Source organism: Streptomyces sp. NPDC039462 (assembly GCF_055639375.1).
The window spans coordinates 1,939,359-1,996,178 of record NZ_JBVKAO010000001.1; the positions used below are offsets into that span (position 1 = coordinate 1,939,359).

50 protein-coding genes, 1 pseudogene and 1 riboswitch (2 of these 52 running past the window's edge) are annotated in these 56,820 nt (G+C 71.4%); of the genes and pseudogenes, 10 read left to right on the forward strand and 41 right to left on the reverse strand.

From position 1 onward, the window contains the following. From ACZ7LU_RS07750 to istB, 22 genes are all read right to left on the reverse strand, one after another. Positions 1-378: the beginning of a glutamate-1-semialdehyde 2,1-aminomutase gene (locus ACZ7LU_RS07750; RefSeq protein WP_471916041.1), read on the reverse strand. The gene continues 948 nt to the left of window position 1, outside the view; 378 of the gene's 1,326 nt are visible here — the first part of the coding sequence; the start codon lies at positions 376-378; the stop codon falls past the left edge of the window. Between the two features lie 7 nt (positions 379-385). Further along, on the reverse strand, positions 386-937 hold the full coding sequence (rfbC, locus tag ACZ7LU_RS07755) for a dTDP-4-dehydrorhamnose 3,5-epimerase (RefSeq protein WP_468307828.1): 552 nt from the start codon (positions 935-937) through the stop codon (positions 386-388). Next, a complete protein-coding gene (locus ACZ7LU_RS07760) occupies positions 934-2,130 on the reverse strand; it encodes a polysaccharide pyruvyl transferase family protein (RefSeq protein WP_471916042.1) in 1,197 nt (398 codons plus the stop codon). Before ACZ7LU_RS07760 ends, rfbC begins: the two co-directional genes overlap by 4 nt. After that, positions 2,127-3,074, reverse strand: coding sequence for a glycosyltransferase family 2 protein (locus tag ACZ7LU_RS07765; RefSeq protein WP_471916043.1), 948 nt, complete (start codon positions 3,072-3,074; stop codon positions 2,127-2,129). The genes ACZ7LU_RS07760 and ACZ7LU_RS07765 overlap by 4 nt, the downstream gene beginning before the upstream one ends. Next, positions 3,071-4,384: a hypothetical protein gene (locus tag ACZ7LU_RS07770; RefSeq protein WP_471916044.1), complete on the reverse strand. Its 1,314-nt coding sequence runs from the start codon at positions 4,382-4,384 to the stop codon at positions 3,071-3,073. Before ACZ7LU_RS07770 ends, ACZ7LU_RS07765 begins: the two co-directional genes overlap by 4 nt. After that, entirely contained in the window at positions 4,381-5,649 is a 1,269-nt protein-coding gene (locus tag ACZ7LU_RS07775) for a DUF4910 domain-containing protein (protein ID WP_471916502.1), read from the reverse strand. Before ACZ7LU_RS07775 ends, ACZ7LU_RS07770 begins: the two co-directional genes overlap by 4 nt. Positions 5,650-5,651: 2 nt before the next feature. Then, on the reverse strand, positions 5,652-6,677 hold the full coding sequence (locus ACZ7LU_RS07780; protein WP_471916045.1) for an NAD-dependent epimerase/dehydratase family protein: 1,026 nt from the start codon (positions 6,675-6,677) through the stop codon (positions 5,652-5,654). A gap of 3 nt (positions 6,678-6,680) precedes the next feature. Next, on the reverse strand, positions 6,681-7,343 hold the full coding sequence (locus tag ACZ7LU_RS07785; RefSeq protein WP_471916046.1) for a PIG-L deacetylase family protein: 663 nt from the start codon (positions 7,341-7,343) through the stop codon (positions 6,681-6,683). Beyond that, positions 7,340-8,134, reverse strand: coding sequence for a glycosyltransferase family protein (locus ACZ7LU_RS07790; protein WP_471916047.1), 795 nt, complete (start codon positions 8,132-8,134; stop codon positions 7,340-7,342). Before ACZ7LU_RS07790 ends, ACZ7LU_RS07785 begins: the two co-directional genes overlap by 4 nt. Further along, positions 8,131-9,366, reverse strand: a complete 1,236-nt coding sequence (locus ACZ7LU_RS07795; protein ID WP_471916048.1) for a class I SAM-dependent methyltransferase — start codon at positions 9,364-9,366, stop codon at positions 8,131-8,133. The genes ACZ7LU_RS07790 and ACZ7LU_RS07795 overlap by 4 nt, the downstream gene beginning before the upstream one ends. Further along, positions 9,363-10,589, reverse strand: coding sequence for a glycosyltransferase (locus tag ACZ7LU_RS07800; protein ID WP_471916049.1), 1,227 nt, complete (start codon positions 10,587-10,589; stop codon positions 9,363-9,365). The genes ACZ7LU_RS07795 and ACZ7LU_RS07800 overlap by 4 nt, the downstream gene beginning before the upstream one ends. Before the next feature lie 8 nt (positions 10,590-10,597). Beyond that, positions 10,598-11,836 (reverse strand): O-antigen ligase domain-containing protein, encoded by a 1,239-nt coding sequence (locus tag ACZ7LU_RS07805; RefSeq protein WP_471916050.1) that lies wholly within the window; start codon positions 11,834-11,836, stop codon positions 10,598-10,600. A gap of 1 nt (position 11,837) precedes the next feature. After that, positions 11,838-13,361: a right-handed parallel beta-helix repeat-containing protein gene (locus ACZ7LU_RS07810; RefSeq protein WP_471916051.1), complete on the reverse strand. Its 1,524-nt coding sequence runs from the start codon at positions 13,359-13,361 to the stop codon at positions 11,838-11,840. Between the two features lie 8 nt (positions 13,362-13,369). Then, complete coding sequence (locus ACZ7LU_RS07815; protein ID WP_471916052.1) at positions 13,370-15,328, reverse strand: heparinase II/III family protein; 1,959 nt, start codon at positions 15,326-15,328, stop codon at positions 13,370-13,372. Further along, positions 15,325-17,523 (reverse strand): bi-domain-containing oxidoreductase, encoded by a 2,199-nt coding sequence (locus ACZ7LU_RS07820; protein WP_471916053.1) that lies wholly within the window; start codon positions 17,521-17,523, stop codon positions 15,325-15,327. Before ACZ7LU_RS07820 ends, ACZ7LU_RS07815 begins: the two co-directional genes overlap by 4 nt. A 25-nt stretch (positions 17,524-17,548) precedes the next feature. Then, positions 17,549-19,477 carry an asparagine synthase (glutamine-hydrolyzing) gene (asnB, locus tag ACZ7LU_RS07825; protein WP_468084388.1) on the reverse strand — a complete coding sequence of 643 codons (1,929 nt, stop codon included), beginning with the start codon at positions 19,475-19,477 and terminating at the stop codon, positions 17,549-17,551. Positions 19,478-19,480: 3 nt separating this feature from the next. After that, positions 19,481-21,043, reverse strand: a complete 1,563-nt coding sequence (locus ACZ7LU_RS07830) for a Wzz/FepE/Etk N-terminal domain-containing protein (protein ID WP_471916054.1) — start codon at positions 21,041-21,043, stop codon at positions 19,481-19,483. Next, positions 21,040-22,407: a Wzz/FepE/Etk N-terminal domain-containing protein gene (locus ACZ7LU_RS07835; protein ID WP_471916055.1), complete on the reverse strand. Its 1,368-nt coding sequence runs from the start codon at positions 22,405-22,407 to the stop codon at positions 21,040-21,042. Before ACZ7LU_RS07835 ends, ACZ7LU_RS07830 begins: the two co-directional genes overlap by 4 nt. Then, positions 22,404-23,684 (reverse strand): glycosyltransferase family 4 protein, encoded by a 1,281-nt coding sequence (locus ACZ7LU_RS07840; protein ID WP_471916056.1) that lies wholly within the window; start codon positions 23,682-23,684, stop codon positions 22,404-22,406. The genes ACZ7LU_RS07835 and ACZ7LU_RS07840 overlap by 4 nt, the downstream gene beginning before the upstream one ends. After that, entirely contained in the window at positions 23,674-24,993 is a 1,320-nt protein-coding gene (locus tag ACZ7LU_RS07845) for a nucleotide sugar dehydrogenase (RefSeq protein ID WP_471916057.1), read from the reverse strand. Before ACZ7LU_RS07845 ends, ACZ7LU_RS07840 begins: the two co-directional genes overlap by 11 nt. An 82-nt stretch (positions 24,994-25,075) precedes the next feature. Beyond that, entirely contained in the window at positions 25,076-26,554 is a 1,479-nt protein-coding gene (locus ACZ7LU_RS07850; RefSeq protein WP_471916058.1) for a sugar transferase, read from the reverse strand. A gap of 477 nt (positions 26,555-27,031) precedes the next feature. Beyond that, positions 27,032-28,288: an IS21-like element helper ATPase IstB gene (gene istB / locus ACZ7LU_RS07855; protein WP_471916059.1), complete on the reverse strand. Its 1,257-nt coding sequence runs from the start codon at positions 28,286-28,288 to the stop codon at positions 27,032-27,034. 241 nt (positions 28,289-28,529) lie between these two features. Between istB and ACZ7LU_RS07860 the strand changes: the two genes are divergently transcribed. Beyond that, positions 28,530-29,642: a DUF6183 family protein gene (locus tag ACZ7LU_RS07860; protein ID WP_471916060.1), complete on the forward strand. Its 1,113-nt coding sequence runs from the start codon at positions 28,530-28,532 to the stop codon at positions 29,640-29,642. Positions 29,643-29,724: 82 nt separating this feature from the next. Here ACZ7LU_RS07860 and ACZ7LU_RS07865 read toward each other — a convergent pair whose 3' ends face one another. The 4 genes from ACZ7LU_RS07865 to ACZ7LU_RS07880 form a co-directional block, all read right to left on the reverse strand. After that, on the reverse strand, positions 29,725-30,264 hold the full coding sequence (locus ACZ7LU_RS07865; RefSeq protein ID WP_398304001.1) for a GNAT family N-acetyltransferase: 540 nt from the start codon (positions 30,262-30,264) through the stop codon (positions 29,725-29,727). Between the two features lie 163 nt (positions 30,265-30,427). Next, positions 30,428-30,658, reverse strand: a complete 231-nt coding sequence (locus ACZ7LU_RS07870; protein WP_398304003.1) for a chaplin — start codon at positions 30,656-30,658, stop codon at positions 30,428-30,430. A gap of 111 nt (positions 30,659-30,769) precedes the next feature. Beyond that, the gene (locus ACZ7LU_RS07875; RefSeq protein WP_471916061.1) at positions 30,770-31,075 is read right to left on the reverse strand and encodes a hypothetical protein; all 306 of its coding nucleotides are present in this window, start codon (positions 31,073-31,075) and stop codon (positions 30,770-30,772) included. Between the two features lie 85 nt (positions 31,076-31,160). Beyond that, complete coding sequence (locus ACZ7LU_RS07880) at positions 31,161-32,117, reverse strand: hypothetical protein (protein WP_471916062.1); 957 nt, start codon at positions 32,115-32,117, stop codon at positions 31,161-31,163. Between the two features lie 484 nt (positions 32,118-32,601). On the opposite strand from ACZ7LU_RS07880, the gene ACZ7LU_RS07885 reads away from it, so the two are divergent. Continuing rightward, on the forward strand, positions 32,602-33,360 hold the full coding sequence (locus tag ACZ7LU_RS07885) for a chloride channel protein (RefSeq protein ID WP_471916063.1): 759 nt from the start codon (positions 32,602-32,604) through the stop codon (positions 33,358-33,360). Here ACZ7LU_RS07885 and ACZ7LU_RS07890 read toward each other — a convergent pair. The 3 genes from ACZ7LU_RS07890 to ACZ7LU_RS07900 are packed head-to-tail and all read right to left on the reverse strand — an operon-like array spanning position 33,341 to position 34,598. Continuing rightward, on the reverse strand, positions 33,341-33,760 hold the full coding sequence (locus ACZ7LU_RS07890; protein WP_468084408.1) for an ATP-binding protein: 420 nt from the start codon (positions 33,758-33,760) through the stop codon (positions 33,341-33,343). The two genes, ACZ7LU_RS07885 and ACZ7LU_RS07890, sit on opposite strands and share 20 nt — an antisense overlap. Then, a complete protein-coding gene (locus ACZ7LU_RS07895) occupies positions 33,760-34,317 on the reverse strand; it encodes an MEDS domain-containing protein (protein WP_471916503.1) in 558 nt (185 codons plus the stop codon). Before ACZ7LU_RS07895 ends, ACZ7LU_RS07890 begins: the two co-directional genes overlap by 1 nt. After that, positions 34,233-34,598, reverse strand: a complete 366-nt coding sequence (locus tag ACZ7LU_RS07900; RefSeq protein ID WP_471916537.1) for a DEAD/DEAH box helicase family protein — start codon at positions 34,596-34,598, stop codon at positions 34,233-34,235. The genes ACZ7LU_RS07895 and ACZ7LU_RS07900 overlap by 85 nt, the downstream gene beginning before the upstream one ends. A 365-nt stretch (positions 34,599-34,963) precedes the next feature. On the opposite strand from ACZ7LU_RS07900, the gene ACZ7LU_RS07905 reads away from it, so the two are divergent. Together ACZ7LU_RS07905 and ACZ7LU_RS07910 are read left to right on the forward strand one after the other, a co-directional pair. Next, a complete protein-coding gene (locus ACZ7LU_RS07905; protein WP_471916064.1) occupies positions 34,964-35,371 on the forward strand; it encodes an STAS domain-containing protein in 408 nt (135 codons plus the stop codon). Positions 35,372-35,433: 62 nt separating this feature from the next. Beyond that, entirely contained in the window at positions 35,434-35,856 is a 423-nt protein-coding gene (locus tag ACZ7LU_RS07910; protein WP_471916065.1) for a hypothetical protein, read from the forward strand. A 60-nt stretch (positions 35,857-35,916) separates the two neighbouring features. On the opposite strand, the gene ACZ7LU_RS07915 is transcribed toward ACZ7LU_RS07910, so the two are convergent. Continuing rightward, a complete protein-coding gene (locus tag ACZ7LU_RS07915; RefSeq protein WP_471916066.1) occupies positions 35,917-36,789 on the reverse strand; it encodes an alpha/beta fold hydrolase in 873 nt (290 codons plus the stop codon). 109 nt (positions 36,790-36,898) lie between these two features. Here ACZ7LU_RS07915 and ACZ7LU_RS07920 point away from each other — a divergent pair. After that, positions 36,899-37,870, forward strand: a pseudogene (locus ACZ7LU_RS07920) (TerC family protein); the annotation flags it as partial. Between the two features lie 218 nt (positions 37,871-38,088). On the opposite strand, the gene ACZ7LU_RS07925 reads toward ACZ7LU_RS07920, so the two are convergent. Beyond that, complete coding sequence (locus tag ACZ7LU_RS07925) at positions 38,089-39,579, reverse strand: amidase (protein ID WP_471916067.1); 1,491 nt, start codon at positions 39,577-39,579, stop codon at positions 38,089-38,091. 89 nt (positions 39,580-39,668) lie between these two features. Between ACZ7LU_RS07925 and ACZ7LU_RS07930 the strand changes: the two genes are divergently transcribed. Then, complete coding sequence (locus tag ACZ7LU_RS07930) at positions 39,669-40,289, forward strand: TetR/AcrR family transcriptional regulator (RefSeq protein ID WP_471916068.1); 621 nt, start codon at positions 39,669-39,671, stop codon at positions 40,287-40,289. A 42-nt stretch (positions 40,290-40,331) separates the two neighbouring features. Here ACZ7LU_RS07930 and ACZ7LU_RS07935 read toward each other — a convergent pair whose 3' ends face one another. Together ACZ7LU_RS07935 and ACZ7LU_RS07940 are read right to left on the reverse strand one after the other, a co-directional pair. Next, positions 40,332-40,706, reverse strand: a complete 375-nt coding sequence (locus ACZ7LU_RS07935; protein WP_471916069.1) for a VOC family protein — start codon at positions 40,704-40,706, stop codon at positions 40,332-40,334. A gap of 42 nt (positions 40,707-40,748) precedes the next feature. Further along, positions 40,749-41,807 carry a vWA domain-containing protein gene (locus ACZ7LU_RS07940; protein WP_471916070.1) on the reverse strand — a complete coding sequence of 353 codons (1,059 nt, stop codon included), beginning with the start codon at positions 41,805-41,807 and terminating at the stop codon, positions 40,749-40,751. Between the two features lie 285 nt (positions 41,808-42,092). Here ACZ7LU_RS07940 and ACZ7LU_RS07945 point away from each other — a divergent pair, with 285 nt between their 5' ends. After that, complete coding sequence (locus tag ACZ7LU_RS07945) at positions 42,093-44,831, forward strand: glycosyl hydrolase family 65 domain-containing protein (RefSeq protein ID WP_471916071.1); 2,739 nt, start codon at positions 42,093-42,095, stop codon at positions 44,829-44,831. 22 nt (positions 44,832-44,853) lie between these two features. Here ACZ7LU_RS07945 and ACZ7LU_RS07950 read toward each other — a convergent pair whose 3' ends face one another. The 6 genes from ACZ7LU_RS07950 to ACZ7LU_RS07975 all read right to left on the reverse strand — a co-directional run bounded on the left by ACZ7LU_RS07950 (position 44,854) and on the right by ACZ7LU_RS07975 (position 51,908). After that, positions 44,854-45,750, reverse strand: a complete 897-nt coding sequence (locus ACZ7LU_RS07950) for an alpha/beta hydrolase (protein WP_471916072.1) — start codon at positions 45,748-45,750, stop codon at positions 44,854-44,856. A 48-nt stretch (positions 45,751-45,798) separates the two neighbouring features. Beyond that, positions 45,799-46,212, reverse strand: coding sequence for a hypothetical protein (locus ACZ7LU_RS07955; protein ID WP_468714070.1), 414 nt, complete (start codon positions 46,210-46,212; stop codon positions 45,799-45,801). A 162-nt stretch (positions 46,213-46,374) separates the two neighbouring features. Beyond that, entirely contained in the window at positions 46,375-48,693 is a 2,319-nt protein-coding gene (gene metE, locus ACZ7LU_RS07960) for a 5-methyltetrahydropteroyltriglutamate--homocysteine S-methyltransferase (protein WP_471916073.1), read from the reverse strand. Between the two features lie 166 nt (positions 48,694-48,859). Further along, a riboswitch (cobalamin riboswitch) is annotated at positions 48,860-49,080 on the reverse strand. 91 nt (positions 49,081-49,171) lie between these two features. Next, positions 49,172-49,969, reverse strand: a complete 798-nt coding sequence (locus tag ACZ7LU_RS07965; protein WP_471916074.1) for a hypothetical protein — start codon at positions 49,967-49,969, stop codon at positions 49,172-49,174. A gap of 158 nt (positions 49,970-50,127) precedes the next feature. Then, entirely contained in the window at positions 50,128-51,297 is a 1,170-nt protein-coding gene (locus ACZ7LU_RS07970; RefSeq protein ID WP_471916075.1) for a hypothetical protein, read from the reverse strand. Between the two features lie 83 nt (positions 51,298-51,380). After that, complete coding sequence (locus ACZ7LU_RS07975) at positions 51,381-51,908, reverse strand: GNAT family N-acetyltransferase (protein WP_471916076.1); 528 nt, start codon at positions 51,906-51,908, stop codon at positions 51,381-51,383. A gap of 90 nt (positions 51,909-51,998) precedes the next feature. Here ACZ7LU_RS07975 and ACZ7LU_RS07980 point away from each other — a divergent pair, with 90 nt between their 5' ends. Both ACZ7LU_RS07980 and ACZ7LU_RS07985 read left to right on the forward strand, forming a co-directional pair. After that, positions 51,999-52,874 (forward strand): LLM class flavin-dependent oxidoreductase, encoded by an 876-nt coding sequence (locus ACZ7LU_RS07980; protein ID WP_398304047.1) that lies wholly within the window; start codon positions 51,999-52,001, stop codon positions 52,872-52,874. 55 nt (positions 52,875-52,929) lie between these two features. Then, positions 52,930-53,895, forward strand: a complete 966-nt coding sequence (locus ACZ7LU_RS07985; protein WP_471916077.1) for a LysR family transcriptional regulator — start codon at positions 52,930-52,932, stop codon at positions 53,893-53,895. Between the two features lie 27 nt (positions 53,896-53,922). Here the strand turns inward: ACZ7LU_RS07985 and ACZ7LU_RS07990 are convergent, their stop codons facing one another. Both ACZ7LU_RS07990 and ACZ7LU_RS07995 read right to left on the reverse strand, forming a co-directional pair. After that, positions 53,923-54,582 carry a TetR/AcrR family transcriptional regulator gene (locus ACZ7LU_RS07990; RefSeq protein ID WP_471916078.1) on the reverse strand — a complete coding sequence of 220 codons (660 nt, stop codon included), beginning with the start codon at positions 54,580-54,582 and terminating at the stop codon, positions 53,923-53,925. 54 nt (positions 54,583-54,636) lie between these two features. After that, entirely contained in the window at positions 54,637-55,578 is a 942-nt protein-coding gene (locus ACZ7LU_RS07995) for an alpha/beta fold hydrolase (RefSeq protein WP_471916079.1), read from the reverse strand. A gap of 139 nt (positions 55,579-55,717) precedes the next feature. On the opposite strand from ACZ7LU_RS07995, the gene ACZ7LU_RS08000 reads away from it, so the two are divergent. Continuing rightward, on the forward strand, positions 55,718-56,820 hold the 5' portion of the coding sequence (locus ACZ7LU_RS08000) for an acyl-CoA dehydrogenase family protein (RefSeq protein WP_468084438.1). It continues 133 nt past the right edge of the window; 1,103 of the gene's 1,236 nt are visible here — the first part of the coding sequence; it begins with the start codon at positions 55,718-55,720; its stop codon lies off the right edge, out of view.

Below are 56,820 nucleotides of genomic sequence, written 5' to 3' on the forward strand. Positions count from 1 at the left end.
GACGTCGGAGCCGTTCTTCGCGAACTTCACCATCTCGGCGGTCGGCACGGTGGCCAGGAAGCGCTCCGCGGCATCGACCTCCACGATGGAAGGCCGGACGAAGTTGCCGCCGCGGTCGATCTCCCGCCGCACCGCTTCGAGTACGCGAGGATGGGCATGGCCGAGGCTGACCGACCGCAGGCCGGAGCCGTACTCGATGTAGCGGTTGCCGTCGATGTCCCACACATGGGCACCGTGGCCGTGGCTGATGACCGGGGCCAGGTTCTCGGGGTACTGGTCGTCGCCCTTGGCGTACGTGTGCGCGCCTCCGGGGATCAGGGCGTGCAGCCGCTCGTTCGCCGCCCACGACCGGGGCAGGGAGAACTCTTCGTCGTCCACGGTGGGTTCAGCTCTCCTTCTGCTTCAGGACCTCGGCGAGGCTCGGCGCCTCCCGGTCCCGCTGGGACATCGAGGTGACCGGCAACGGCCACGGAATGGCGAGCTCCGGATCATCGAAGGCGATTGTCACGTCCTCGGCCGGATCGTGCGGGCGGTCGATCCGGTACGAGGTGTCGGCGGTCTCGGTCAGCGCCTGGAAACCGTGCGCGCACCCCGCCGGGATGTACAGGGTCGTCTGCGTCTCGCCGGACAGCTCGAAGAAGGCGCGGCCCAGGTACGTCGGCGAGTCCGCCCGCAGGTCCACGACGACGTCGAAGACCTTCCCGTACGAACACCGCACCAGCTTGGCCTCGCCGGCGCCGGAGCGCAGGTGCAGGCCGCGCAGCACGCCCCGGACCGAGCGGGACAGGCTGTCCTGGACGAAGGCGTGCGGGTCGAGGCCCACCGAGCGGAGCACGTCGGCGTCGAAGGTGCGGCAGAAGAAGCCGCGTTCGTCGGCGTACGGCGTCGGCTCGAAGAGGTATGCCCCGGCGATCGCCGGGACTTCGGTCGCTTTCATCGGGTCTCCTGCGGGGCGGTCGGCGGGAACAGGGCCGTGGTCAACGCGGCGAACTGGCGGGCGAGTTGCCGGGCGGCGGCCTCGTTGCGTTCGGTGAGGGTCCGGCGCAGCTCCGCCGCGTGTTTCTCCAGGGCCCGGAACTGTTCGAGCAGCCGGTCGGCGTCGACCTCGAGGGCCGGATGGCAGTACGCGCCGAGGCCCATCCGGTCCATGAGCGCGTCGCTCTTCGCCGCATAGCTGACGGCGAGCGTCGGGGTGCCGGCCCTCAGCGCGCAGACCAGGTTGTGGTAGCGGGTCGCGACGACGCTGTCGGCGGCCGCCGTCTCCCTCAACAGGTCCGCGAGCGAGGCCGCTTCGGCGGCGGTGACCAGCGGCGAGTCCACCGCGGCGAGGATGGCCTCGGCCACCGGCGCGTCGCACGCGTCGCCGGTGAGCAGCCGGACCGTCCTGCCGTCCTCGACCAGGGCGCGCACGAAGGCGGTCGTCCCGGCGAGGTAGCGGCGGTGGATCTCCTCGGCCCTGGCGCGGTCGTCGTTGCCGCCGTGGAAGTCCATGACCCCGACGCAGACCGTGCCCGGGGACGCGGCGGCGGCCGGCGCGGGCAGGGCGAACGCGAGGTCCGGGTGGACCTCGTCGCGCGCGGTGTCCACGCCCATCGCCCGCATCGCGTCGCGGGACAGGGTGTCCCGGTACGAGCGGTAGGCGGCGAGCCGTGCCGCCCGGCGCACCAGGGCTCGGGTCGGCCGGTCCGCGATCGGAGCGGCGCCGACCCCGACCAGCGCGACACGGGTCCCCAGCAGCCGGCCGCTCGCGCAGAGCAGGAACAGCGAGTACGGGAAGCCCCACGGCCGCAGCGGCAGCGTGGCTTCGAGAACACCCATGCCCGGCACGATCACCACGTCGTGCCTGCGCACCCAGGCGGCGGTGCGGAAGACGTCGACGAGCTTGCCGAGCCCCTTCCCGGCGATCGCGCCCGCACGGGAGGCGGTGCGGTACTCGCCGCGGTACCAGTGCAGCCGCGTCGCGGGGATCCCGTACCGGGATGCGACGACCTCCGGCCCACCGCACAGCGCGTCCACGACCGCCTCCGGGTGCTCGGCGCGGAGGTATCCGAGCACGGCTTCCAGTGATCCGTCGTTGCCGAGGTTTCCGGAGCCGAGCAGGCCGAACACCCCCACCCGCACCGGGGTCACGGCCGCCTCCCCTCGCGCCCCGCGACGAGGGCGTCGACGGAGACGGCGAGCTCGGCCGGGTCGACCGGGGCGCGGTCCTCGACCCGCTCGCCGGCGCCCGGCCTGGCCCGGCTGGTCATCCACGCGGCCAGGTGGCCGTAGCAGGCGCGCCGGTCGGCGGGGGACAGCGGCGCCCGCCGGATCGCCGCGACGAAACCCCAGACGTACTCGGCGAGCAGCCGGGGCGTCGGGTGCAGCGGGCCCGCCCGGCGCGGGTCCAGGTTGACGCACCGGGAGCGCTTGGAAGGGTTCGCACGCTCGGCGCGGGTGGGGTGGTCGCGGCGGAAGTACAGCAGCTCGGGCACCTGGTGGAAGGGGCCGTGCAGGGTGATCTCGGCGACGAACGTGCGGTCCGCGTGGTGGTAGCTGTCGTGCGGCTTCACCCGGCGCAGCACGTCGGCCCGCATCACCCCGTAGAAGTCGTCGCCACCGGGCTCGAACAGCAGACTGCGGAAGCGCTCGGGCGCGTGCGGCGAGTCGGTGGCGAGCCCGTACTCGTACGGCACCTTCACCTGACCTTCGCCGTCGATGACCGCCTGGCCGGAGTGGGCGAGGACCAGCTCGGGCCGCTCGTCCAGCGCCTCCACGCAGCGCCGCAGCAGGTCCCGGGCGTACAGGTCGTCGTGCGAGGCCCACTTGAACAGCTCGCCGTGGCACTGGGTGAACACGTAGTTGTGGTTCGGCGCGGCACCGATGTTCCGGAGCAGCCGGATGTAGCGGATGCGCGGGTCCAGCGCGGCGTACCGGCGGCAGATGTCCTCGGTCCCGTCGGTCGAGGCGTTGTCGGAGATGACCAGCTCGAAGTCCTCGTACGTCTGGCCGAGCAGGGCGTCGAGCGCCTCGGCGAGGTACTCCTCGCCGTTGTAGACGGGCAGGCCGATGCTCAGCCTGGGGTGCGCGGTCATGAAGTCCTCACTTCGGGAATCGAGTTGCGGTGGTGCTCACGCAGGGCGGCCCGCAGCTGCAGCCACCACACGGCCGAGCCGACGACGGTGGCGGCGGCGACGCCCCAGGCCGAGCCGACCGTGCCGCCGGCGGCCGCCCCGCCGAGCCCGCCGCCCACGTAACAGGCGGAGGCGAACAGCTGGCTGCGCAGGCTGCGCCGGGCCGCGCCGAGCGCCCGGAGCCCGGCCGCCGCGCCGGTGCCGAGCCCGGCGCCCGCGACACCGAGCGTGACGGGCACGATGAGTTCGGATGCGGCGCCCCAGACGCCGCCGAGCACGAGCTCGCCGAGCCGGTCCGGCACGAGGAGCAGCGCCCCGCCCCAGAGCAGCGCGGCGGCGGCCTGCCCGCCGCCCAGCAGGAGACAGAACGCGCCGAGGCGGTGCGGGGCCCGCCGCAGCACCCGGGCCGCCTCCGCGACGGTGACGAGGGAGAGACCCATCAGCACGGCCATGAACGGGCCGAGCAGGAGCTCGGCGCCCCTGATCACACCGACCGCGCCGACCCCGACGATCGCGCCGAGCCCGTAGGCCCGCAGCTGGCTCGCGCCGCTGTTGCTGACGTTCTCGACCAGATACCGGTAGCCGAGGTCACGGTGCTCGCGCACCCACGCGCGCGCTCCGGCCGGGTGGGGCCGGATGCCGGACTGGAACCAGCCGTACGCTGCGGCCACCGCGGCGGACCCGCCCCAGGCCAGCACGAAGGCGGTCACGGTGCCCACCTGGGCCGCCACCACCATGGCGGGGACGAGCGCGGCGCCCCACACGAGGTCGTTGACGAACGCCTTCCGCCCGGCCCCGGCGGCGAAGAACGCGAACCGCCACGCGTCCTGCAGCAACAGCCCCGGCAGGACGACGCCGAGGCAGGCGAACGCGGCCCCAAGCCGGCCGCCGAGAGCGAGCCCCGCCACCACGGACACCACACCGAGGGCGGCGCCGACGCCGAGCGCCGTACCCGACGAACGGGCCACCGCCCCCCGCCAGGACGCGTCCGACACGCCGCTGAAGCGCACCACGAGCGGGTCGGTGGCAACGCCGCGGGAGACGTTGAGCACCACGCCGTAGGTCACCCAGGCCAGGCTGAACACGCCGAACGCGGTCACCCCGAGCGAGCGGGCCACGTAGACCCCCACCACGAAGTTGCTCATGCTGGAGGCCGCCTGGTCGGCAAGGCCCCAGGACAGCCGGCCTGCGAGGGCACGCCGGGCGGATCCGGCCGGCGGCGTCGGCGCCGCCGGACCCGGATCCTTCCCCTCGGTGGGCATCGGCGTCATGGCTTGATCAGCCCGGCGCCCCGCAGGGCGTCGGCCGCGCCCGCGACGGTGTCGAACGACAGCCCGGACCGCTCGGCGACGTCCAGCAGACTGTGCTCGCCGTCGGAGAGGTTGAGCACCCACAGCATGGCCATCTGGGCCTGCTTGGTGTCGCTGCGGCCGCCGAGCGCGTCGTACAGCCCGCGTCGGCCCAGCTGGGGTTCGCCGTAGGGGCTGAGGTTGACGTACCGCCGGTTGCGGTCGAGCACGGCGAACGCCTCGCGGCACACGGCGAGCGTGTCCGCCATCGCCTCCGGGGAGACGAAGTCCAGGTTGTCCGCCGAGGTGTGGTACTCGGGATATCCGGCGTACGGCGTGCGGGTGAGCGAGCCCACCCCGAGGTTGAAGCCGGGCGAGCAATACTGCCGCTCGTCGTAGCCGTACGGAGTGAACTCGGTGACGCGGTGCGGGCGTTCGGACGCGGTGAGCACATGCCGCATCACCCGGTCGATCTCCGCGTCGCCGCGCCTGCTCCGCTTGTACGTCAGGTCCCCCCGGTCGCCGGCGCAGGCGAGCACCACCCCGTGCTTGACCCGGTCGATCCGCTCGGCATTGCGGGCCAGCCAGGTGATCGCGCCGATGGTGCCGGGCGCGAAGACGAACCGGTAGGTGTAGTACGGCGTCGTCTCCGCGAGCGCCCGGGCCAGGAACGTCGCCACCGCGATGCCGGCCAGGTTGTCGTTGGCGAGCGACGGGTGGCACACGTGGCAGGAGACGATCACCTCGTCCGGGACCTGCCCGGGTACTACGTGCTCGGCGTAAGTGAGGTGACCGTCGGCGAGTGTGGAGTCGATGCGCACCTCGTAGTCGCCGTCCGGCAGCGCGTCCAGGGTCTCCTGGGCCAGGCAGAAGCCCCACTCCGGCTTGTAGTAACTGGTGCGGTAGGGCACCCAGGCCGGGTGGTCGGGCAGGGTGTGCAGGTGTGCGCGCAGCTCGGCCAGCGGCATGGTCGTCGACACCGGCACGCTGTAGCCGAGCACGTGCAGGCTGGACGCGGCGAAGTCGACGACGCGGTTGCCGTCGGCGTCGGCGACGTACGCGTCCCGGATGTTCCACTCCTGCGGCACCGTCCAGTCGAGCACCTGCGTCCCGGTCGGCACCTCGTGCACCTGCAGCGGGATGTACTCGTCGACGATGCCGAGGGTGGCGCGGACACCGTCGCCCGTGATGCTCCGGCAGAGGGGGTACAGCCGCTCCACCAGTTCGTACATCTTCTCGCCGGACATGCTCACGGGCGCCACCGCAGGGTGTCGTCGACGGCGCCGGAGTCGGACGCCGCGCGGAGCACGGCGAGGCGGGTGAAGCGCTGCTCGAAGTCCTCTCGCGTCAGCCCGTGTTTGCGGTAGGCGTCGGCGAGTTCGAGGGCGCCTCGCTTCACTGTCCACTCGCAGTCGAAGCCGGGCACCGCGGTGCGGAAGCGGGAGAAGTCGACCCGGTAGGAGCGCGGGTCGGCGCCCGTCTCCCCGGTGATCACGACCTTCGAGCCGGACACCGCCTCGGCGACCTGCTCGGCGATCTCGGCGACCGTGACGTTGTTGGTCTCGCTGCCGATGTTGAAGGCCCGGTCGTGCACCGCGTCCCGCGGCGCGGTCAGCGCGGCCGCGAAGGCCCGTGCGATGTCGGCGGCGTGCACCAGCGGGCGCCACGGGGTGCCGTCGGACATCACGAGGACCTCGCCGGACAGCAGCGCGTGGCCCACCAGGTTGTTCAGGACGATGTCGGCGCGCAGCCTCGGCGAGTAGCCGAAGGCGGTGGCGTTGCGCATGAACACCGGGCTGAAGCCGTCGTCGGCCAGGGCGTGCAGGTCGTCCTCCACCCGCACCTTGGACTCCGCGTACGGCGTCACCGGGCGCAGCGGGGCGTCCTCGCCCACCAGGTCACCGCCGCCGGCGGCGCCGTACACCGAGCAGGTCGACGCGTACAGGAAGCGCCGCACCCCGGCGTCGTGGGCCAGCCGGGCGAGGTGCACGGACGCGTGGTGGTTGATGTCGTAGGTGAGTTCCGGTGCCAGTGACCCCAGCGGGTCGTTGGAGAGCGCGGCCAGGTGGATCACGGCGTCCACCCCGGCCAGGTGTTCGGCCGTGACGTCGCGCAGGTCCACGCGGAGCCCCGGCGGGTCCGCGGGCGGCGGACCGAGGACGCAGTCGGCGAACAGACCGGCGTCGAGACCGACGACCTCGTGTCCGGCGGCCGCGATGACCGGGGCCATCACGGTGCCCAGGTACCCCTGGTGTCCGGTGAGCAGTACGCGCAAGGTTCATTCCCCCAGAGTGGAAGTGCCGAGATCGAGCGTGAGTTTGGTGACGGCGAACGCCTCGGCGTACCGCGCGTGACATTCGATGCCGCGGATCCGTGCGAGGCCGAGGAAGGCCTCCCGGTCGTACCAGGGACGGTGCCGCTGGGAGGGGTAGTGCTCCTGCAGCAGCCGCACCTTCTGTTCGGCGGTCTCCGGTGACAGCGGCTGATACGCCGCCATACGGCCGAGGTCGCCGTCCCACTTGACGATCTCGTAGCCGAGTACGAGATGGTCGCGGAACGCGGTGGGGATCAGCCGGGCGAGGCCGCGGTGGTCCTGGTGCGCGTCGTCGGTGCGCGGGGCCAGGACCAGATCAGGATCGGTCCGCTCGCGCAGCTCCTCGACGGCGGCCTTCGCCTCGTCCCAGTGCACGGGCAGCCGGCCGTCCGGCAGCTTGAGCACGGTGAGGCGCAGGTCGGCGCCGGGACAGAAGGCGGCGAGCGCGGCCTGCTCCTCCTGCTCCCGCTCACCGCCGCCACCGGAAAGCACCAGCGCGTCGACGCGGATGCCCGGGTGTGCGAGGCACATGGTGAGCAGCGTGCCGCCGGCGCCGATGGCGATGTCGTCGCAGTGCGCGCCCACCGCGGCGATCCCCTCCAGGCGCCCCGCGCCGAGCCGGATCACGCGCCCACCCCGGCGGCGTCCCGCTCCCACACGGCCCACGGGCGCTCCCCGCGGGCGTACGCGTCGTCGAGTGCGGCCCGCTCCTTCACGGTGTCGGTCGGCTTCCAGAAGCCGCGGTGCTGGTGCGCCACCAACCGGCCGCGCTTGGCCAGTTCGGTGCATCCGTCGGCGACCAGGTCCCCGTTCTCCGGTATGTGGTCGAAGACCTCCTGACGGAGCACGAAATAGCCGCCGTTCTCCCACAGCGGCAGGTCGCTCACCGCGGTGATGCCGCCGACCAGGCCGTCCTCGCCCAGGTCCACGCAGTGGAAGGAGGACTGCGGCGGCACCACCATCATCGACGCACCGGCGTCGCGCCGGGTGAAGTTGTCGATCATCTCCGGCAGCGGGGCGTCGGTGAGCACGTCGGCGTAGTTGGCGAGGAACATCTCGTCGCCGTCCAGGTGGTGCCGCACCCGGCGCAGGCGTTCCCCGATCGGTGACTCGATGCCGGTCTGCGCGAACGTGATCGTCCAGTCGGCTATGTCGGTGGAAAGGAGTTCGGTCCGCCCGCCCCGCAGCACGAAGTCGTTGGACGTCGTCTCCTCGTAGTTGAGGAAGAAGTTCTTGATGTGGTGGGCCCCGTACCCCAGGCACAGGATGAACTCGGTGTGCCCGAAGTGCGCGTAGTAGCGCATGACGTGCCAGATCAGCGGGCGCGGCCCGACCATCGCCATCGGCTTCGGCACGTCGTCCGCGGCGCCGCTCCGCATCCGCATCCCGTAACCGCCGCAGAACAGGACGACCTTCATGACTTCACCTCGACGATGCTCAGTTCCGGGATGGGGAAGACGAGCCGGCCGCCCCACTCGTGCACGAACGACAGCTGCTCGACCAGTTCGGCCCGCAGGTTCCACGGCAGGACGAGGACGTAGTCCGGCCGGTCCGCGGCGATCTGCTCGGGCGGCAGGATCGGGATGCGGGTGCCCGGGGTGAACCTGCCGTGCTTGTAGGGGTTGCGGTCGACCGTGTACGGGAGCAGGTCGGGCCGGATGCCGCAGTGGTTGAGCAGGGTGTTGCCCTTGCCGGGCGCGCCGTAGCCGACGACCGTCTCGCCGCTCTCGGCCGCGGTGACGAGGAACTTGAGGAGGTCCCTGCGCACCTTCGCCACCCGGGCGGAGAACTCGTTGTACCCGGACAGCTCCCGCAGCCCGGCGGCCTTCTCCCGGTCGAGCACCTCGGCCACCCGGCGGGACGGCTCGCCCGCCACCTCGGCCGGCCGCGCCCACAGCCGGATGGACCCGCCGTGCGTGGGCAGCAACTCGACGTCCACGAGCGCGAGTCCACCGCTCGCGAGGGCCCGCATCGCCGAGGCGACCGTGTAGTACTGGAAGTGCTCGTGGTAGATCGTGTCGTACTGGTTCTCCTCGATCAGGGTCAGCAGGTGCTGCACCTCGATGGAGACCCAGCCGTCGTCGGCGACCAGAGCGCGCAGCCCCTCGGTGAAGCCGACGACGTCGGGGATGTGCGCGTACACGTTGTTGGCCACGACCAGGTCCGCCGGGCCGTGCTCGGCGCGGACGGCCGCCCCGGTGGCGGGGGAGAGGAACTCGGTGAGCGTCGGCACACCCGCCTCCCGCGCCGCGGCACCGACGTTCACCGACGGCTCGACGCCCAGGCAGCGGATCCCCCGGTCCACCACGTGCTTCAGCAGATACCCGTCGTTGCTCGCGACCTCCACCACGAACGCGTCGGGGCCAAGACCCACCCGCTGCACGGCGTCGGCGACGAACGTGCGCGCGTGCTCCACCCAGGAGGTCGAGAAGGAGGAGAAGTACGCGTACTCCTTGAACGTCTCCTCCGGCGTGATCAGCGGCGGAAGCTGCGCCAGCCAGCACTCCGTGCAAACCCGCAGATGCAGCGGGTACGCCGGTTCCGGCTCGTCCAGTTGCTCCGCGGCGAGAAAGCTCTCGCACGGTGGTGTCGCCCCGAGGTCGACGACGCTCGCCATCGCCTCCGAGCCGCAGAGTCGGCATCGTGTCATGTGTTGCCCCCCATTGATGTGTTGCCCCCCATTGATTCGGTCCGCCCGGCGATCGCGGTGCGGTACCCGTCCACCAGGCGCTCCAGCCCGACGGCCGGGCTGAAGTCCTGGTCGTAGCGGCGCCGGGCCGCCTGTCCCATCTCCCGGTTGCGGGCCGTATCGGCCGTGATCCGGCGCAGGCAGGACGCGAGCGAAGCGGCCTCTCCCGGCCGGTGCAGCAGCCCGGTCACCCCGTCCTCGACGAGCTCGACGAAGGCGCCGTGACCGGCGGCGACGGCCGGCACCCCGGCCGCCATCGCCTCCGCGACCACCAGGCCGAAGGTCTCCAGCCACGTCGAGGGAGCGACCACGGCGACCGACCGGGCGACGGCCCGCCGGCACTGCTCCGGGTCGTACAGGCCGACGTACCGCACGTCCTCCCGGCCCGCCGCCCAGGCCGCCACCTCCCGCTCCAGCGGGCCCGTACCGGCGATCACGAGCGGCACGCCCACCCCGCCGTCCGCGGCGAGCTCGTCCCACGCGGTCATGAGCAGCCGCAGACCCTTGGCCTCCGCGAGCCGGCCGAGGTAGAGCAGGTGCTCGCCGGCGCCCGTCCGGCGGGCGCCCGGGTCGGGCACGAAGTTGTGCTTGACCGCCAGCCGCCCGGCCGGCATGCCGGCCCGCACCAGGACGTCGCGCTGCGCCGCGGAGATGCAGAAGAACCGGTCCACGCCGGACCACCACCGCCGCCGGTTGACCGACAGGCTGACCGCGAGCGGCACCGTCGCGAGGCGGGAACCGCGGTAACAGCCGTGCCGGACGGCGGGCAGCGGCCCGGAGCCGACGCACTCGGTGCACGGCCGGCCGTCCCGCTGCAGCGTGCCGGGCGGACAGACCTGGCTGTAGTTGTGCAGCGTCGCGACGGCGGGCACACCGGCGTCGGCACAGGCGGCGAGGACCGCGGGCGACAGGAGCGGGAAGACGTTGTGGACGTGCACCACGTCCGGCCGCTCGGCGCGGAGCCGGGCCGCGAGATCCTTGCGGACCGCCGGATTCCACGGCACGAGCAGCGGCACCGCGACCTTGTCCGGCAGGGACATGGCGGCGATGTCGTCGCTGCGCCGCTCGAACACCTCGACCTGGTGACCGGCCGCGCGCAGCAGCCCCACCTCCTGGTCGACGACCTTGTTCTCCCCGCTCGGCTGCGCCGAGGAGTAGCGGTTGTGCACCACGAGCACACGCATGGTGGGGGTCACCTCCTTTCCTGGGCCCAGCGCGGGACACGTCGTCGGGGCAGTGCGGGCGCCGCGAGGGGCGCGGGCGCGGCGGGTGTCGCGAGGAGCGAGGCGGCCACGGCCAGATGCAGCAGATACGGCGAGGCGTCGCCCAGACCGGCCTCGGTGTACGACGCGATCCCGCAGTAACTGATCAGAAAAATCGCGCAGGCCCTCGCGAGCGACGGCGGCCGCAGCAACGCGACGCCGGCCAGGACGACGATGATCGCCGCCACCAACGTGATGCCGGCCCAGCCCTGTTCGTGGTAGACGGCCAGCCAGCTGTTGTCGATCGGAAGACCGCCGAACGACTTGTCGCCGAGGCCCGTGCCGAACAACTTCTCCGAGGTCGACCGGGGCGCGGCAAGGAGAGCGTCCCAGACCTTGGCCCGGCCGGTGAGGCTCGTGAGGTTCTCCTCGCTCTGCCCGCGCAGGAACCACGCCCGGAGCGCTGAGGCGAACCCCACCGCGGCCACCGCGGCGCACAGCACCGCCCAGGTGAAGAATCGGCGGGCCGCCGAACTGGTCAGGACGAGCGAGCCGATCGCCAGGGCGAGGCCGATGAGCAGGCCGAGCGTGGCCGTACGCGTATGGGTCAGCGCGAGCAGGACGAGTGAGGGCACGACGATGACGGCCGCACTGGTCTTGTCGGTCCTGCGGCCGAGGACAAGCAGCACGGTGAGCCCGATGATCACCGCCGCGTACTGTCCGATCTGCGGCGGGGTGAGCGGCCACAACGCGCCGACGAGGCGCCCGCCGTAGAGGTCGGGCATGGCCGCGCCCGGTGAGATGAGCGCTCCCGCGGCGACCGACCCGAGCACCGCGAAGTACATCCGGATGTGGTGCCGCACGAACGTCACGCCGCCGTCCCACCAGCGGCTGAGCAGCCAGAGCGTCGCGACGAAGAGAGCCAGCCTGGCGCAGCGGAACAGCGCGCCGAACCCGGACTCCAGCTGCAGGCTGGAGATGAGGCTCGGCACGAGGAGCAGGGTGAGCAGGAGCACGAAAGCGCTCGCCCGGACGCGCAGCCGGAGGTTGAGCGCGAGCGCCAGCGTGAACGCGACGACGAGCGCGCCCATGGTGACGAGCTGGATGAGGGAGCGGGGGAGCGGGACGATGGTCTTCGCCCCGGCGGAGCCGAGGGTGTTGAGGATCAGCAGCCCCCAGACGATCCCGACGAGCCTCGGCGTGCCGGTGGAGTACGGGTCTTCGCGCATCTCAACCACCGGCCCGCAGGTCGAGGGTGCTGCCGGCGTCCTGCTCGTAGGGCGTGCTCTGCCACTGCCCGAAGTCCAGCACCCGGCTCGGATCGTGGGCGACGAACTTCCACGGGCCGCGGTAGACGTTGTCGTGCCAGCGGTTGTGCTGCTTGTGGGTGATCGCCTCGGCCACCCGATCGCCCTTGTACGGCGACCACTTCGGATAGGTGCCGTAGTTGGCGAGGACCGCCATCCGGTCGCACTTCTCCGAGCACTTGACGACGGACTTGTCCAGGACGAAGCGGTTGGCGCGGATGTCCACCCGCTGGGTCCGCCACCGGCAGTCGGCGTACAGCGGCGCGGTGGCGATGGCCGGCCGCGCGCAGCGGTCGGTGTCCGGCACCAGCAACGTGCAGTCGCCGGACGAGGTGTTGGCCGGGCTGTTGCAGAACCGGTCGGCGTTCTCCCACAGGGTGATCCCGGACCAGTTGTTCTCCAGCACGTTGCGGTAGACCTCGATCTTGTCCGTGCGGGCCTTGACCCGTGGCTCGCCGCCGGACTCGGACAGATAGATGGTCGCGAACGGGAAGCTGTCGCCGCGGTCGGCGTACTTGCGGCCCTCGACCCAGTTGTTCCGCCGGAACGTGTTCCGTCGGATGACCGCGTTGTAGCTGGTCTCATAGATCAGCGCGGCCCCGTCGTTCGCCTCCAGCACGTTGCCCTCGATGCGGAAGTCGTTGTTGTTGGTGTCCGCCCACAGCCCGACTCCGCGGTTGTCGTGCACCCAGTTGCCGCGTATGTCGGCGCCGTCGACGGCCCAGAACTTGACGCCTCCCGTGCAGCCGCAGCCCTTCCGCCGCCGCTCCCAGTCGCCGGTGTTGTTGCCCACGATCTCGTTGCCGTCGAGCACCAGGTCGCGCAGGGGGCCGGTGCCCTTGTAGGCGTTCATGCCGTACTGACCGTTGCCGCGCAGGCAGCTGGCGCGGACCCGCTGGCGGGCACCGGCCATCAGCCCGGCGCCGGAGTTGTACTGGATCTTGGCGTGTTCGATCACCCAGCCGTCGGCGGAGTCGTGGTTGACCACGCCCTCGTCGTGCGGCGCGACGAAACCCTGCACCGTCAGATGGCGGATGGTGACGTCGCGGGCGGCGCCTCCGAACGCGTACTGGTTGGTCTTCCGGCCGTCGAACACCGCGCCCGGCGCGCCGAGGTAGCGGTTCCCCTTCTTGGGGATGACCTGGGCGTGCCGGTCCGGTTCGAGCCTGTGCCTGCCGGGCCGGAGCCAGAACGTGGTGCCCGAAGGGTTGCTCTTGGTCTTCGCGGCCAGGTCACCGACCACGGCGGGGTCGACGGTCACCGCTCCCGCGGGCGCCTTCGCCGGTCCGGCCGCCGGTTTGGCGCACACGCGGGCCACCGGCCGGGTCGCGGACGTGGACGGCGCGACGGTCGGCTCCGCCTGGGCGCTCGGCGTGCTCTCACAGCCGGTCGCCAGGAGGGCCAGCGCCGCCGTCGGCACCGCCCACTTCCGCCACGTGATCCCCACGCGTCCCCCTAGCCCCGGAACCTGAGTACGGTGGTGAACCCCTCCGCGCCGTCGGCGAAGCCGGTGCCGATCAGCGTGGTGGACGGTTCCTTGCGGCCGAATCCCGCGGAGTACCAGCCGAGCGGCGGGCTGGTCTCGCCGCGGTGCGCCCGCCACGTCAGCTGTCCGGGCAGGTCGAGTTCCGCGGAGCGGCCCTCGCCGTCCCGGGTCCAGGTGAGCACGGCCCGGTTCCCCGTCAGGTCCGCGGTGATGGCGGGACCGAGGTGGAAGGCCAGACGCGCCGCCCGGCGCGGGCCGCGCACCTCGTCGACCACGCGCAGCTCCTGACGCGCGGCGGTCAGCTCCACCCGTCGGCGGTGCACGGTCCGCTGGTAGCCGTCGTGCTCGGCGCACCAGCGGGCCACCGACGCGTCGGAGGTGTCCGCGACCAGGACGCGGCTGCGGGCGTGCCGGGTCCACAGGAACGGCCCGCCGGAGACGGACTGGTCCTCACCGTCCAACTGCAGGGTGTTGTGGCCGAGCGTCGACCGGAAGTACTGCCGCCACTCGGGCTGCCCGTGGTAGCAGTACGTCCCCGGGTCGGCGAGCACGTCCACCCCGTCGTGCCGGACCTCCACGGACAGCGCGTCCGCGTGGGCGTGCGCGGCGATGGACAGGAAGCCGTGCGGTCCTCCGTCGCAGCGGCACCAGATGTCTCCCGGGCCGCGCAGGATCGTCATGCCCGCGCCGGCGAAGTGGGCCGGCCGGTGTGCGGGGCGGGTCACTCGTGGTGCGGTGCCGTCCTTCGCGTACGGCCGGATGAGCGCGGCGAGGAGCGGGGTGCGCACATCGGTGCCGGTCACCGTCGGCCACCAGGCCAGCCGCCCGAACACGGCGTCCCCGGTGGCGAGGAGCGACGCCCAGCGGTCGGTGCCCGCGCCGTCCAGGACCAGCCCGTGCCCGTCGTCCGCGTCCCCCTGGCGCGGCGGCCGCAACCGGTTGTCCACCATGGCCGCCAGCGCGTCGGTCATGCGGAGCAGCACGAGGCGGACGGTCGGCGGGACCGGCACACCGGCGGCGTCCGCCTCGGCCACCGCGGCCAGGCCGAGTTCGAGGACGAGTCCGTGGTACTCGGTGGCCAGTTCGCGGTTGAGGCCGGAGGGGAAGGTGTTGGCGCGCAGCTGCCGCTCGAGGGAGCGCAGCGCGTCGGCCCGCCAGCGGGCCGACTCGGGGAACCAGCCGAACGCGCAGGCCGCGGCGGCCTGTCCGGCGGTCTCCGCGATGACGTGGTTGTTCGCCGACGACCCCCGGCTGGGGAAGGCGGCCAGCCACCGCTGGTGGTGCCAGATCTGGTTGCGCGCCACCGGGTTGTCCTCGAAGAGGGCGGCCGCCCCCGGCCAGCCGTCGAGCAGCCGGCGGATCCACACCCAGGACAGCAGCCGGATCCCCAGCTCGATGCCGCTGATCCAGTGCACTCCGTGCAGCGGCGCGTTGGCCGACCACCACGAGTGCAGGTGCTCGGCCACGCGCTCGGCATACCGTTCGTTCCCGGTGATCGCGTAGGCGGCGGCGAGCACGGTGAGGTACTGGTGCCGGGAGGGCTCCCAGATCTGCTTGATGTCCCCGACCGTGTCCTCGTCGCGGTACGGCAGGCCGAAGGCGTAGCCCCACGGGGCCCGCAGCCCGGTCTTCGGGTCGTACCACCAGTCCGGGTCGACCAGGTCGTCGCGGACCACCCCGAAGAACTCGGCGTGCCCGGCCATCAGCCGGTCCGCCTCGGCGACGAGACGCTTCGCGGCGTCCGGCGGCACCGCGGCGAGCGCCCCCGCGGGCAGCACCGAGGTGAACCGGGCGCCGCTCACGTCCGGGCAGTCCGGCAGCGCCGACCGCCACCGCCGCCTGCGCACCGCATCACCGACCCGCCCCGCCGCCTCCCGCGGCCCCATCCGGGACAGCCGCCGCAGGTACCAGCCCGCGCTCATCGTCATCGCACGCCCGCCAGCGTCACCGGCGCGCCACCGGCCAGACCGGCCGGCACGGCGAGGGTGGCCGCCGTGGTGGCGACCAGCGACTCCAGCGGCACCGGCATCGGCCCGCCGGTCCGCACGGCCCTGACGAACGCGGCCAGTTCGGCGTTCTGGCCCTTGTCCCTGGCCTTGGGCAGCCGCGAGCTGACCCACCGCTTGCGGCCGCCGTCGTACACCGAGGCGCGGACGAAGTCGTCGAGCCGCAGCGCCTTGCCGTCCGCGACCAGGTCCAGCGTCTCCTTGGGGAAGCCGGCCGGCCCTGTGGTGACGTAGCTGATGGTGGCGGTGGATCCGTCCGGATAGCGCAGGACGACCTGGAGGTCCTCGTTGCCTGCCGGGGCGACCGCGTACACCGAGACCGGGTCGGCCGCGAGCAGCCAGCTCGCCGTGTCGATGAAGTGCCCGCCCTCCCCGGCGAACCGCGAGCCCTCGGTGCCCTGCTGGAGGTACCAGCTGCCGTGCTGGAGCCGACCCGCGTTGACCAGGTAGCGCAGGCTCGCCGGGCCGGTCCGGGCGCCGAACCGCTGCCTGGCCTCCTGGAGCAGCGGTGCGAACCGGCGGTTGAAGCCCACCTGCAGCCGGTCGTTGCCGGACTCCTCCACGGCCGCGAGCACGCCGGCCAGCTCGTCCTCGGAGAGGGCCAGGGGCTTCTCCACGAACACCGTCTTGCCTGCGAGGAGTGCTCGCCGGGTCAGTTCGGCGTGCGAACTGTGCCGGGTGACCACGAACACCGCGTCGATGGACTTGTCGCCGAGCACGGCGTCGAGATCGGTGGTCGCCTCGTCGAAGCCGAACTTCCGCTTGGCGTTGGCCGCGGACAGCGCCGTCGTGGTGACGACGGTCGACAAGGTGACGCCGTCGCGCCCCACCAGGTGCGGCAGCAGCATCGACGTCGCGTAGTTCCCCGCGCCGACGAACGCGAGGCGCACCGGTGCCTTGGCGGTGCGGGCCGGGGCGGGCGCTTTGTCGCCGCGTCGTGTCACCGCGGGCACGGTGACCGTCAGGGCCACCGCTTCCGTCGGCTGCTCGGTGCGGCCGGGGTACCGGAACAGGACGGCCACGGCCTTCAGATCGCCGTCCTTCAGGCGCTGGTACGTGTCGACCGCGTCGTCGAAGTCGGCGATGTGGGAGACCAGGGGCGCCACGTCGACGCGGCCGCGGGCGACGAGGTCGAGGAAGCACGCCAGGTTGCGGCGCTCGGTCCAGCGCACGTAGCCGATCGGGTAGTCCCGTCCTTCGAGCTCGTACGCCGGGTCGTAGCGCCCGGGGCCGTACGACCGGGAGAACCGGACGTCCAGCTCCTTCTCGTAGTACGCGTTCCACGGCAGGTCCAGGCGGCACTTGCCGATGTCGACGACCCGGCCGCGGTCCCGGCTCAGGTGGGCGGCCAGCTCGACGGGCTGGTTGCTGCCGCCGCCGGCGGCCAGATACACCTGGTCCACTCCGTGCCCGCCGGTGAGTTCGGCGACGGCGGCCTCCACGGCCCCGGACGCGGGATCACCGCAGGCCACGGCGCCCAGTCGTGCGGCGAGCTCGCAGCGCGCCGGATCGGGGTCGGCCCCGACGACACGGACCCCCGAGGCGGTGAGCAACTGCACCACCAGCTGCCCGATCAGGCCGAGGCCGATGACCAGCGCCACCTCGCCGAGCTGCGGCTCGCCCTGGCGGACGCCCTGCAGCGCGATCGACCCGACGGTGCCGAAGGCCGCGTGCTGCGGCGCGAGGTCCTCCGGCACCGGGGTGTAGAGGTTCTTCGGCACCCAGTTCAGCTCGGCGTGCAGCGCGTGCTCGTTGCCCGCGCAGGCCACGAGGTCACCGACCGCCACATCGTCGATCCCGGCGCCGACCTGCTCGACCACCCCGCACAGCGAATAGCCGAGCGGCGTGTAGGAGTCCAGCTTGCCCATCACCTTGCGGTACGTGGCGGGCACTCCGTTGGTGGCCACGCTCTGCATGACCTTGGCGACCTGGTCGGGCCGGGAGCGGGCCTTGCCCACCATCGACATGCCGGCCTCGGACACCTTCATGAGCTCGGTCCCGGTGGAGATCAGCGAGTAGGCGCTGCGGACCAGCACGCCGTCCGGCTTGCACCCCGGCGCCGGCACGTCGAGCAGCGCCAACTCGCCGCTCTTGTAGTTCTGTACGACCTGTTTCACCCGAGCTCCTCTTGTTTCCACACTGTCAAGCCGCCTGGCTCTGGCCGGAGCCAGAAGTCGCGCCGCGGTACCAGTACTCCAGGGTCAGCACGTGCCACAGATGCTTGGAGAAGTCCCGCTGCCCGGCGGCGTCCTCGGCGACCATCCGCGCCAGCGCGTCGCGGCGCAGGATCCCGGTGCTGACGAGCACCCCGTCGTTGACCACCTCGCGCACCAGCGGTGCCAGGTCCCGGCTCATCCAGGCCCGCAGCGGAGCGCTGAAGAGACCCTTGGGCCGGTACACGATCTCCCGCGGCAGGACCGAGGCGGCCGCCTCCTTGAGGACGGCCTTCCCCTGCCGTCCGGCGATCTTGCGGTCGCCCGGCACGGTGAACGCCGCCTTGACCACCTCGACGTCCACGTACGGCACCCGCACCTCGGTCGACGCGGCCATGCTGGAGCGGTCCGTGTAGGCGAGGTTCAGGCCCGGCAGGAACATCCGGGCGTCGCCCAGGCACATGCGGTTGACGAAGTCGTCGAGGTCGTTGTCCTCGTAGACGTCCGCGTGCTCCGTCAGTACGTCGTCGACCGTCCCGGCCAGATCCGGATCGATCAGGGCGAGCAACTCGTCCTGGTCGTACATGGTGTAGCTGCGCCGGAACGCGGTCTCCTCCGGCAGATCGGCGAAGGAAAGGAACCTTTTCGCGAAGCGCACCGACCGGTACCCCCGGCGGGCCGTGGCGACCGGCAGCCGGTCCACGGCCGCGGACAGGCCGCGCCGCAGGGGCCGCGGGACGCGCTGATAGCGCAGCGCGAGCAGGTTGGCCAGGTGCTTGCGGTACCCGGCGAACAGCTCGTCGGCGCCCATCCCCGAGAGCATCACCTTGACCCCGGCCTCCCGGGCGGCCTCGCAGATCAGGAACGTGTTGATCGCGGCGGGGTCGCCGATCGGCTCGTCCAGGTGGTGAGTCATCCGCGGCAGCAGGTCGAGCACGTTCGGAGCGATCTCGATCTCGTGCAGGTCGACACCGAACCGCTCGGCGACCTGCCGGGCATAGCGCAGGTCGTCCGGCATCGCCTCGAACTTGGCGTCCTCGGCGCGGAACCCGATCGTGTAGGCGGAGATCCCTGGCCGGTCGCGGGCCGCCAGCGCCGTCAGGTAGCTGGAGTCGAGACCGCCGGAGAGGAAAGTCGCCACCGGCACGTCGGAGAGCAGGTGCCGCCGGGTCGACTCCTCGACAATGGCGGCCACGTCCGGCAGTTCGCCGCCGCGGGCCCGCTCCTGGGCCTCGCGGGCGACGTCCTTGAGGTTCCAGTACCGGCCGCGCTCGATCCGGCCGTCCGGCCCGCACCGCAGCCAGCTCCCCGGCGGCAGCTTCTCCGCCTCGCTGAACGCGCAGCGCGAGTCCGGCACCCAGTAGTAGAGCAGCGAGGCCACCAGGGCCGCATGGTCCACCCGCAGCGACCCGCCGGTCACCGCGGCGAGCGCCTTGAGCTCCGAGGCGAACATCAGGCCGCCGCCGCGCCGGAGCAGGAACAGCGGCTTGACGCCGAGCTGGTCGCGGGCGAGCACCAGCTCACCGGTGCGCTCGTCGAAGACCGCGAACGCGAACATGCCACGCAGCCGGGGCAGGCAGTCCGTGCCCCAGCGCCGCCAGGCCTCCAGGAGCACCTCGGTGTCGGAGGTGCCGCGGAAGCGCACCCCGGCGGCCGTCAGCTCGGCGCGGAGTTCCGGCGCGTTGTACAGCTCGCCGTTGTACGTCAGGGCGAGGCCGTCCGAGACCATCGGCTGGGCGCCGGTCTCGGACAGGTCGATGATGGCGAGGCGCCGGTGCCCGAGCTGCACTTCGCCGTCTCCGACGGAGTGGCCGTAGCGGCCCGCCCCGTCCGGGCCGCGGTGGGCGAGGACATCGGTGAGCCGGTCGGTGACGGCCTTCCCGTCCGGCCAGCGGTAGGTTCCTGCGATGCCACACATGATCTAGCGCGCCTCCTGGTCGCTGTACGGGACCCGTGCGGCCGGCCTCGACGGCCGTTCCGTCCGCGGCCGGCCCTCTCCCACTGCCTCAACGGCGTGGGCGCCGCCCCCACCGTTCTGCCGGGCCGGCCGCTCCTGATGTCCGCGCAGCGCGGTGTGCGGCCCGTCCCACAGCGTGCCGTCGGTCCGGTCGCGCGGGTCGGGGTCGATCAGCACCACGCCGATCACCGGAATGAGCTGGTCCGCGAGCTGTCGCGCCACGGTGTGCAGCCATGCGGCGCTGCCGTGCCCGGCACGCACGACGAGCACGGTCTGGCCGCCGAGGTACTGCAGGTCGGTCCACGCCGTGCCGGGCGCGACCGAGCCGACACCGATCCGGCGCGTCCGATGCGGCACGGCCGCGGCACGCTCGCCGCTGACCACGCTCGGATCTCCCTGTTCGCGGCGGCTGTCGGCCAGTTCCGGTCCGGGCAGACCGTCGATGACGACCACCGGCTCCTGTGCCGCCAGTGCCCTGGCGACGTCCATGGCGATCACGCTCGTGGTGTGCGCGCAGCCAAGTTCCAGCAGCGACACCGGTTCCGAGGAACCGCGCACGGTACGGGCCAGCGTCGCGGTGAGCCGTTCGCGCGCCGCCCGGGTCCGTCGGCGCTGCCACAGCCAGGCCGGCCGGCGGGGTGCGCGGCGCAGCTCCGCGATGACCGAGGCCCCCAGGTTCGCCGCTATCTCCCGGCGCAGCACCGGCCGGTCCGCGACCACTGTGCCGACCGCGGCAACCACGAGCCCGAGGACGAGCCCGAGGACGAGGCCGATCGCGGCGTTGGTGGCAGCGGTCTTCGGCAGGGAGTGCCGCACCGCGCGCGGGGCGTCCACGATCTGCGTGCCTGCGATGAGCTTGGGTGTGCCGGTGCGGGCCTCGGCGGCGCGCTCGTCGAAGTCGGCGATCCGCGAGTTGAGCTCGGCCCGGCGGGCGAAGAGCGACTCGATGCTGGCCGACGCCGTCGGGTCGGTGTCCGGCGACCGGCCTCCGATCGCCTTGTTGACCTGCTCCAGTTCGTCCCGCATGCGGTCACGCTGGTCGAGCAGGGCCTTGGCCTCGGCCTTCGCGGTCTCCCGCATCCGCCGCACATGGTCCGCGACGAACGCGTCGGCCAGCGCCTCGGCCCGGGCCACCGCCGCCGCGTCGCTGTCGGCCGTCACTTCGATCTGCAGCAGGTTGTTGGTCAAGCCGGTGCCCCGATAGTCCTGCATGAAGTCTTCGGGCTTCTCCGGGGACTTGAGGGCTTCCAGGGCCTTGCCGGCGATCCGTGTGGTCCCGAGCAGCTCGACGTCGGTGCGTATCAGCGTTCCGGTGTCGTTGGGCTGATCGTCCTGGTGCACGACAAGCACCTTGGTCACCGCGGTCGGCGCGGGCGGCAGCAGGACGGCCACCGCCACCCCGGCCATCAGTCCAAGGAGCGCCATGACGCACCAGAGGCGGCGGCGCCTGCGCACCGCGACCACCAGCGCGTGCAGGTCGAGCAGCGGAGTGGCCGCGGACGGCTCCGAAGTCGTGCTTGTCGTCACTCCGGACCTCCCGGCGCGTGGCCGCGGACCGCGAGCGCCGGCGTGGCGTTCTCGGCGGGCTGGTCGGCGGACCGCGACGGACGGACTCGGACCGTGCCGGCGACCACTATGCCGACGACCTCGTGTCTGGCTTCCGCGCACGCCTCGGCGAGTCCTGCGAGCTCGCCCGCGGTCCAACTGCCCGCGCTGAGCACGACCAGGGCCCCCGACTCGGTGTCGCGGTCCGGCACCATCGGCCGGTCCACCGGCACGTCCACCACCCGCAGCAGCGGATCGCTCTTGGCCTCCGTGACGAGCTGACCGGCGGCCCGGCGGGCGGTCTCGTCGCCGTCCGGTACGACGACCAGCAGCCGCCGGGGAGCCGGCAGCCGGGTCCGGAGACGGGCGCACACCCGCCGGTAGCGGATCCGCCGGCCGGCCTCGTCGCCGGAGGCCTGCGGAGCCGGCACGTCCCACCGGGTGTCGAGGCCGAGGAACCGGCGGAGCCACGCCCACGGCCCCTGGCCCGTCGGCCGGCGCGCGGCCCGTTCCGCGGGCACGTCGACGGTGCCGAGCAGCGTCGAGCCCAGCGCCGCGGCGATCTCCGGTTCGGTGCGCGCCCGGCGGTTCATCCGTGCCGCCGCGAGATGGCCGACGACCGCGAGCAGGAAGGACAGCAGCGCCCCGGCGACGATGAGCTGCGTCCTCGTCGGCGGCGCCTCGCCGGTGGGCCGGGGCGCCGGGCCCATGACGACCATGCCGGCCGTGTCGGACGCCGGGTCGGCCTCGTCCAGCTTCTTCATGGCCTCCTCCAGCGAGGTCCGCAGCTTCTCCAGCGAGGTGCGGGCCTGCACGCTCTCCACGGTCCGCCCCGGATCGGCCGCGTCGGCCAGGTCGCTGATGCGGCGGTTGGTCTCCACCACCTTCTGCCGCAGCTCCTCGGGCCCCGTGGCCGCTTCGGAATCGGAGTTTCCGCCCGCGATCCGCGCGGAGAACGCGACGAACTCCTTGGCCACCCGGTCGGAGAGGCGCTGCGCGCGCTCCGGGGAGCCGGCCGTACCCGAAATCTTGATGATGTTCCCGTCGGTGGCCTTGGCGCTCACCCGGTCCCGCAGGTCGCCGCCGCTGACGTCCTTCCAGTCGAGCGAGGCGGCCGCACGGTCGACCACCGCGGAACTGGTGGCGATCTCCGCCTGGGTGAGCAGCTCGCGCTCCTCCCACTGCCCCGGCAGCAGCACGGACGCGGAGGCCGTGTACCGGGGCGGGAACACCACGGAGGCGCCGTAGCCGACGAGCGCGCCGACCACGGCGAGGGCGGCGAGCAGCCGCCAGCGCCGACGGAGGATCCGCCCGACCATGACCAGGCGTATCGGGTCATCACTCAACGGAGGGGCCTCCTCCGCTTCCGCCCCGGGCCGCCCGCCGACACCGCGGCCCGGCCACGGCAGGCGGCGGCGTAGGCGGCGAGCAGCGCCGCCTGCGAGTTCCGCCAGGAGAGCGGCCCGCTGATCCGCTCCCGGCCGATCTCGCCCATCCGGGCCCGCTTCTCCGGGTCGTCGAGGAGCTCCGTGATGAGCTTGGCGAACGCGGCCTCGTCGTTGGCGGGCGCGTACACGGCGGCGTCACCGGCGGAGACGCGCGCCTCCCGGAGGTCGAACGAGACGATGGGCCGGCCCATCGCCATGTACTCCAGGACCTTGTTCATCGTCGACACGTCGTTGAGCGGATTGCGCGGGTCGGGGGAGAGGCACACGTCCGCGGTGGACAGGTAACGCACCAGGTCGGCATCCGGGATGCGCCCGGTGAACTGCACCTGGTCGGAGAGCCCGAGCCGCCCGGCCAGCTCCACCATCGCGTCGAAGGCGTCGCCGGAGCCGACGAACACCGCGTGCCAGTCGGTCCGCCCGAGCTCGTCGCGCAGCTTCGCGAGGGCCCGCAACGCGTAGTCGACACCGTCCTGCGGGCCCATGACGCCGAGGTAGCACAGCAGATGAGACTTGCCGCGCTTCAACTCCGGCTCAGGCGCCACCGGTTGGAACCGGTCGACGGCGGGCGCGCTGCGCACCACGAAGACGTCCTCCGGCCGCTTGCCGCCACGGCTGACCGCGACGTCCCGGTAGCTCTCGTTCGTGGCGATCACGACGTCGGCGGCCCGGTACGTCATCCGTTCGAGGGCGCACACGCCGCGGTAGAGCAGGTCCTTGCCGCGGTCGAAGCGGGACAGGTACAGCTCGGGCACCAGGTCGTGCTGGTCGAAGACGAACCGCGCGCCGCGCCGCGTCAGCCACCGCGCCGGCAGGAACAGCAGGTCCGGCGGATTGCAGGCGTGGACCACGTGGACCGGGCCGACCTCGCGGACGAGCCGGGCCGTGTGCCACAGCGCCGATCCGTACTCCCGCAGGTAGCCGGCCGGACCTCCGGTGGCCGCGCGCAACGGGTAGCGGTGGATCCGCACCCCGTCGATCTCCGCCTCCGCCTCCGTGTCCCGCTTGCTCCCTTGCGGGCAGATGACGTCCACCCGCCAGCCCGCGTCGCGCAGCGTCGTGCACTCCTGCCACACCCGCCTGTCGAAGGGCACCGACAGGTTTTCCACGAGGATCAGTGCGCGTCGGTTCGGCCGGTCGCCGCCGGCCGTGTCACCGACCGATATGTCACCAAGCAAGGCCCACGTACCCCGATTCGGTCCGGCGCGCGTCGGCGTCGGGAAGATGGATGAGGTCGATGAGGACCGGTCCTTCGTCGCCGTGCGGCAGCGCCGAGAGCACGGCCGGGTCCTTCGTCCCGACCAGGCACACCTCGGCGTGCTCGAGCACCTCTTCGACGGAGCCCGCGAGCAGCTGCGCGAGGTGCGGAAGGCGGGTCTCGATGTACTCGCGGTTGGCGCCGAGCAGCCGGGAGAGGCTGACGTTCGCGTCGTGGATCCGCAGGTCGTACCCCTTGCCGAAGAGCCTCTCCGCCAACTCGACGAGCGGGCTCTCGCGGAGGTCGTCGGTGCCGGGTTTGAAGGAAAGACCGAACATTCCGACCCGGCGCTTGCCGGTCCGCTCGACCAGGTCCACCGCGCGCTGCAGATGGTCGGAGTTGGAGGGCAGCACGTGGGACAGGATGGGGACCGAGACGTCGGCCCGCTGCGCCGCGTGGACCAGGCTGCGCAGGTCCTTGGGCAGGCAGGAGCCGCCGAAGGCGAAGCCGGGCCGCAGATAGGCGGGGCTGATGTTCAGCTTGCGGTCGGCCAGGAACACGTCCATCACCTGGTGCGAGTCCACCCCGAGCGCCTGGCACACGGCGCCCAGCTCGTTCGCGAAGCCGATCTTGAGGCCGTGGAACGCGTTGTCCGCGTACTTGATCGCCTCGGCCGTCGGGACCGGCACCCGGAACACCTCGCCGGGCAGGCCGTCGTAGAGCGCCGCCACCGCGTCGCCGCTCGCCGGGTCGAGCTCGCCGATGACGGTCTTGGGCGGGTCGAAGAAGTCCCGCACGCTGGAGCCCTCGCGCAGGAACTCCGGGTTGACCGCGACCCCGAAGTCCACCCCCGCCGTGCCGCCGACGTACTTCTCCAGGATCGGGACCAGCAGGTTCAGGCAGGTGCCCGGCAGCATGGTGCTGCGGAACACGACGGTCTGGCGGCCGCCCCGCTCGGCCACCACGGCGCCGATCTGCTCGGTGACCCGCTCCAGATACGTGGTGCACAGGCTGCCGTTGGGCTCCGAGGGCGTGCCCACGCAGACCAGCGACACCTCGCTCTCCATGATGGCCTCGCGGACGTCGCCGGTGGCGCGTAACGCCCCGGTCCGCACGACCTCGGCGATGAGCTCGCCGATGCGCTCCTCGACCACGGGCGCCTTGCCGTCGTTGACCAGGTCGACCTTCACCTGGTTCACGTCCACCCCGATGACCTCGTGCCCCATGCTGGCCAGGCACGCGGCCGAAACGCAGCCCACATAGCCGAGCCCGAAAACGCTGACCTTCATGACTTCTCCCTCCCCCCAGGCAGGCCCTTGCGGCCTGCTGTCCCCGCGTCGGCCGGACAGCCGAGCCGCCGCCCGCCGCGCATCAGTAGGCCCCGTGCCCGGAGAGCACCGCACGCAGCGTCTTCCACAAGATCACCGCGTCCAGGGCGAGCGACCAGTCCTCCACGTACCGCAGGTCGAGGCGGACCGCCTCCTCCCACGGCAGGTCGCTGCGTCCGCTTATCTGCCACAGGCCGGTGAGGCCGGGCTTGACGAGCAGCCGCCGCCGGATGTCCGGGCCGTACGCGGCGGACTCCTCCGGCAGCGGAGGCCGCGGACCGACGAGCGACATCGATCCGGTGAGTACGTTGAAAAGCTGCGGGAGTTCGTCGATCGAGTACCGCCGCAGCACCGCTCCCACCCGGGTCACCCGCGGGTCCCGGCGGAGCTTGAACAACAGGCCGGCGCCTTCGTTGAGGTCGGCCAGCTCGGCACGTGCCCGGTCGGCCCCGGGGACCATGGTGCGGAACTTCAGGATGGTGAACTCGCGGCCGCCCTTGCCGACTCGGCGCTGGCGGTAGAACGCCCCGCCCCGGCTGTCCACCAGCACGAGCAGCCCGACGAGCACCATCAGCGGCGCGAACAGCAGCAGCAGGATCGCCGCGCCCAACCGGTCGACGACCGCCTTGACCGCCCGCCGGCCCCCGGTGAAGGCCGGCATGCTGACCCGCAGCAGCGGGATCCCGAGCACCGCGTCGACGTGCAGCCGCGGTCCGGCCACCTCCATCAGCACGGGGGCCACGACCATCTCGGCATCGCTGCCCTCGAGGTTCCAGGCGAGCCGCTGCAGCCGGTCCGGTGACCAGTGCGGGTCCGGTGTGACGGCGACGACGCGGTAGCCGTCGCGGCGGACGTGGCCCGCGACGTCCGACAGTTCTCCGACGACCGGCACTCCGTCCAGGTGGTCACCGTCGAGCCCGGCGCCGTCCGTCGTGCACACGGCGTCCACCCGCCAGCCGAGGTGCGGCAGCTTGCGGGACCGGGTGATCAGGTCGCGCACGGTGGCCGGACTCCCGGCGGCGAGAACCGGTATCAGGCACCGCCCCTCTTTCCGCTGTCTGTGCAGCCGGAGGCGGAGCAGATACCGCGCGGTCATGGTGACGAGTGCGATCGCGGGGATCGCGACGAAGATCCAGAGTTTGATATTGCGCGAGGTGAGGGCTATTCCGCCGAGCGCCAGTACGACGACCGCCGCAAACAATGAACGTCCGAGTCGGCGGAATTCCTCGGCTCCTTGGCCGAGAACAGCCGGAGCCCACGCCCGGTTCACCGAAAGTGCCCCCAGCACCAGCAGCTCGGTGCCGAATGCGAGAATTCCCCACTTCTCATGCCAGTTGGCCGCGTCCCGGGCCCCGAAGAAGATACCTATCGCCCCCACTACGAAGGCGGTGGCAACGGTATCGCTGGTGATCACGGTACGTCTGTACCGCTGCTCCCAGTCGATCGCGGGCCGGTCGATCGTCCCGTCCGCCAGACGCCCGCGCGCCGACGGAATCGGGCTGACTAATCCCCCCTGCCGCACAGAACCCCCCAGGTCCCCAGTGGTTGGGCGTGTTCGCCCACACTTCCCCCCGGGAGACGACCGTCCCCCGCGCCGCACCGTTCTCCCCCACGGAAGGCCCCCGCCTCCCGCGCATGCAATTCCGGCCACTCAAGCGCTATTCGGTCAACCCGCCGTCGAGGCCCCGGGTGCTCCCCGCATCCGAGGCCCGCTCTCGGGCCACAAGGAATTGATCACCCCGCGCAGGGCGCGGGGAAGCGCTTTCTTGCTGGTTGTGGCGCCGAACCCATAGATCATTACTCGTTGCTTCAGGTCCGAACAGCTGAAGCACGGTCAATCTAGACCATCGCGACGGCTATGGAGAGGGGATGTGTGGAATTTGTGCTCGAGGTTTGATGCCGGTTCAACGAACCGGTGTCCGCGCAGGGAATAGCGGGGTGAAAGCCGGGGCCCGGCAGGGTGGTGCCGCCTGGGGTCAGCGGGTGGTGCGGCCTGCGGTCAGAAGGCCGGCCCGGAGCCCTCCCAGCCCGCGACCGGTGCGCCCTCCAGGCGTCGTGTGCGGTAGCTGTCGGCGTCGAGCGCGACGACCTCGGCGTGATGGGCGAGACGGTCCACCGTCGCGGAAGCCGTGGCGCTGTCGCCGAACACCTCGTCCCAGCGGCCAAGCGGCCGGTTGCTGGTGACGATCAGTGAGGCACGTTCGTAGCGGTGCGAGACGAGCTGGAAGAGGAGGTGGGCGACCTCGGAGTCGAAGGGCACGTAACCGACCTCGTCCACGACGAGCACCGCGTACGCGTCGAGCCGGGCCAGCTCCTTGCGCAGCCGCCCCGCGGCCTTGGCCTCCGCGAGCCGGGTGCCCCACTCGGCGGCGGTCGCGAACAGCACCTGGTGGCCGGCCTGACAGGCCCGTACTCCCAAGGCGACCGCCAGGTGCGTCTTGCCCGTGCCGGGGCCGCCGAGCAGCACCACGTTCGCCTTGCGGGTGACGAAGTCGACCTTCCCGAGGCGGGTGATCACATGCGGCTCGGGCGCCCGCAGATGCCCCTCGTCGAACATTTCGAGGACCTTCCTGGCGGGAAAACCGGCGGCCTCGATGCGCTCCTCGGCACCGGTCCCCGGCTCCGTCAGCGCCCCGCCGCCTGCCGCCCCGCCGCCGTCCGCGGCGCCGCCGTCCCGCTGGGCGGGAATGACCACGGCGTGGGGACCCTCCTTCACGGTGCGCGCCCTGGTCTCGTGCGCCGCCATGGGCCCGGACATGTACGCGAGGATGGCCGCGGAGGCGATGAACGCCATGTGGATGACCGTCCCCCACAGCAGATCGTGCCGAGGCGTGTGGTGCACGTCGACGAACATCTGGAGCAGATGCACCGACGAGATCCCCACGATGGCCGTGGCCAGCTTGACCTTCAGCACGTTGGAATTGACGTGCGAGAGCCACTCGGGCTGGTCCCGGTGGCCCTGTAGGCCGATCCGCGAGACGAAGGTCTCGTACCCCCCGACGATCACCATGATCAGCAGATTGGCGATCATCACCACGTCGACGAGTTTGAGGACGGCGAGCATGACGTGCGTCTCGTCCGCGTGCCCGCTGATGACGTGGTGGATGAGGTGCCACAACTCGTTGAAGAACTTGTAGACGTACACGCCCTGCGCGGCCACCAGGCCGAAGTACAGGGGCGCTTGGAGCCAACGGGTCGCGAAGAGGGCGCACCCCAGGGTGGTCATGTTCGACGGGGGCGAGGCGGAGCGGGACACGAGACCTCCAACAGCCGTGAGGTCCGTCATTCTTGTGGTCCGCTCCCGACAATCTGAATTCGAGCCACTCGTTGGGGTTAATAGAAATCCAGTCGGACAGGTCCTCCCATCCGACCTCCTATGCGTAGAACCGGGTGAATCCGCGCGGTACGTCCCGTCCGTCGGTTCCTTCGACATCCGCGCCCCGGGTGCCGGGCAGGGCGGTGGTGGCGTCCGGTTGCCGGCCATAGGGTGACGGACCATGGAAGACGCCAGAGACGATCTCGGCCACCTCGTGTGGTCCCAGGCCGAACAGCGCGCCGCGCAAGGTGACACGGCGTACCTGGGCGAGCTGGGGTCGCTCCTGGCCGACCGGTACGCGGCCGCCGCCGAGCAGGTGCGGGAGTACGAGCGCCAACTCGCCCACGTGGTCAGGGTGCTCGCCCTCACCCCCGGCCGGGACAGCCTGATCCAGCTGCTCCAACTCCTCGACGAGAAACGCCCGTCCGGCCACGGCGCCCAGCCGCGCTTCGTCGCCTCCCTCCTCGCGGAGCACCATCGGGTCACGGACCTGGCGGAGACCGTCTTCGAACGCTCCGAATGGGAACGCCTTGACGAGCTCCGCGCCTGCCTCTTCCACGAGTTGCTGCTCCGAGGCGTGGACGTCGACGCCTTCCCGCCCCTGCGCTCCTGGCCGCTCGTGCGCCCCGGCTGGCATCCGCTCGCCTGGCTCCCGGTGCGCCGCCGCGACTTCGAGGCCGACGCCGACTTCCCGAGCCGTTCGCTGCACGGTTCCGCCTGCGGGGTGCCGGGCGGGCTGCCCGTCGAAGGTCGGACGGACCCGCCGACGCCCCGCACGTCCGAGCGGGCGGCCCTGCGGGACATCGCGACCACGGACGTCCACGAGAGCATCGTGGCCGCCGTGCAGGCCGGCGACTGGGGCGCCTGCGACGCCTGGGTCTTCATGCCGGACGAGCCCGTCGCCCCCGAGCGGGTGCCCGCGCTGCTGCCGACGCTGCCCATGTCCTGCGTCGACGGGCTCGGTCCCACCGGCCGCTTCGAAGTCGCCGTCCGCCCCCTGGCGGACATCTGGCGCCTGCTCTTCGCCACCGCCTCGATGGGCGGCATGGGCAGCTCGGGCGTGCAGGCCGCCTACGGCCGGCTGTGGGCATGGCGTTCGATCGCGGGACTCAGTGGCGCACCGGCGGGCGCGAGCGCGGAGGAGGTGGAGCGCCACGCCCGGCAGAGCACGTGGTTCCACTTCGAGGCCGACGGCGACTGGTTCCACAACGAGATCGGCTCCGACTACGGCATCGCCGCCCTCGCTCCCGACCACCGCCGGCTAGCCGTACTGGCGGCAACGGACACCGACTGATCGACTGACTGACTGATCGACTAACCCACTGATCGACTAACCCACTGAGCGGCTGACCGACTGGAGGTACCGCCCGGTCGTGCTAGTCCCGGGCCGGCTTCCACTCATGGGCGAGGAGCCCGAGCAGCACCTCGTCCAGGAACTCTCCGAGCACCCAGGCCGAGGAGCGCAGCACGCCCTCGCGTACGAAGCCGTTGCGCTCGGCGGAGCGCAGCATCGCGGCGTTGTCCGCCAGCGTCTCGATCTGCAGACGCTGCAATCCGCGGACGATGAAGCCGTAGTGGCACAGTGTCGCGACGACGTCGGTGCCGTAGCCCTTGCCACGAGCGGACGGCAGCAGCCCGAGGCCGATGTGCGCGGACCGGTGGTGGTTGTCGATGCCCCACAGCGTCGCGGTGCCGACCAGCGTGCCGCCGTCCAACTCCACCACGGAGAACGGGACGAGCCCCTGCTCCTTGTCGTCCACGACGAGCCGCGGGTCCTTCGCCCCGGGCGTGATCGGCCGCCACGGCCCGGCCTCGGCCCGCGCGGCGTTGACCACGTCGTCGTAGAGCTCGGTCCGCAGCACCGGTATGTCGTCCTCGTGCCGGGCCCTGAGCCCGATCTTGTTCCCCTTCAACATGCGAGAGTCTTATCCGACCGCACGGGCGGGCGGCAAACCAATAAGACGGTGCCAGCAGTGCCGTACTCATGGCAGAGCGAGCGCACCGCCGCAAGGGAAGGTCGGCGGTGCGCTCGCTCGGGCCGCGGTGAGCCGGCTGGCTCCCGCAATGTGCTGCGCCAGATCAGTCGTTGACGCAGGTGTTGCCGAAGGCCGGGTTCAGCAGGCCGATGATGTCAACAGTGTTGCCGCACAGGTTGATCGGCACGTGGACCGGGACCTGAATGGCGTTGCCCGAGATCACGCCCGGCGAGTTCTGGGCCGCACCCTGCGCACCGGCGTCGGCGGCCGCCAGGCCGGCGCTGCCCATCACAAGGGCACCGGTGCCCAGTACGACACTCATCGTCTTCTTCATATGAGTACTCCTAGAGGTTCGGTGCGGTCCGGGGGCGTCCTGGTGGACCGCAACGCGACTTGTCACACGGCCGGAGCAGCAGACTCGGCCGACGCCCGGCAAGATCAACGATCAGCTCATTCCGAGGACACGGTCCAAACGGGCGATGGGAGTGTTTGGAGTGACTGGAGTGATCGGAGCGATCGAGTGTGCGGCCCGTTCGGGGACCATGCCCAGCGGCTTGCGGGTGGAGCGTGCGACGGTCTTGCCGGCGAGCTCGGCGACGATGTTCGTGGCGGGCTGGATCTCCTCGCGCGGTGTGCTGTGGGGCACCGTGGGCGGCACGTGCGGCTGGGTGGCGAACGCGGCGACGGTCGGCAGTGCTGTCGCGGCAAGGGCACCGAGAACGATGAGGAGGGCTTGCAGGCGCGCGGGCACGGGGACAGTCCTTCCGGCTGGTCGAGGGAGTTGAGGGAGTTGAGGGTGTCGAGGGAGTACGGGCCTCGGTTGCGGGCGGCGCGGGTCAGGCGGCGGGTGCCGGTTCGACCTTGCCCAGTTCGACCTTGCCCGGGTCCGCGCTCGGGGCGATCGGCGTGGGGGCGGGCTTGACCTCGTCGGGCTTCGGCGCGGGGTCCGGGACGACGTCGGGGGCGGGCGTCCGGTCGTTGTCCGGGAGGGGGTCCGGGTCCGGGGCCGGTGTGGGCTCGGGGTCCGGGGTGGGGGTCGGGACCGGCTCAGGCGTCGGGTCCGGCTTGGGGGTGGGGTCCGGCTTAGGGGTGGGGTCCGGCTTGGGGGTGGGGTCCTTCTTGGCCTGGTCGTCGTCGGACCAGGAGCTGAGCCTGCCGTCCGGGGACAGGACGACATGCAGCCCGTTGTTCTCGCCCGAGGCGGAGCGGCCGTTGGCGTCGAGCGTGCCGATGCCCGCGCTGCCGGCGAATATGTCGGCCTGCCAGTGGTGGGCGGAGAGCTTGTAGACCTTGGCCATGGAGCCGTCCACCAGCGTGTCGATGCGGATCAGCTCGCGCTTGCCCGGCTGCGGCTTGGGCTTGGGCTTCGGCTTGGGGGCGGGCTTGGCCCGGTCCACCCAGGAGGAGAGCGCGCCGCGTGCGGTGAGCTTGACGTGCAGACCGTTCAGGTTGCCCAGGGCGCTCTTGCCGAACGCGTTCAGACCGCCGACCTTCTTGCCGTGGAAGAGGATGTCGGCCTGGTACTTGTTCTTGCCGAGCTTGTACACCTTGGCCGTGTGCCCCTTCGAGGCCAGCCGCACGGTCTTCACGTAGACCCGCTTCGTCTTGGCCTTGGAGTGTGCCGCGGCGTGCGGCTTGGTGTGGCTGTGAGTACCGGCCGTCACCGTGGCGGAAGCGGTGGCCGGCACGTGCTGCGTGGCCGCCAGAGCACCGGAGGCGGCGCCCAGAGTGATCGCCGTGGTGGCCGTCGCGGTGACGATGCTGGTGCGCAGGGCGCGGGGAGTCATACGCATGGGAAAGAGGGCCCTTCTGGGGATGGGTCTCGTCTTCTCGTGGGGTGGCCGCCCCGTTGCGGCGACATCCACGAAGTTACGGATCTCACATCAAGCCCACCCATAAGCGATGTAACAGCCGAAAGGTATGTAAGCCGCGAATTCCTCACAAGGGCCTCTGCCCGTTCACCGCACTGTGGTCGGTCTCGTCGTGGGCCTAGTGGTGTGGCAGGCGCCGGAGCGCGCCGGGCCCGACGCGGCGACGACGGGGCTGGTCGACCCGCCGCTGCCGCTGCGGGGCCTTCCGGCCTCGCGCTCGCCGTGGTCATCGGCCTCGCGGGCGGCGTCAGCCTCGGCCGCGAGAACCCGTTCACCGCGATCAACATCGCCCTCGCGTATGCGCTCGGCATGAGGGCCATGCCGCGCACGCCCGGCACCGCCTGGGTCTACCTCGCGGCTGCCGGGACCATCGGCGTGCTGTTCGGCACGCCCGTCGCCGCGGCCCTTGTCCTCTCCGAGATCAGTTCCGCGGCCGACCCGCGGCGCCCTGTGGGACCGGCTCTTCGCACCGCTGGTCGCGGCGGGCGCGGGAGCCCTGACCACGGTGCTCATCGCGCATCGGGCGTTCCAGGCCGACATCGCGCCCCACCCGGGCGCGCGCCTGATCGACGTGGTCCCCGCCATGGTGATCGGCTCGTGCGCCGCACTCGTCGGGCTCGCCGCCGTCCACGCCTTCCCACTGTTCCACCGCGCCTTTAGACGGCTGGGCCACCCCGTGCTGATGCTCGCCGCCGCCGGACTCGTCCTCGGCGTGCTCGGTGCGCTGGGCGGTCACCTCACCCTCTTCGAGCGGCTGACCGAGGTGAAGGAGCTGACCGCGGAAGCCGGCGCCCACAGCGCCACGAACCTCCTGCACCTGGTCGTGGTGCAGCTCGCCGCGCTCGTCGTCGCCGGGTCTTGCGGCTTCCGGGGCGGGCGGATCTTTCCTGCCGTCTTCGTGGGCGTCGCGCTCGGCATGCTCGCGCACGCCCTCGTCGACTCGGTGCCCGCCTCCCTGGCGATCACCTGCGCCGTACTCGGCACCCTGCTCGCCACCACGCGGCGGGGCCGGCTCAGCCTCTTCACCACCGCCGTCGTCCTCATGGACCTCGACCCGCTGCCGATGCTCTGCGTCGCGGCGCTGCCCGCGTGGCTCCTCGTCACCGTACGCCCGGACATGCGCGTCAAGGACGACGAGACGGTCGTCAGTGGGGCAGCCGCATGACGAGCGTGACGACGGCTCCGATGGCGCCCGCGGAGACCGTGAGGTGGTCGGTGATGCGACCGGCGAGCCACAGTCCGCTCCCCACGGTGTGCCCGTCGTTCCCGCGGGCCGGCCCGGGAACGACGTCCGCGGTGAAGCCCGGCCCGCGGTCGTGGATACGGCACTCCAGATGGCCGTCGGCGCGCTGCAGGGACAGCGTGCCGCCGCCGCCCGCGTGCGCGATGGTGTCGGTGGCCACCGCGTCGATGGCCACGATGAAGTCGCCGCGCCGTGGTTCGGGCAGCCCCTCGCGGTCGGCGTACCGGTCGATGAGCATGCGCAGCCGGGGCAGGTCCTCCTGGGTGAGGGGGGACTCCAGCAGGGGAGTGGTGGGCAGGTCGCGGGAGCCGGGTGATGACATCAGCGGCTCACCTCGCTGAGCACCAGGACGGGCATGTTGTCGGCACCTGCCCGGCGCAGTATGCGGGCGCCCGCCGGATGACAGTGGACGTGGATTCCGTCGTGCTCGGAGGCCGCGACCAGCCTCAGCAGGTCCACGGCGCAGGCCGCGCTGAGGAAGACGAGCTGGGACATGTCCACCGTCAGCTGCCGCGTGTCCGAAGTGCGCACCAGCCCTTCGCGTACGGCGGCGACGAACTCTTCCCGGGTGGCGAGATCCGCCTCTCCGGCCAGCCGCACGGTGCCGTCCGACTGCTCCGCGTGCAGGGCTCCGAGGCGGGACAGCAGCCGACAAGGGTGCGCCCTGTGCATGGCTTTCAGCACCTCGGGAGTGAACCACCGGCTGTCGTAGGCACAGATCTCGGTGTACGGGCGGTCGGTGAACAGGTGCTGGGCGTGGGACTCGCGGTGCATCATCACCGCCACGTCGGCGTTCAGGTCGCCCACCCAGTGCATGTCGATATAGGTGCGCAGACCGCGGAAACCCTCCTCCAGGGCACGGTCGGTCTCCTCCTCGATGCGTTGCCACTGCCGCTCTGGGGTGTAGTGGGGGCGGGGTGGATCAGCGCGCGCATGCTGCTGACCACCAGCTGCCCCCGCTCGCGGGCGGCGCCCAGCAGCGGCCCGGGGACTTCGAGCCGGTTCCACACCTCGCTGTCGGCCAGCTGCGGCGCGGCGAAGACCATCACCTTCTCGCGCTTGGCGAGCCCGGTCCACGCGAACGTGGTCACCACGTCGCGGCCCGCGTCGTCGTCTTCGTAGCTGACAAAGGCGTGGTCTCCCGCCCGAAGCTGCTGCACCGGCATTGTGCCGGCAGATGCCGCATCATCAGCAGCGGCCATCGTTCACCCCCAAGACACCGAACGGACCGCCGAGTAACACAATCTGCGGAACTGGTGCCTACGTTAGTGATCTGATCCGCGCTCAGGCGGGCTCAGTAGGGAATCGACGCCCGTCGCCCCAATCGGTGCTCTTGCTGATCGTACGGAGCTGAAGTGGGGCCGACTCCTGTCGTCTTCTGATCGGGCGAATCCGTGAGGGCGCCCGGTTCGCGGTGCGCGGTCCAGTTGGGGCGGCTGCAGTCCGCTCGACGATTGGGCATACTGCTGCTGGGCGCTGAAGTTCCTTCTCCTGCAGTCGATTTGGCCGTACGGAGGTGGTCTGGATGACGCTGCGAACCTCTGCCAGACACGGGTGTCTGATCGTGGAGATGCCGCGGGAAGTGGACATCAGCAACGCCGAACCGCTCCGGCAGGAGCTGCGTGATGTGTGCCGCACCCTGCTGGCCCCCGCCTCGCACGACCGGCCGACCGCGGTGGTCGTGGACTGGTCGGCCGCGCCGTTTCTGACCATCGCCGGCGTCGCGGTGCTCGACGACTTCCGGCGGCAGGCCGGCACGCACGGGGTACCGGTGCGGGTGGTGGTCTCCCGCAGGTGGCCTCGCGCGGTTCTGCGGATGGTGGGTCTGAACTCTCTGCTGGCGATCCACGACAGCGTGGAGCAGGCGCTGGCCGGTGACGAGCCCTCCCGCGACAGCCAGGGTCGGCCCGAGACCGGCAGGGCGACACCCTGATGCCGGAATCGACGGGGCAGACGGGGCAGACGGGTCGGACGGTTGGATGGGTTGGTGCGGACATGGCCAGTGGCGAACGGCGGGGGCGTGGGACCCCCGTCAGCCGTCTGGGCGACCATCTGGGCCTGGTCTCCCAGCTCACCGAGCAGGCCCGGGTCGGACTGGAGAACGAGTCCGACACCGCGCGCATCTTCATGGCGATCTACTCCGGCTTCCTCGTGGAGGCCGGAGCCGGCATCCGGTGGTTATTGGAACCGTCGCTGATCGAGCGGGCGACCGTCGCGGTCCGCCGCGAGGCTCCGGCGGGGAGGCATGCGGAGCGCGACCTGGCCACGCGGCTGCTGGCGACGATCTGGACGGCGGGAGTGGTCGCCGGCGTCGACACCGAGGATTGGGTGCGCAGTGCGCCAGAGCTGCCCGCGATCTGTCTGCGCATGGCCGCGCAGGTCCTGGACGGGGGCGAGGGCGGGTCCGGAGCCGACTGAGGCACGCCCCCCGGGGCGGCCGAGGGGTTCGTCGCGCAGGAAGCGGCCCGGCCCCGAGGCCTAGGCGGCATCCATGGCGCCGCGCACGAATCGCCGCAGGTGACTCCGCACGGCCTCGGGCCGCTCCCGCCACGGCTCGTGCCCCGCGCCCTCGATCCGTGTCAACGGAAGCGCGAGCCGGCGCGCCAGTGACTCCAGCGCCGACACGGGACGGGGATCTCCGGCCCCACCGAGGAGCTCCGTCCGCGCGGGCAGGCACGCGCGCAGCTCGGCAAGGTGCTCGTCCAGCGGATCCGCGCGTCCTTCCGCGCCGAGTTCGGCGTTCATGACCCAGTTGACCGGGCGGCGCCGCCGAGCGGCCTGAGCGGCCCAGCTCCACCTCCGTCCGGGATCGGCGTGGTCGGGGAACCAGGCCAGCGTGAGGAGCTCGGCCTCCTGCTCCTCCGTGCGGTGCGGCAACTCTTCGAGCTCGCGCAGCCGTTCCTGCTGCGCCGTGGACATGCGCCGGGCGCGCTCGGCCCGTTCCGCGGCGCGCCAGGCACCGACGAACGGCCCGCACATCAGCAGCATGGCGGCAACCCGGTCAGCATGCCGCAGGCAGAACCGGCTCGCCAGATCGGTGCCGTAGGAGTGCCCGATCAGTACGGCTCTCGGCACGTCCCACACGTCGAGCAGCTCGGCGAGATCGTCGACATGGCGGGCGAGGGAGTGGCGGCCATGCCAGGGGGAGCGGCCCGTGCCGCGCTGGTCGTAGCGGTACACGGGCGCGAGGTCCGCGACCATGGGCGCGACATCGGCGAGATAGTCCGGCAGCCCCGGGCCGCCATGGAGCAGGACCACGGCCGGCCGCCGCCTCGTGTCCCCCAGCGCCGTCCAGCTCAACTGCGTCTCGTCGGTCATCGATGCGAGGCCCCGCGTCTCCTTGAAGGTCACCGGGGGAACCTACCCGGGAGGGCGAGCGGGTGAGTGGTCCGCTTCTGGTCGGTGGCGCACACTTTTACCAGAGGCCGGTGCCGTGCCGGCCGTGACGAGGGTGTTCGGTGTGCTCGAGGTCCCGCTGTGGCTGTGGGGGGCTTTCGCCGCGACCGTGGTGGTGTCGCTGGCGGTGGACCTGCTGGCCCACCGCAGCGCGCACGTCATCGGCTTCAAGGAGGCCGCCGCCTGGAGCGTCGTATGGGTGAGCCTCGCCTTGGTCTTCGGCGCGGTCGTCTTCGTCGTCCTCGGTACGACGGCGGGCACCGAGTACACGACGGCGTGGCTGCTGGAGAAGAGCCTGTCCGTCGACAATCTCTTCGTCTTCGCCGTGATCTTCGCCTACTTCAAGGTGCCCCGGGCCTACCAGCACCGGGTGCTGTTCTTCGGCGTCATCGGCGCGCTCGTCTTCCGCGGCATCTTCCTGTCCCTCGGCGTGGCCGTGGTCAGCCGCTTCACGGCGGTGCTGTTCGTCTTCGCGGCGGTCCTGTTCTACAGCACCTACAAGCTCCTCAAGGGCGACGAGGAGAGCTTCGACCCGGGCAAGAGCTTCGCGGTGCGGATGCTGCGCAAGGCCATGCCGGTCAGCGACGAGTACGCCGGGGCGAAGTTCTTCGTCAAGGAGGCCGGCAAGCGGATGGCGACCCCGCTGCTCGCGGTGGTCGCGGCGATCGAGGCCGCCGACCTGATCTTCGCCGTCGACAGCGTCCCCGCCGTTCTCGCGGTCAGTGACGACGCGTTCATCGTCTACACGAGCAACGTGTTCGCGATCCTCGGCCTGCGGGCGCTGTACTTCCTGCTCGCGGGGCTGCTGGACCGCTTTCACCTCCTGAGCAAAGGTCTGGCGATCATCCTTGCCTTCATCGGCGTCAAGCTCATCTTCCAGGCCTCGCACAAAATGATCAGCCCGGGCATCCCGGAGATCCCCTCACCGGTGAGCCTCGCGGTCATCGTCGTCGTCCTGACGGGTTCGGTGGTGCTCAGCCTCAAACGACCGCCGGAGCCCACGGCGGCCGAAGGAAGCGGACCACTTTCCGATGAGACGTATCGGGCATATCGTAAAGATATGGTCAAAATGAAGCGTGAGGTTGAGGTTGAGGCGCACACGTGTCCGACCTGCAAGAAGACCGTGCCGCTGACCATTCACCGGCACAAGAGCCTCGGGGTGTACGTGCCCTCCTGGGTCCCCGGGGCGTGTCAGAACCGCGAATGCCCCGACTACCGGCTGGACCCCGCACACAAGCACCCACCGGACTCCCGTCAGTGACCCGTGGTGTCGCCCGCCCACACCGCGGGGGTCCGGCCTGACCACGGGTCGGCCTGTTCGAGTTGTCCGGCGAGGCGGAAGAGGCGCCCTTCGAGCCCGTGGCCGGCGGCGAACTGCATGCCTGTCGGGAGCCCGGTCCCGGCGTCGGCCGTCACCGGGACGGACATGGCGGGCGTGCCCGACACGTTGAACGCCATGGTGAACGGCGAACGGTCGTTGAGGCGGTCGATCCACCCGAGCCCGTCCAGCGCCTCCGCGCCCTCGGTGTAGGCGCCCAGGGGCATGGGAAGCTCCGGCACGGTCGGGGTGAGCAGTACGTCGTGGGTGTCGAAGTACCGTGCCAGGCTTCGGGCGACCCGGTTGCGGACCGCGAGAGCGCTGACGAACTGGGCGCCGCAGACCCGCTGCCCGTAGTAGTAGCCCGCGAGGGTCGCCGGTTCGAGCGTCGAGGAGTCGACGGGCCGGTCGAAGGCGGCGGCCAACTCGTCGACCGACGCTGCGAGGTTCGCCGTCATCAGCCGGGCGTTGGCCAGGACGAACTCCTCCCAGCCGACCCCGAGATCCACCGTCGCCTCTTCCACCTGATGCCCGAGGGATTCGAGGAGGCGCACGGTCCGGGAGAGCGCGTCGGCCACCGGCCCGCTGGTGCGGCGTCCCCCCCACGCCTGGGGGAGCACGCCGATCCGCAGGGAACCCGGGTGGCGGGAGACTTCCTCCGCGTACGGCCGGGACGGCTCCTGGGCGAAGTAGGGGTCGCCCGGCTCCGAGCCACGGATCCGGTCGAGCAGCGCCGCGCTGTCGCGGACCGTGCGGCTTACGCTGCCGTGCACGGCCAGGCCGTTGAAGACCTCGTCGGCGTCGGGCCCCATGGAGACCCGGCCGCGGGTGGGCTTCAATCCGAACAGGCCGTTGTAGGAGGCCGGAATGCGGAGGGAGCCCGCGGCGTCGGTGGCGTGCGCGATCGGGACCACGCCGGCGGCGACGGCCGCGCCCGCGCCCCCGCTCGAACCGCCCGCGCTCAGCTCCACGTTCCACGGGTTCCGGGTCGGGCCGTACAGCTCCGGTTCCGTCGTGATGCTGTAGGCCATCTCCGGCGTCGCGGTACGCCCGAACGTCACGAGGCCCGCGCGCCGCAGACGCAGCATCAGTGAGGAATCGGCACCGGCGACGAGGCCGGCCGCGAGGCGGCTGCCCAACTCCATCCGCCTCCCGGCCATGGAGACTCCGATGTCCTTGATGAGAAAGGGAACCCCGGCGAGCGGCCCCGAGGGCGCACTGTCACGGCCACTGTCACTGCCGCCGTTCTTGGGGGACTTGGGTTCGTCGTCGGTCGGCCATGTCTCGACGATGGCGTTGAGCCGCGGGTTGACCGCCTCTGCGGCTTCGCGGGCGGCTGCCTCCAGTTCGGCAGGCGTCACCTCGCCCTTGGCCACCAGCTCGGCGAGTCCGACCGCGTCGAAGCTCACGTACTCGGTCACTCTCATCTGTCACTCCCCAAGGCAGCAAGCGATACCAGTGAGTACTGAATGATACCGATCGGTATCGCACGGGACGGGTTGGTACCGTAGCAGACATGGCATCGACCGACAGAAGGCCCAGCAGGGTGGCCAAGCTGCCCCCTCGTGAGCGCATCCTCGACGCGGCGGAAGAGCTCTTTCAGAGCGAGGGGATCCGCCGGGTGGGCGTCCAGGCGATCGCCGAGCGGGCCGAGACCACCAAGATGGCGATCTACCGGCACTTCGAGACCAAGGACGCGCTGGTCGCGGAGTGGCTGCGGATCGTCGCCGCCGACTACCAGGCGGCATTCGACCGGGTCGAGGCGGAACACCCCGACAGGCCAAGGGAGCAGATCCTGGGCCTGGCCCGCTTCATCGCCGAGGGGCTGCCCTCGGTCTCGCACCGGGGCTGCCCGTTCATCAACTCCATCGCCGAACTGCCCGACCGCGCCCACCCCGCCCGTCGAGTGATCGAGGAGCACAAGGCCCGCCAGACCCGCAGGCTCGTCGGCATGTGCGCCGCGGCGGGGCTCCCCGACCCCGAGCAGGCCGCGGCCGCGATCACCTTCGTACTCGAAGGGGCGCAGGTCAGCACGCAGAACGGCAGCATCGACCGGGCGGGGGAGCGGCTGCTGAGGATCGTCGAGGGAATCATCGCCCAGCTCGTCGAGGAAGGACCGACTCGACCAGCTGGATGAGCTCGACGAGCTGGATGAACTCGATGAACTCGATGAGCTCGATCAGTTGGATCGGCAGATGCAGAAGGGGTGCCCCGCCGGATCGGTGAGAACCCGCGCCCTCGCGGCCTCGTGAGGCTGGTGATCCGGCTTCCCCGCGCCCAGCCCCAGCAGCCAGGCCTCGGCCTCGTCCAGGTCCTCCACGTCGAAGCAGAGGTGCAGCTGCTGGGGGACCGTCTGGCCGGGCCAGCGCGGGGCCCGGTAGCCGTCGACCCGCTGGAAGCCGATGAAGAGGCCGTCGTCGCGGCTGAGGCCCGCGAAGTCGGCGTCCGACTTCGGGTGCGGCGCGAAGCCGGTGGCCTGTTGATAGAACGCCGCCAACGCCAGTGGATCCGGGCAGTCGAGCGTTATCGCAGCCAACTTCATCTGCGGGGACATGGCACCTCCGGGGTATGCGGGGAATTCAGGGCTTTCAGAGCATCAGAGCATGATGAGCAGACGTGTCTTCGGCTTGAGTTTCCTGTTCACCGAACGGCTCTGCACGTACACCTCCAGTTTGGGGTTGTTTCCCGCCTTCACAGAGACGGTTCCCTGAATTCCCGTGCCGAACAGAAGGCTGCGCGCGGCGTCGCCCGTATAGGCGCGGTCGGTGTCCTTCTCCACCACGATGACTTCCTTGTTCGGCTGCACCTGGGCCCGGGCGCCCAATTGGTAGTAGCACGCGCCGCGTTCGTACGTCACGCCCGGGTGCGAATTGACGAAGGGGCGGATTTCGACCTCCTTGTCGACCTTCAAGAGGCGGTATCTGTCGGCCGGAATCGGTTCGAGGTTCGCCCGCACCTCGTCCACCGATATGTCCTGGCCGACGGCGAACAGGTTCTTCGTGCCGCGCAGGCCCTGCTCCCGCCCGCGGAGGAAACTGGTGGCGGCGGCGCGCACGGTGCCGATCGCCTCCTCGACACCCTTCTGGGAGTCCGCGTCCCAGATGGCGATGTTGCCGGCGGGGAAACCGTAGTTCTGGGCGGTCCGCTTGGCCAGGGAGTTCGGCACGAGGATCGCGGAGGTCCAGTGGCCGGGGAGCCCGCCCATCTTCGCCGTGATCCTGTCGAGCCAGGGGCCGAGGACAGTCATGTCACCGTCGTGCCGCCGGTCGCCTCCGGAGGCGTTCTCCTCGCCGTCCGTCACGACGATCTGGAGGAAGCTGTGCTCGCCGTACTCCTCCCAGATGTGGCCCAGGTCGTCCAGGGACTTCAAAGAAGCCTCGATGAGAGCCGTCGCTCCATTGTTGACGCGGTACAGGCCCCGCATGGACGGAAGATGCTTCACATCCATGTCCCAGACCAAATTCTCCACCCTGTGGTCGAAGGAGTAGAGGCTGATTCGCGTTTCGTGGCCGAGGCTGTCCGATTCGGCCTTCAGGCCCGCGACGAACTCGTCCACGACGCGGATGAGTTGGTTCTCGTGCGGACGCATGGAACCCGAACAGTCCACTACCAACGCGACGTGATTCACCTTGTGCTGGATCCTGTTTGCGGACATGTTTCTGCTCCCCCTCCGAAGCTCCCCGAGTGATGAGTTCACTCTATGGGGAGGCACTGACAACGGCCTTGGCGCTGTCCGGCTCGCTGCTCGTGCCGAGAGGGCCGCGACCGCAGCCCGGGCTCAGCTCCCAGGGCCGAAACGTCCCACCTCCACACCGCGCCCATGTCTCTCATGTCTTCGACACTTGACTGATAGTGCTCAACTATTGACGTGACTCGTTCAGGAAATTTATGGTCCCTGGACCTCGCAGGTGAACCAGAGTGACCAGAGTGACGGAGAACAATGACGTACTCCCTCGGTGCGCTGCCGCGTGCCGCCCGACTGACCGCGGTGCTGCTGGCCGGAGCCCTCGTCGCCTCGGTGCCGCCGGCCGCCTCCCAGCCGGCGCGGAGCGGCAACGCCGCGGCCCCGGACTGCCGAGGCGGGAACGGCGACGGCTGGACGCTCACCACGACCACCCGCTCCGACGCTACGGACACCCACCACGCCTTCGTCGGCAACGGCTATCTGGGGCAGCGCGTGCCGCCGAACGGGGCCGGTTACGCCGACAGTGAGGCCAAGACCGGCTGGCCGCTGTTCACCCCGCGCTACGACGGCTCCTTCGTGTCCGGCCTGTACGCCCACAACAAGAAGACCGCCGAGGACCGGCAGGCCGTCGCCGCGCTGCCCACCTGGACCGCGCTGACCCTCAGCACCGGCGGAGCCCACGCCGATACCTTCAACTCTTCGACGCCGTCCGGACGCATTTCCGACTACCGTCAGTCGCTCCACCTCGGCTGCGGTCTCGTCCGGACGTCGCTGACGTGGACCGCCGCCGACGGCCGCCGCACCGACCTCGTGTACGAGGTGCTCGCCGACCGCGCCAACCCGCACGTGGGCGCCGTACGCATGAGCATGACCCCGCACTGGAGCGGCAAGGCGACCGTCACCGACATGCTGGACGGGCGCGGCGCGCGGCGTGTTCAGCAGACCGGCGGCGGCGACCGCACCGGCGAGCACCGTGGCGGTGGCCGGACCGCACCGAGCATGGACGTGGCGTTCCGCACGGACGGCACGAAGGTCGACGGAGCCGTCGCCTCCACCCTGCGCGCCGGACGCGGAGCGCACGCCGCGTCGACGCGCAGGGCGGCCCGGGCCAAGGGGCTGACCGCACGTCAGGCGCTGGAGCTGCCGGTCCGGCGCGGGCAGTCGTACGACTTCACCAAGTACGTGGGCGTCGACACGGCCCTGACCTCACGCGCGCCGCGCCGGGACGCCACCGCCACCTCGCGGCGTGCCGCCGACCGCGGCTGGCAGGCCCTGTTCCGCTCCCACACCGCCGCCTGGTCGCGGCTCTGGCGCAGCGACATCGAGGTGCGCGGGCGGCGGGACATGCAGGCGTGGGTGCGGTCCGCGCAGTACGGGCTGCTCTCCAACACCCGTGAAGGTGCCGCCAACAGCATCGCTCCGGCAGGCCTGACCAGCGACAACTACGCGGGCCTCGTCTTCTGGGACGCCGAGACGTGGATGTACCCGGCCCTGCTCGCCACCCGGCCCGAACTCGCCAGATCCGTGATCGACTACCGCTACCGGACCCGCGCGAAGGCCCGCGAGAACGCCCGCGAACTCGGCTACCGAGGGCTCTTCTACCCTTGGAACAGCGGCAGTTCGGGCGACCTGGCCAAGGAGTGCCACAGCGTGGACCCGCCCCACTGCCGCACCCAGATCCACCTCCAGTCCGACATCTCCCTGGCCACCTGGCAGTACTACCTGGCCACCAAGGACACCCGCTGGCTGCGCGAGCGCGGCTGGCCGGTGATGAAGGGCATCGCCGAGTTCTGGGCGGGCCGCGTCAGCCGCAACAAGGACGGCAGCTACTCGATCAAGGACACCGCGGGACCCGACGAGTACAGCAACGGCGTCGACGACGCGGTCTTCACCAACGCCGGTGCCGTGACCGCCCTGCGCCACGCCACCCGCGCCGCCGAACTGCTCGGCGAGCGGGCACCCGCCGAGTGGCAGACCGTCGCCGACCGCATCCGGATCCCGTACGACGAGCGCCGCAAGGTCTTTCAGCAGTACGACGGCTACGACGGCAGCACCATCAAGCAGGCCGACACGGTCCTCCTGATGTATCCGCTGGAATGGCGGATGCCCGAGGGGGCGGCGGCCGCCACCCTCGACTACTACGCGCAGCGCACGGACCCGGACGGCCCCGCCATGACGGACTCGGTGCACGCCATCGACGCCGCAGGGATCGGTGAGCCCGGCTGCTCCACTTACACCTATCTGGAGCGTTCCATCAAGCCGTTCGTGCGCGGCCCGTTCGCCCAGTTCTCGGAGGCCCGCGGCGACAAGGCCGGCGCCGAGGACCCGCTGTCGGGCTCGCCCGCGCACGACTTCCTCACCGGCAAGGGCGGTTTCCTGCAGACCTTCACCAACGGCCTGACCGGCATGCGGATGCGGGAGAACCGTCTCCACCTCGACCCGATGCTCCCTCCGCAGCTCGACCGCGGCGTCACCCTGCGCGGACTGACCTGGCAGGGACGCACGTACGACATCGAGCTCGGCGCCCACCGCACCACCGTGCGCCTCACCGGCGGAGCGCCGATGACGCTCGACACCCCGCAGGGCGAGCAGATCGTCAGCAAGGGCGCCCCGGCCGTCCTCAAGACCCGCCGCCCCGACCTGACACCCACCACCAACGCGGCGCGCTGCACCACCGCCACGGCCTCGTCCGAGCAGCCCGGCATGTACGCGGGAGCCGCCGTCGACTGGAACTCCGCCACGGCCTGGGTCCCGGACGGGGCGCGCGGCCATCTGACGACGGACCTCACCAAGCCCGTCCGTGTCGACAAGGTCACCCCCACCTGGACCGAGACCGAGCCCGCCGCCCACACCGTCGAGCTCTCCCTCGACGGCCGCCACTGGCACCGCGCGGAGGCGGACGACGCGCGACTCGCGCGATACGTCCGGGTGACGGTGAGCGGTGACGAGGGGGCGAAGAAGCACCCCGGGATCGCGGAGCTGACGGTGAACTAGCGGCTCGTCGGCAGGGCCGTACTCACCCGTGGGTGCGGCCCCGCCGTACGGCGAGACCTCCCCAGAACTCGCGGAGGGCGGCGGCGAGTTCGGCGGGGGCCTCCTCGGCCATGTGGTGGCCGGAGAGGATCGGTCCTCCGGCCAGCCGGTCGCCCGCCCAGTCGCGCCAGACGCTCAGCACGTCGCCGTAGAGATCGGTCATGTCGTCGCGGGTGGCCCACAGCACCTGGAGCGGACAGATGATGCGCCGGCCCGCCTGCCGGTCGGCGTCGTCGTGCTCCCGGTCGACACCGAGACCCGCCCGGTAGTCCTCGCACATGGCGTGCACGGTGGCCGGGTCGTGGATCGCGCGCCTGTAGTCCTCGAAGGCTTCGGCGCCCATCGCCTCCGGAGTGGCCTTGTACCAGGCGTCGGGATCGGCGTTGATGACGCGCTCGGCGGGCTTGTCGGTCTGGCCGAGGAAGAACCAGTGCCACCAGCTCGCGGCGAACGTCGCGTCGCAGCGCCGCAGGGCCTCCCCGATGGGGACGGCGTCCAGCACGCTGACGGCCGACACGGCCTCCGGATGGTCGAGGGCGAGGCGCGTCGCCACGTACGCGCCCCGGTCGTGCCCGACGACGGCGAACCGCTCGTGCCCGAGGCCGCGCATGACCTCCACGCAGTCCGCGGCCATGGCCCGCTTCGCGTACGGGCGGTGCCGCGGGTCGGTCGGAGGTTTCTCGGACGCGCCGTAGCCCCGCAGATCGGGGCAGACCACCGTGTGCCCCGCCGCGACGAGCAGGGGAGCCACGCGATGCCAGGTCGCGTGCGTGCGCGGATGGCCGTGCAGGAGCAGGACCGGGGGACCGTCGCCGCCGTGGCGTACCCGCAGCTCGACCCCGTCGCCCGCACGGCGCGTCAACGCGAAACCTTCGAACACGTGCACCTCCTGTGCCTCGAACCACGCAAGGGCGGTCCGAGTACCCCGTCAGCGCCGGTGTCCCAGCGGGCACAGAGCTCTTTCACCGTCCGCGTCCCGCAGGTGCCAGTGCCGGGCGCAGTAAGGGACGTCGCACTCCGCGCAGAAGCCCGCGTCCCCTTTGAGGCCGGCTGTGTGGACGCGGGCGAAGGTGCGCGGGTAGCGGAAGGCGTCGCGGTAGCGGCGCGCGTCCTCGGCGGCGATGTTCTCACCGGCGCCGTTCGTGTACGCCTCGCTCTCCACGGTGAACCACCAGAGCGAGGGACTTCTCGACGCGGCGTAGGCGGCGCGGCTCAGCGCGCTCCAGCGCGGCATGCTCACGGGATCCATGCCGGGAGGCGTGAACTCCAGGTGGGCGACGCGCGCTTTGCACACGGCGCAGGCCACGTACAGGACGAACAGGAGGGAGGGAACTTGTCTCATGGCGTCCGGCCTTGGAAGTGGGGCGTGGAGTGCTGTCCGGCTGAACGCATCCTTCCACAGTGCAACGCGCTGCCGAGCGCGAAGGAACATCCCTGTGCCGGCGTGCCCTGCCGGGCGGGAGCACGCCGCTCCCGCCCGGTTCCGTCACACCGCGTCAGGCCGTCAGGAGCCGGTCAGCTCCGCACGGACCGTCCTGGCCGCCGCGACCAGGTTCTCCAGGGAGGAACGGGTCTCGGGCCAGCCGCGCGTCTTCAGGCCGCAGTCGGGATTGACCCAGAGCCGTTCGGCCGGGATGGCGTCGAGTCCCTTGCGCAGCAGGGCCGCCGCCTCCTCGGCGCTCGGCACGCGCGGGGAGTGGATGTCGTACACGCCGGGGCCCGCCTCGCGCGGATAGCCGTGGGCGGCGAGTTCGCGCGCGACCTGCATGTGGGAGCGGGCCGCCTCCAAACTGATGACGTCGGCGTCGAGGTCGTCGATCGCCTGGACGACGTCCCCGAACTCGGCGTAGCACATGTGTGTGTGGATCTGCGTGTCCGGACGGACCCCACCGGAGGTGAGACGGAACGACTCCGTGGCCCAGGCGAGGTAGGCGGGGTGGTCGGCGGCGCGCAGCGGCAGCGTCTCGCGCAGCGCGGGCTCGTCGACCTGGATGACCGAGGTCCCGGCCGCCTCCAGGTCGTTCACCTCGTCGCGCAGGGCGAGCGCCACCTGGCGGGCGGTGTCGCCGAGCGGCTGGTCGTCGCGGACGAAGGACCAGGCGAGCATGGTGACGGGCCCGGTGAGCATGCCCTTGACGGGACGGTCCGTCAGGGACTGGGCGTACGTCGTCCAGCGCACCGTCATCGGCTCGGGCCGCGAGATGTCACCGGCGAGGATCGGCGGCCGCACATAGCGGGTGCCGTACGACTGGACCCAGCCGTGCTGCGTGGCGAGGTAGCCCGTGAGCTGTTCGGCGAAGTACTGCACCATGTCGTTGCGCTCGGGCTCGCCGTGCACCAGGACGTCGATGCCAGCCTTCTCCTGAAAGGAGATGACCTCCTGGATCTCGGCCCTGATGCGCTCCTCGTACCCCGCGCCGTCGAGCCGTCCGGCCCGCAGGTCGGCGCGGGCGGCCCGCAGTTCACCGGTCTGCGGGAAGGAGCCGATGGTCGTCGTCGGCAGGAGGGGGAGGCGGAGGGTGGCGCGCTGGGCCGCGGCCCGCTCCGCGTACGGCTGGGAGCGCCGTGCGTCGGCGTCGGTGACGGCTTCGGTACGGGCGCGGACGGCCGGGTCGCGGGTGATGGGGGAGCCCGCCCGCGACGCCAGGTCGGCGCGGTTGGCGGCGAGTTGGGTGGAGATCGTGTGCGTGCCCCGCGCCAGGCCCCTGGCGAGGGTCACGATCTCGGTGGTCTTCTGGCGGGCGAAGGCCAGCCAGCGCAGGATCTGCGGCTCGATGTCACGTTCGAGGGCCGTGTCGATGGGGACGTGGAGGAGTGAGCAGGAGGCGGCCACGTCGACCCGGTCGGCGAGTCCGAGCAGGGTGCCGAGCGTGGCCAGGGACTGCTCCAGGTCGTTGACCCAGATGTTGCGGCCGTTGACGACACCGGCGACGAGCCGCTTGCCGGGCAGGCCGCCCACGGCGGCGAGCGCGTCGAGGTTGGCGGCGGCCGCCCCGGTGAAGTCGAGGGCGAGGCCGTCGACCGGGGCCTTGGCGAGCACCGGCAGTGCGTCGCCGAGCCGGTCGAAGTACGAGGCGACAAGGAGCTTGGGGCGGTCGGTGAGGGCGCCCAGGTCGCGGTAGGCGCGCTCGGCCGCGTTCAGTTCGGCCGGCGTGCGGTCCTGGACGAGGGCGGGCTCGTCGAGCTGGACCCACTCGGCACCCGCCGCGCGCAGGTCCGCGAGGACTTCGGCGTACACCGGCAGGAGACGGTCGAGGAGGGTGAGCGGGTCGAAGTCGGGAGCCACCCCGGGCGCGGGCTTGGCGAGCAGCAGGTAGGTGACAGGGCCGACGAGGACGGGCCGGGCCGCGAGGCCGAGCGCCCGGGCCTCCTTGAACTCGGTGACCTGCTTGGTGGAGTCGGCGCTGAACACCGTGCCAGGACCCAACTCGGGCACCAGGTAGTGGTAGTTCGTGTCGAACCACTTCGTCATCTCCAGCGGCGCCACGTCCTGCGTGCCGCGCGCCATCGCGAAGTAGCCGTCGAGCGTGTTCGTCTCGACCGCGGCACGGTGCCGTTCGGGGACGGCGCCGACCATGACGGTGGTGTCCAGGACGTGGTCGTAGTACGAAAAGTCGCCGGTCGGGACTTCGCCGATGCCGGCGTCGGCGAGTTCCTGCCAGTTCGCGCGGCGGAGGTCGGCGGCGGCGGTACGGAGGGCGTCGGCGGTGACGCGGCCCTTCCAGTAGCCCTCGATCGCCTTCTTCAGTTCGCGGTTGCGGCCCTGGCGGGGGTAGCCGTACACGGTGGCCCGTGCTGCCGCGGCTGCGGGCTTGGTGGTCACGGAGATCTCCTTCGCGAGATGAATCCCTGAGATCCCGGGGACGGGACGAGAGCGCGAAGGGGCGACCGACCGGACAGGTGAGGGATCGCGCGGGTGGCGCGGCCGTCCGTCCGATGTGTGCGCCGACCCGCCCTCGAGGTCACCGGGATATCCGCGCCCGAAACGGTTCGCGCGCGGACAGCGGGCAGGTCTTCGGACTCGCGGGCACATCCTCACGGGGGAGGACGCCTACTGGCCGTCGCTTCCCAGGACCGGTCTCCGGTCCCAGTGCGTGTGACGGCGGTCGTTCCCGCTCACCGCTGCGGGGCAGTCCCGGATTCCCACCGGGTTCCCTCTTGCGACGCTCCCGCCTGGCGGACGGGGCGAACCAGCTGCGCTGATCACTTTACGACGCCGTCCACCGGTGGGCCGGGTCACGGCAGGATCCGAAAAGTGAGGTGCGACACGCGGCGCCACACGCGTGGCCCCACCGGATCGGCTATCCCCGGCACTCCCGTGCCCGGCGGCCGGTCCCGCTGAGCAGGTCGACGCGTTGTCCCGGGCCCTCCTTGAGGACGTAGAGGGTGCCGTCCTCGGGCGTCCAGTAGCGGGGGACGAGGAAGACGCGGTCTCCGGAGACGTGGAACAGCCGCAGCCCGCCGTACTCGTACGCGTACTGGCTGCCCTTGTCGGTGACGCGACGGAAGCAGCTGCCGCCGCCGCGGATCATCAGATCCTTCTCGCTGAAGACGGCGACAGCCGGGAAGTCGCTGAGCAGGGTCCGCTCGGTCAGCTCCGCCCGGCCGCGGCCCGCGATCGCCGCGTACGTCGACACGGCCCAGAACAGCGACAGGACGCAGATGAAGAGGGTGAGCCCCCAGAGCCGCAGGTCCCGGCGGTCACGGGTGCGGGCGTACGCGTTGAGCGCGAAGCCGCCGATCGCGGTGAGCGGCAGCAACAGGTCGAACAGCCAGGGGTTGAGCGGATACAGCGGTACGAGGACGAGGGGCACCGCCCACGCGAACCGCAGCACGCGCACGGCGCGGGCCAGCCGCTCCGGTGCGCCCGCCGCCCAGCGCAGCAGTCCGAGCGTGCCGAGCGCGACGCCCGCCGCGAACCAGGCGGGGAGGTAGAGGGCTCCGACGCTGCGCAACAGGTAGTCGCTGGTGGAGAAGTGGAAGACGGTGTCGCGCAGCCCGAGGGCCTTGGTCTCGGCGTCGGTGCTCGCCCAGCCGAAGTAGAAGAGGACCGCGGTCAGGAGGGTGACGAGGGAGCCGATGGCGCCGACGAGCTCCAACCAGCCGATGGGGGGTGGGGAGGGGGCCGGGGAAGGGGCCGGATCCGGAACCGGATCAGGAGCCGGGGTGGGCTCCGGTGCGGGGGCGGGCCGGGGTGCCGGCTCAGGGTCGGCGGGCGGTTCCGGTTCGGGTTCCGGTCGTGGCTCCGGAGGCTCACTCATCGGGACAGCGCGTCGGACGTGGGCGAGGCGGAGGCGGATGACCCGGAGGAGGGCGAGGGAGGCTGCGGGACGCCGCTCCAGTCGAGGGTGAACGCCGCCCGCTTCGTCACCCTGGCGCCGCTCTTCGTCACGAGCGTCACGTCGATGGCCGTCGGACGCCGCCCCTCAAAACGGTCGGCTCCTGGAAGGTCCACCGATACCGTCCCGTCCTTGCAGCACCTCGCCTTGTCGTCCTCGTCGCCGAAGGGCTCCAGGGAGATCGGGTTCGTCAGCTCCGCGGCGCGCAGTTCCACGGTGGCCGGCGCGTCGGGCCACGTGCCGTAGAAGCCGATCGACGAGCCCGGCGCGACGCTCGCGTCCGTGGCGGAGATCTTGTTGCCGCACGCTGCGGCGCCCGCCGGGGCGGGGCGCAACACCACTTGTTCGGCGGGGTGGCGTTGGTAGTAGGCGACGAAGCGTTGCAGGACCGCCAAGGCGTCCCCGTCCTTGCACAACTGGTCGGTGTTCGCGGGCCGGTACCCGGCCGCGCGCAGCCCCGCTTCGGCCTTCGCCGCGATGTCCAGCCCCTGCCTCTCGCCCTGGGCGGCCTTGCAGATCCCGGCAAGCCCCTCGATGACCTTCCAGGACTGCGGGGTCGCCGAGCCGTCGGGCTGCCTGCCGGGGTCGGTCGCGGCCTCGTACGCCTGACGGCACTCGCCGCGCTGGAGCAGGTCGTAGGCGCTGTCCGGCTCGAGTACCTCGTCGGTGTTCGGCGACTTGGGCCCCCACGGGAGCCAGCCGGGCGGCTTCCCGTTCCCGCGGTTTCCGCCGCCGTCCCGGTCACCGTCGCCGCCCTGGTTTCCGTTCGTGCCGCCGTTCTTGCCGCCGTCCCTGCCACCGGTCTGCCAGGACCCGTCCGTCGATCCGCCCGGGGATCCGTCCGAGGGCCCACCCGTTGTCCCGCCCGTCGTGTCGCCCCCGCCCGTGGCGCCCGTGCCACCACCGACGGTGCCCGTATCCGTACCGGTGCTCCCGCCCGCGGAGCTTCCGCCGCCTCCCCGCGCCCCTCCGTCGGGCGACGCGACTCCCCGTATCCCGAAGAACAACCCCACCACCAGGACGAACCCGATGACGGCAAAGGCCCATACCGGCATCTGAAAGGCGCCGGGACCGGAGCGGACAGCCATGGCGACACCCCCGTTTCGCCTCCCTCTCATCATGCTGCGGAGGGGCGGCGACCGGTATCCCTTTGACGGCGCCCGGCCCGTTTTCAGGGGCGCCAGTACAGCGCTGGGTCGGGGTGGTCGACGAAACCGAGGTCCCGGTACAGCGGTTCCCCTTGGGCCGATGCGTACAGGTCGACGCGGGAGGCCCGTTGCGCGCGGAACCAGTCGAGCAGTGCCCGCATGATCGCGCGGCTGTGGCCGCGCCGGCGGTACGCGGGGTCGGTGACCACGCCGATCACGTGGCCGACCCGGCCGTTGCGGTTGTGGGGGCCGGGGAACCACTGTTCGACGGTGCCGATGCCGCAGGCGGCGAGGCCGTGTTCGCCGTCCACGACGACGATGCGCGCGTCGTCCGCCGTCAGCTTCTCCTTCAGTACCGCGGCGAGGTCGTGGCGCCAGTCGTCCCCTTCTGCCGAGGGGTTGAAGTACTCCCCGCCAAGGGTCTCGAAGAGCAGTGCCCGCAGGCGTACGAGTTCGGGGAGGTCGGCCTCGACCGCCTGACGAACGCCGGTGGTGGCCATGGTGAGTTGGCCGTGGGATCGGCCGGTGATCTGTTCGGTGTGCTGCCTCATGGCGATCAGCCTCAGGTAATGATCTTGTGCACCACAACCCTTACCGGTACGGCTGTTGATCTCAGGTGAGGAGCGGGATAGGAAGGCGTCATGACGACTCTCGGCGTGGTGTTCCGTCCCCAGCTTCCCCCCGAGCGCCTGCGTGCCATGGTGCGCACGGCCGAGGACGCGGGCCTCGACGAGCTGTGGCTCTGGGAGGACTGCTTCCTGGAGAGCGGCATCGCGACCGCGGCCGCCGCCCTCGCGTGGTCCGAGCGGCTGCGGGTGGGGGTCGGCCTGCTGCCGGTGCCGCTGCGGAACGTCGCCCTCACCACGATGGAGGCGGCCACGCTGCACCGGCTGTTCCCGGGCCGCGTCATGCTCGGCGTCGGGCACGGGGTGCAGGACTGGATGGGGCAGGTGGGCGCGCGGGCCGAGTCGCCGCTGACCCTGCTGCGCGAGCACCTCGACGCGATGCGAGCCCTGCTGGCCGGCGAACGCGTCACGACGCGGGGGCGGTACGTCCACCTCGACGACGTCGCGCTCGACTGGCCGCCCGCGTCGGCCCCCGCGGTCTACGCCGGTGCGCGCGGCCCTCGCTCGGTGCGGCTCACCGGAGAGGCCGCCGACGGCACCGTCCTGGACGCGAGCACGGCCCCCGAAGGGGTGCGCCGGGCCCGGCAACTCATCGCGGAGGGACGGGAGTCGGCCGGACGCGACGGAGCGCATCCCGTGGTGGTCTACCTCCTCACCGCGACCGGGCCCGACGCCGAGGCCCGGCTCCGTGCCGAGCAGCGGAGCGGAGGCCTGGACGGGGTGGCCGGTCTCGGAGCCGCCGGGGACGCCGAGGCCGTCGCGAAGGCCGTCCGGCAGCTGACCGAGGCGGGCGCCGACACGGTCGTCCTGCAGCCCACCGCCGACGAACCGGACCCGGAGGGGTTCATCCGCTTCGTCACGGAAGACGTGCGCCCGCTGGTCACCCCTTGACCCCCTGAGCACCCGTAACCTCCTGAGCATGGGAAACACCCGTAACCTCCTGAGCATGGGAAAGAGGAATGGGAATGCCGGGGGAGAGCCCGCGGAGGAGACCCCGGGCGGTGTGCCGGGCGCCGCGCCGCTCGACCTGAATCAGCTGCGCACGTTCCTGGCGGTCTACCGCTCCGGGTCCTTCACCGCGGCCGCACGTCTCCTCGGCCTGTCCCAGCCCACGGTCACCGCGCAGATCCGCTCCCTGGAGCGACAGCTCGACCGGGAGCTGTTCGAGCGGCTGCCGCGCGGCGCGGCCCCCGCCCCCTTCGCCGACGAGCTGGCGTCCCGCATCGTCGATCCCTTGGACGCGCTCGCGGAGGTCGCGGGCCACGGCGGCGACGGCTCCGCCGAGCCGGTCCACGTGGCGGGCCCTGCGGAGCTCCTCTCCCACTGTGTGCTGCCCCGCCTCGCCCCGCTGGTGGAGAAGGGCGTGCTGCTGCGGACCGCGACCGGTCTGACGGAGGAGCTCCTGGAGGAGATGCGGGCGGGCCGGCACGACCTGCTGATCGCCACGACCCGGCCCCGCGGCCGGGCGCTCGCCGCCGTCCCCCTGGCCGACGAGGAGTTCGTCCTGGTCACCTCGGCGGCCTGGGCGGAGCGGATCGGCGGGCCCGCCCGCATCGCCACCGACGGGCCCGCGGCGCTGCACGGCGTCCCCCTGGTGGCGTACGCCGAGGACCTGCCCATCGTCCGCCGCTACTGGCGGCACGTCTTCGGCAAGCGCCTGGTCTGCAAGCCCGCCGTCACCATGCCCGACCTGCGCGCGGTCAAGGGCGCCGTCGTCGGCGGCGTCGGCTTCAGCGTGCTGCCGCGCTATCTGTGCCTCGACGAACTGGCGTCGGGGGCCCTGGTCCTGCTGAACGACCCGGACGACCCGCCCATCAACACCGGCTATCTCGTCCAGCGGCCGGGCTCCTCGGACAACCCGCACGTCGCCCTGGTCAGGAACCACCTGCTGGAGTCCGCGCGCGGCTGGTGACGAGGAGCGGGGGGACCCCGCCGTCGGTCAGGCCCCGGGCGGTGCCGGGTCTCGCAGTCGCAGGCCGTTCGCCCAGATGGTGTTGAGCGTCGTGACGAGCCGCTCGTACGGGATGCGCTGCCCGAGCACGAAGACCATGTAGGCCATGCGGCTCACCATCACGGACAGGGCGTGCGCGGTGATGAGCGGATCCAGCTCGGTGTCGGCCTGGCCGCTCTCCTGGAGGGTCCGGATCAGCTTGGCGTTGCGCCGGGCGAAGGCGTTGCCCCGCTCGATGCGCAACGCCATGAACTGCTCGTCGACCTGCGCGACTTGCTCGAACAGCGCCATGAGACGGGCGTTCTTCTTGTACGCGCGCAGGTACTCGCGGTTCGACGCGTCGATGAGCTCGCGGGGATCGGTGATGCCGGTGCGCTCGCGCAGGTGCGGGTGGAGCATCTCCTCCTGCACCTGCTCGACGAGCGCCTGGAAGATCTCTTCCTTGCTGTTGAAGTACGTGTAGAACGACCCGGAGGCGACGTGCGCCGCCTTGGAGATGTCCGTGATGCGGGCGTCCAGGTACCCGTCGCGCTCGAAGACCTCGCGTGCGGCGGCGATCAGAGCGTTGCGCGTCCTGACGCCGCGGGCGCTGCGGGGCGTGATCGGTTGCTTCTGACCGCCGTCTGCGGCCGGGGCCTGGGCAGCCACTGCGATCCATTCACTGTCGGTCGAAACTGTACGTATCGGTGGCAGCGGATGCTATCAGCCGACCGCCGAGAGGAAGTCGAGGAGAGCGGCGTTCACCTCGTCGGGGCGCTGCTGCTGGATCCAGTGGCCGGCGCCGTCGAGCACGATGTGGCCGCGCTGATCGGTCAGCATCAGGTCGAGGTCCTTCGCGGGCATGAACTCGCCGACAGGGTCCTTGGAACCTGTGACGAACAGCGAGGGCTGCGTGACGCGCCGGTCTGCGAGGTGCTCGGTGAGCTCCCAGTTGCGGTCGAGGTTGCGGTAGTAGTTGAGGCCGCCGGTGAACCCGGTCCGCTCGAACGTGTCAACGTAGTAGGCGAGTTCCTCGTCGTCGAGCCACGGCGGGGGCGGCGACTGCTCGTCCTCCTGCTCGGCCCAGCGGGCGGAGTAGATCTCCCTCGCGGTGAGTGTCCTGCGTACGTTCCGCCTCAGGGCCGCGTCCGCGACGCCGGGCTCCTGGAACCACACCATGTAGAAGTCCTCGCCGAGGCGCTTGCGCAGGATCGGCAGGGGCGGCACCGGCGGCCGCGGCGACACCGGCACGCTCATCCCGGCCACCGCGCGCACCCGCTCCGGGTGGGCCAGGGCCAGCTGCCACACGACCATGGCACCCCAGTCGTGCCCCACGAAGACGGCGTCGTCCGCGCCCACGTCGTCGAGCACCGCGGTCAGGTCGCCGCAGAGCGTCAGGATGTCGTACGCGTCGACGTCGGCGGGGCGGGAGCTCCCGCCGTAGCCCCGCATGTCGGGGGCGAGGACGCGGTACCCCGCCCGGGCCAGCGCGAAGATCTGGTGCCGCCAGGAGAACGCCAGCTCGGGAAAGCCGTGGCACAGCACCACGGGGGGCTTGCCCGGTCGTGCGTCGCCGTGGTCGAAGACGCGGAGGGTGATGTCGCCGGAGGTGACCTCGCGCGTCGCGACGCGCTCCCACTCGGCGATCGGGATGTGTGTCGGCATGTGCGGAACCTCCGTCAAAACCAGCGAACTTGACGTTGGATTCAAACATACAGGCACCCCTCGGACGGTGACACCGACGCCCTTGAAGTTGAACCCGGATTCAATTACGTTGGCGGCATCCGAGGCGGGCGATGGCGCAATGGGAGGACGACGCGTGTTCGACGTGACCGACAGGGCCAAGGAGTACCAGGAGCGGCTGCTCGCCTTCATGGCCGAGCACGTCTACCCCGCCGAGGCGGTGTACGAGGCACAGATGGCGGAGTCGGGCGATCCGCACTTCCACCCGCCGGTCCTGGAAGAGCTCAAGGCCGAGGCGAGGAAGCAGGGCCTGTGGAACCTCTTCCACCCGCATCCGGAGTGGGGCCCCGGCCTGACCAACCTGGAGTACGCGACGCTGGCCGAGATCATGGGCCGCAGCGCGCACCTCGCCCCCGAGGCCACCAACTGCAACGCCCCGGACACCGGCAACATGGAGGTCCTCACGCTCTTCGGCACCGAGGAGCACAAGGAGAAGTGGCTGAAGCCGCTGCTCGCCGGCGAGATCGCGTCCGCGTTCGCGATGACCGAGCCCGCCGTCGCCAGCTCGGACGCCCGCAACATCGAGATGCGGATGGTCCGCGACGGCGACGAGTACGTCCTCAACGGCCGCAAATGGTGGACATCCAACGCCCTGCACAAGAACTGCCGGGTGCTCATCGTGATGGGCAAGACCGACCCCGACGGGCCGAGCCACCGGCAGCAGAGCATGATGGTCGTCCCGCTCGACACCCCGGGCGTCACGGTCCTGCGCAACCTGCCGGTCTTCGGCTACCAGGACCGCGAGGGCCACGCAGAGGTGCTCTTCGAGGACGTACGCGTCCCCAGCACCGCCCTGCTCGCGGGCGAGGGCGACGGTTTCATGATCAGTCAGGCGAGGCTCGGGCCCGGCCGCATCCACCACTGCATGCGCACCATCGGCATGGCCGAGCGCGCCCTCGACCTGATGATCGACCGCGCCCAGTCGCGCACGACGTTCGGCGCGCCGCTCGCCGACCGGGCCAACATCCAGGACTGGATCGCCGAATCCCGCGTCGAGATCGACATGGCACGGCTGCTGACCCTGAAGGCCGCACACCTGATGGACACCGTCGGCAACAAGGAAGCCCGCACGGAGATCGCCGCCATCAAGATCGCCGCGCCCGAGGTCGCGCTGAAGGTCGTCGACCGGGCGATCCAGGTGCACGGCGGCGGGGGCGTCAGCGA

What these genes read in the sequence shown, in the direction of transcription:
- asnB (WP_468084388.1), bottom strand. Translation starts at nt 19,477, where the DNA reads ATGTGTGGCATCGCAGGAACCTACCGCTGGCCGGACGGGAAGGCCGTC.
- ACZ7LU_RS07890 (WP_468084408.1), bottom strand. Translation starts at nt 33,760, where the DNA reads ATGTCATCACCCGGCTCCCGCGACCTGCCCACCACTCCCCTGCTGGAG.
- ACZ7LU_RS07910 (WP_471916065.1), top strand. Translation starts at nt 35,434, where the DNA reads ATGGCCAGTGGCGAACGGCGGGGGCGTGGGACCCCCGTCAGCCGTCTG.
- ACZ7LU_RS07940 (WP_471916070.1), bottom strand. Translation starts at nt 41,807, where the DNA reads ATGTCCGCAAACAGGATCCAGCACAAGGTGAATCACGTCGCGTTGGTA.
- ACZ7LU_RS07975 (WP_471916076.1), bottom strand. Translation starts at nt 51,908, where the DNA reads ATGAGGCAGCACACCGAACAGATCACCGGCCGATCCCACGGCCAACTC.
- ACZ7LU_RS07980 (WP_398304047.1), top strand. Translation starts at nt 51,999, where the DNA reads ATGACGACTCTCGGCGTGGTGTTCCGTCCCCAGCTTCCCCCCGAGCGC.
- ACZ7LU_RS07925 (WP_471916067.1), bottom strand. Translation starts at nt 39,579, where the DNA reads ATGAGAGTGACCGAGTACGTGAGCTTCGACGCGGTCGGACTCGCCGAG.
- ACZ7LU_RS07845 (WP_471916057.1), bottom strand. Translation starts at nt 24,993, where the DNA reads ATGAAGGTCAGCGTTTTCGGGCTCGGCTATGTGGGCTGCGTTTCGGCC.
- ACZ7LU_RS07795 (WP_471916048.1), bottom strand. Translation starts at nt 9,366, where the DNA reads ATGACACGATGCCGACTCTGCGGCTCGGAGGCGATGGCGAGCGTCGTC.
- ACZ7LU_RS07860 (WP_471916060.1), top strand. Translation starts at nt 28,530, where the DNA reads ATGGAAGACGCCAGAGACGATCTCGGCCACCTCGTGTGGTCCCAGGCC.
- ACZ7LU_RS07805 (WP_471916050.1), bottom strand. Translation starts at nt 11,836, where the DNA reads ATGCGCGAAGACCCGTACTCCACCGGCACGCCGAGGCTCGTCGGGATC.
- ACZ7LU_RS07865 (WP_398304001.1), bottom strand. Translation starts at nt 30,264, where the DNA reads ATGTTGAAGGGGAACAAGATCGGGCTCAGGGCCCGGCACGAGGACGAC.
- ACZ7LU_RS07765 (WP_471916043.1), bottom strand. Translation starts at nt 3,074, where the DNA reads ATGACCGCGCACCCCAGGCTGAGCATCGGCCTGCCCGTCTACAACGGC.
- ACZ7LU_RS07775 (WP_471916502.1), bottom strand. Translation starts at nt 5,649, where the DNA reads ATGTCCGGCGAGAAGATGTACGAACTGGTGGAGCGGCTGTACCCCCTC.
- ACZ7LU_RS07815 (WP_471916052.1), bottom strand. Translation starts at nt 15,328, where the DNA reads ATGACGATGAGCGCGGGCTGGTACCTGCGGCGGCTGTCCCGGATGGGG.
- ACZ7LU_RS07880 (WP_471916062.1), bottom strand. Translation starts at nt 32,117, where the DNA reads ATGCGTATGACTCCCCGCGCCCTGCGCACCAGCATCGTCACCGCGACG.
- ACZ7LU_RS07945 (WP_471916071.1), top strand. Translation starts at nt 42,093, where the DNA reads ATGACGTACTCCCTCGGTGCGCTGCCGCGTGCCGCCCGACTGACCGCG.
- ACZ7LU_RS07995 (WP_471916079.1), bottom strand. Translation starts at nt 55,578, where the DNA reads ATGCCGACACACATCCCGATCGCCGAGTGGGAGCGCGTCGCGACGCGC.
- ACZ7LU_RS07770 (WP_471916044.1), bottom strand. Translation starts at nt 4,384, where the DNA reads ATGACGCCGATGCCCACCGAGGGGAAGGATCCGGGTCCGGCGGCGCCG.
- ACZ7LU_RS07905 (WP_471916064.1), top strand. Translation starts at nt 34,964, where the DNA reads ATGACGCTGCGAACCTCTGCCAGACACGGGTGTCTGATCGTGGAGATG.
- ACZ7LU_RS07955 (WP_468714070.1), bottom strand. Translation starts at nt 46,212, where the DNA reads ATGAGACAAGTTCCCTCCCTCCTGTTCGTCCTGTACGTGGCCTGCGCC.
- ACZ7LU_RS07790 (WP_471916047.1), bottom strand. Translation starts at nt 8,134, where the DNA reads ATGAAGGTCGTCCTGTTCTGCGGCGGTTACGGGATGCGGATGCGGAGC.
- ACZ7LU_RS07800 (WP_471916049.1), bottom strand. Translation starts at nt 10,589, where the DNA reads ATGCGTGTGCTCGTGGTGCACAACCGCTACTCCTCGGCGCAGCCGAGC.
- rfbC (WP_468307828.1), bottom strand. Translation starts at nt 937, where the DNA reads ATGAAAGCGACCGAAGTCCCGGCGATCGCCGGGGCATACCTCTTCGAG.
- ACZ7LU_RS07970 (WP_471916075.1), bottom strand. Translation starts at nt 51,297, where the DNA reads ATGGCTGTCCGCTCCGGTCCCGGCGCCTTTCAGATGCCGGTATGGGCC.
- ACZ7LU_RS07985 (WP_471916077.1), top strand. Translation starts at nt 52,930, where the DNA reads ATGGGAAAGAGGAATGGGAATGCCGGGGGAGAGCCCGCGGAGGAGACC.
- ACZ7LU_RS07870 (WP_398304003.1), bottom strand. Translation starts at nt 30,658, where the DNA reads ATGAAGAAGACGATGAGTGTCGTACTGGGCACCGGTGCCCTTGTGATG.
- ACZ7LU_RS07930 (WP_471916068.1), top strand. Translation starts at nt 39,669, where the DNA reads ATGGCATCGACCGACAGAAGGCCCAGCAGGGTGGCCAAGCTGCCCCCT.
- ACZ7LU_RS07935 (WP_471916069.1), bottom strand. Translation starts at nt 40,706, where the DNA reads ATGTCCCCGCAGATGAAGTTGGCTGCGATAACGCTCGACTGCCCGGAT.